Raw genomic sequence first — 56,419 nt, forward strand, 5'->3', positions numbered from 1 at the left:
CTGACCGGGCTGAAGGGGATCGCGCCCAGCCATTTGGGGTAATAGCGGATGCCGGCGCGCTGGCTGGCGTCTGCCCAGGCGTGATCGAACACATACTCGCCCCAGGAATTGCGTTTGCGGTAGCCCGGCAGCGCGGCGCGGGTCACGCCGCCTTCGCGCCAGACCAGATGATCCGGCTGCCAGCCCGACTCGGGCCGTACGCTGCCGCTCTGTTCCAGGGTAAGCAGAAAGGCGTGGCGTAAAAAAGGCTGATCGTCAGGCAACAGCGCATCCCACTCGGCGGCGGGGATCTCCGCCAGCGAAGTCAGGTGAAACAGCGACATGAAAAACTCCAGACAGCAACGGGCGAACGTTCAGTCAAGCAGGTTTTCTGCGCCAGCGAAAGGGTAAAGGCACGCAATGTGAAGGTCGCGTCGGATGCGCGATTATCTCTTGCTCAATCGCTATCGGAAAAGCATGCTGTCGCTCTCCGGTATCGATGAAAGGCTTAACAGTGTGCGCTGCAGCTGAACGCAAAGGTACCGATCGGGGTAACGGAGTGAATACGGGTGATAACGGCTTTTTCAGAGGAACAATAATGGCAAAAGCACTGGTGATATTTCTGCATGGCGTCGGCAGCAACGGCGACGATCTGGCCCCAATCGGCGATCACTGGGCAACATTATTGCCGGATGTGGCCTTTGCGTCACCTGATGCGCCCGACAGGTTTGATGCCGGTTTTGGCTATCAGTGGTTCAGCCTGAACGGCGTCACGCCTGAGAACCGTCCGGCACGGGTGCAGGCGGCGCGGGCGGCGTTTGACGCCACGCTCAGCGACATCATGACCCGGCACGGCTTCGCCGGACGCTGGCAGGAGGTGGTGCTGGTCGGCTTTTCCCAGGGATCGATTATGGCGCTGGATGCGCTGGCCTCGGGCCGTTATCCGCTGGCGGGCGTGGTGGCCTTTTCCGGTCGTCTGGCGTTTGACGGCGCGCTGACGCCACGGCCCTATCTGCCAGCGATGCTGATCCACGGCCAGGCCGATGAGGTGATCCCGTGGCAGGAGAGCGAATCGGCCGCTGCCCGGCTGAAACAGGCAGCGGTGCCGGTTGAGACGCGGTTTGAACCCGCCACCGGCCACACCATTTCAGCGCAGGGCGCGATGCACGCCGCCGCGTTTATTGCGCAGTGTCTGCAGGATTAACGGCTACGGCCAGTAGCGATTCAGGGCCTGCCACGCCTGCTGTGCGGCGACCTCAGGCGGCAGGCGTTTCAGCGTATCATTGAACACTTCAATGCCAACCGGGCCCTGATAACCGGCACTTTTCAGCTTATCCACAAAGCGTCCGATATCGATAATGCCGTCGCCGGGCAGCAGGCGCTGATGACGCGCGATGTCGATCAGGCTCTGCTTATCCTGCGGCGGAACGGCCGCCATATCACACAGCTGCACCTCGTAAATCCGCTCGGCAGGAATGCCATCGAGCTGGGACGCATCGCCGCCCAGCGCGCAGATGTGAAACAGATCGACCACCAGCCCGATGTTGGGCTGATCGAGACGCTGCAAGCGCTGCCATGCCAGCGGCAGGGTGTTATCGACGCTGCACCACGCCATCGGCTCATACATGATGCGCATGTTGTAACGTGCCGCTTCCGACGCCATCCAGCGCAGGTCATCGTCGATCTGCTCGGCGCAGCAATCTTCGCGGGTGGTGGCGGGTGCCTGAAGGGTGTCGCACCCCAGCGCCTGAGCGATCTGAATAAACTGACGCAGCTCGTCGCGCTTCTGTCCGCGCAGCGCGCTGGGCGCGCCGCTAAAATCACGCAGAACCTGCAGGTTGGTAAAGCCAGGCCCCTGCTGCGCGGCCATCCGGGCCAGCGCCACCGCACCGCCGTCACAGGTATCAACATCTTCGCGCCAGATTTCAACCTGGTCGAAACCGGCGTCACGCGCCGCCTGCAACTTCTGCCCGGGCTCACCGTTTAACAACACCAGGTTAAGGAATGTTGGATTACGACTCATCTCTCTGCTCCTTAATCGTCCGGAATAATCGGTGAAAATCATCAGCTGCAACGCCGCACGCCTTGCGGCCTGCCAGAGCATCGCAGCTGAAACAGTATCTACCTCTAAAGCGTTATGACAAGTCGCGATTACCGCGCCTCAGCCCAGCAGCGTGACCAGCGCGAAACCGGCAAACGCCATCAGCAGTGAGCCAATCACATGCACCAGCGCGCTGGCCATCGCCCAGAGATACTTACCTGATTGTAGCAACCCCATTAATTCCGCCGTAAACGAGGAGAAGGTGGTCAGCCCGCCGCACAGTCCGGTGACGATCAGCAGCTTCCACGCCGGGTCGACCTCCGGATGACGGACAAACCACGCCAGTGCGCCACCGATCACCAGCCCGCCGATCAGATTGACCAGCAGCGTACCGGGCGGCAGATTGGGAAATAAGGCATTGAAACGCACCGCGAATAGCCACCGCAGCACACAGCCAGCAGAGCCGCCAATCATGACGGCGAACAACGGTTTCAACATGTCTTGCTCCTGATTGCAGATGTCACGCCGGGCTGAGGGAGGAGGCAGAGATAAACCGCGCCTGACACCGCAGCTCCCGCGAAAGGATAAACAGAGTGTCAGGCGTCATCAGCCGGGGTTAAGCCCGCCGGCGGTTGGGAAAGGTGGCACGCCATCACCTTGAGCGAAGGATAATACGATGTGGCTATCCGGCTGGCAACTGAGCCGCCGCCGCCGCCGCTGGCGCTGAAAACCTTGACGACGGCGCGGCGGTCAGGGTAATGCTGAGGATTAAGGCGGAGACCTGGAAAGGCTATGCGTACCCTGATTATTGATACTGACATCGGCGTTGACGACGCGTTTGCGCTGGCCTATGCGGCGCGCACCCAGCATCTGCTGGGCATCACCACCGTGTTCGGTAACGTGGCGGTGGGTCAGGCGGTGAAAAATGCCCGGCTGTTCTGCGAGAAAATGGCGATTAAGGCAGAGGTGTATCGTGGCTGTTCCCGGCCGCTGGCGCAGCGTCCGAGTGCGCCCGCCACGCTGCACGGCGAAGATGGACTGGGGGATGCGTTTGACAACCCGTTCAGCGACGCGGCACCGGGTGCGGTGCAGTTCATTATCGACAGCGTACGCGCCCATCCGCAGCAGATCACCCTGGTGGCGATTGGCCCGCTGACCAACATTGCCAGCGCGATTAATCAGGCACCGGAGATCGTTCCGCTGATTAAGGAGCTGGTGATTATGGGTGGCGCTTTCGGCACCGGCGGTCATAGCGGCAACGTGACGCCGTTCAGCGAATTTAACATCTGGAAAGATCCGCACGCCGCCGATCAGGTGCTGACGTCGGCGCTGAAGGTGGTGGTGATTCCGCTGGATGTCACTCATCAGGTGCTGATCACCGGCGATGAGGTTGAGCGGCTCAACCAGCCGGTTCTGAGCGCTATCTGCCGTCCCTATCTGGCTTACAGCCTGGCGAAAGAGGGCTTTAACGGCATGGCGCTGCATGACACGCTGGCGCTGGCCTGGCTCAGCCTGCCTGAGGCGTTCACCTTAACGGAAAGCCCGCTGCGGGTGATCACCGAGGGCATTGCCTGCGGCCAGACGGTGCGCAAACTCAGCGCGCTGGCCTCGCGTCATGATCCGTTCGAGGGGCTGCCAGCACAACGTATTGCGCTGGCGGTGGATGCTGACGCGGTGCGGTCACACTTCTTTCAGGCCCTGACCGCACCCTGAGTGACCTCAGCGATCGAAATGAATCACGCCTTTGATCAGCTCGCGGTTGTTGATCACCTGCGGCTCAAACGTTTCTGCCAGAGATGAAAAATCGAGGTGATGATTGAGCATCATCTCTGCGCGCAGCGCGCCGCTGGCCATCAGCGCCACTACCCGATCAAAATCTTCACGGGTGGCGTTGCGGCTGCCCATCAGGGTGGTCTCTTTTTTATGGAACTCACTGTCCGGGATCACCAGATCGCCTTTATGCAGCCCGACATAGACGATGGTGCCGCCGTGGCGCATCAGATTCACCGCATTGTTCATCGCCGCCGGACTGCCGGTGGCGTCGATCACTTTGAGCGCCAGACGCCCGCCAAACTGCTCGCGTAGCGCAGTGTAAAAGTCCTCTTCCGCCGGATTCAGCGCCGCCAGGCCAAGCTGATCAGCGACGTGCTGACGACGGAAGGCGCTGGTATCGGCGACCACCACCTCAGCGCCGCTGGCGGCGGCAATCGCCGCCACGCCCAGTCCAATCGGCCCCGCCCCGACCACTAACACCTGCTCGCCAGCCACGATCGCCGCGCGTCTTACCGCATGAGCGCTGATGGCAAAGGGTTCAATCAGCGCGGCCGCTTCCGGTGCCACCTGATTGACCGCCAGCAGCGTGCTGACCGGCACGCTCAGGTAGTCGCAGAAACCGCCATCCTGATGCACGCCAATCACCGAGATCTGCTCGCAGCAGTTGGTCTTGCCACTCTGACAGGCATCGCAGCGCAGGCAGGAGATATAAGGCATCAGCGCCACCCGCTGACCCGGTTCGAAGCCGCTGGCACCGCTGCCCAGCGCCACCACTTCGGCACAGAGTTCATGGCCCAGCACCCGCGGATAGCTGAAGAACGGCTGATTACCGGACCAGGCGTGAATATCGGTGCCGCAGATACCGGCAGTAAGAATTTTAATCAGTGCTTCACCGGCGGCGGGCGTCGGTTGCTCGCGCGTGGCCCATACCATCTTGCGTGGCTCGGCGATGACCAGTGCTTTCATTGTTGTCATGGTGATTCTCCGGTTTGTCCTGCACGCAGTTATGGCGAATCCTGACCGCCGCGCGGCGTTGGCTTGCGGGAAGTGTGAAGCACGACGATTTTTTTGGGCTTTGAATGGTTTTTAATGCATTAAAAACCGGAGGGCGACATGAGCCGCAGTCAGAATTTACGTCATAACGTGATCAATCAGATGCTGGAAAGCATCGCCCAGCGCCACATTCTTTCGCCGTTGCCTCCCCAGGCGGCGCTGGCCGAGATGTTCAATATCAGCCGTACCACGGTGCGTCATACCCTGCACTATCTGCATCAGCGTGGCGTGCTGGAAAAAGTGGATCAGACTTACCTGATCGTCCGCGATCCGCAGGAAGAAGATGGGTTCAGCGCGTTAACGCCGCCGATTGAGCAGCAGGCCAGCCACTTCGAGCAGGTCTTTTTTAATATGATTAATCAGCGCCAGCTGGTGCCGGGCGATACCTTCAGCGAACTGCAACTGGCCCAGCAGGTGAAAGTCAGCCCGGTGGTGGTACGGGAATTTCTGCTGCGTTTTATGCGCTACGATCTGCTGGAGCCGGTCAAACGGGGTCAGTGGCGGATGAAGAAATTCACCCAGGATTACGCAGAGAAGCTGTTTGAACTGCGGGAGATGCTGGAAACCCATGCGCTGAGCCGCTTTCTGAATCTGCCCGCCAGCGATGAGCGCTGGGTACAGGCGCGGGATCTGCTGGATCGCCACCGATCGATGCGCGACACCATCGCCAGCAACTACCGCCACTTTGCCGCGCTGGATCGGCAGATGCATTCGCTGATTTTATCGGCCGCCAACAATCCCTTTTTTAATCAGTCGCTGGAGATTATCTCAGTGATATTTCATTCGCATTATCAGTGGGATGAGAGCGATCTGAAACAGCGAAATATCGTGGCGCTGGAGGAGCATATGGCGATTCTGACCGCGCTGATCGGCCGTCAGGATATTGACGCGCTCTGTGCATTACATAACCATCTGGCGACCGCCAAAACCTCAATGGTGCGCTCGATCGGGCAGTACAATTAAAAACCGATTAAAAACCACAAAGCATTAGCTCCCGCACGATTCAGAAACATCTTTGCAACATCCTTCACCCTTTGCTCTTAGTCTCGACAGCAACGTCATGGCGGCCATTTGCCGCCGCGCGAACCCCCTCTTCACCATAACGATAAGTACCCAGCTTCGGGAGAGTGCAATGGAAAAGACATCAGTGACCGGCCACGACAACGTGTCCGGCAGTGCGGCGCCAGGCCAGGATTACGTTCCGATGCGCGGCGATATCGTTCGCTCACCGCGCATCCGCAAAATTCAGGTAACAGCGATGCTGTTGCTGCTGTTCGCCGCCATTATCAACTACCTTGACCGCAGCTCGCTGTCGGTCGCCAACATGACCATTCGTGAGGAGATGGGGCTGAGCGCCACCGAGATCGGCTTCCTGCTCTCGGCCTTCTCGCTGGCCTACGGCCTGGCGCAGTTGCCGTGCGGCGCGCTGCTGGATCGTAAAGGGCCGCGCATTATGCTCGGCATCGGCATGTTTATCTGGTCGCTGTTTCAGGCGGCGTCCGGGCTGGTGCATAACTTCACCCAGTTCATCCTGGTGCGTATCGGCCTGGGCATTGGTGAAGCGCCGATGAACCCGTGCGGCGTCAAAGTGATTAACGACTGGTTCAATATCAAAGATCGCGGTATGCCGATGGGGATGTTTAATGCCGCCTCAATGATCGGCCTGTCGGTGGCACCGCCGATTCTGGCGGCGATGATGCTGGTGATGGGCTGGCGCGGCATGTTCGTCACCATCGGTATCCTCGGGATGTTCCTCGCTATCGGCTGGTATATGGTTTACCGCGATCGCGATAACAACACCCTGAGCGCAGAAGAGATCCACTATCTGCAGGCGGGCAGTGTGGCGTCGCGTAAAGAGCCGATCAGCTTCAAAGAGTGGCGCGGTCTGTTTAAGCAGCGCACCATGTGGGGAATGATGATTGGCTTCAGCGGCATCAACTATACCGCATGGCTCTATATCGCCTGGCTGCCGGGTTATCTGCAGTCGACCTATCATCTGGATCTGAAAAGCACCGGCCTGCTGGCGGCGATTCCGTTCCTGTTTGGTGCCGCGGGGATGTTGCTGAACGGCTATGTGGTCGATTCGCTGGTCCGCCGGGGCTTTAACGCGGTGAAAACCCGCAAGGTCTGCATCGTCAGCGGGATGCTGCTCTCGGCCGGCTTTACCGCCGTGGTGACCCGCGCCACCGATACCACCAGTGCCGTGACGCTGATTGGCATGGCGCTGTTCTGCATTCACTTCGCCGGGACTTCATGCTGGGGCCTGATTCACGCCAATGTGACGGCCCGCATGACCGCATCGGTCGGCAGTATCCAGAACTTCGCCAGCTTTATCTTCGCCTCCTTTGCACCGGTCATCACCGGCTGGGTGCTCGACACCACCAAATCGTTCAGCATGGCGCTGATGATTTGTGCCTGCGTGACGCTGGTTGGCGCACTGGCTTACCTGCTGCTGGTGCGCAAACCGATCACCGACGGCGAGTAATCCCGCCTGACGGCGCAGACATCAGGTCAGCGCCGTCAGGGTCACGCCATGTTTCGAGCCATAGCGCTGGATACCGGAAATCACCTTCTCCACGCTCAGCGGCGGCGGCGGCGGTAACAGCGGCGCCCGTTGCCGTAATGCCGAGTCAAAGCGGGCGAAAGTGGCGAAATCGCGCGGGAAGCGCTCCTCATCCACCCCAATCAACGCTCCCTCCTCCCGCGCATAGGCCAGCAGCGACTGCCAGCGCGTGATCTCTGCCAGCCCGATGCTGTCGGTGCCGTGGGAAAACAGCATCATGTCGATGTTGCGGAACGGCGGCTGTTTTTCGAGGAAACGCTGCAGCGCCGCGGCGGAGGGCTCGGTGCAGAACACCAGCCAGAACGGAATCGCGTGCTGCTGCATACTGCACCAGGGGTCCATCAGCAGGAAGCTGTCCACCGTCAGGCGGGTCGGTAAAATACCGGCGGCCAGATACCAGTCGCGGTAGATCTCCGCCACCACATAGCTCATCGCCTCCGGATCTTCGTAACGAATCTCCATCAGCTTCAGGCCCTGAGCCTCCGCCAGTTTTTTCAGCGGCGAAATCAGATAACCATCTAATCCCCATTCCGCTTCCGGTACGTGGTCAGTGATGGCAGGCGGCGTCCAGCGCTCGCGATCGATGCCGTAGCGCGCCAGATATTCCGCCACCCGCGGGCCACCCTGTAAGTACTCTTTTTCGGTCGCGCCGCCGAGCGCGCCAAACTGAAAGAACGAGCGATCGCTGGTGCGCGTGACCGGCCATTGTCGGGTGCAGTGATTAATAAACAGCGTTGACCCGGCCGGCAGGCTGCCCATCAGAAACTCGTTGAACGCCAGCGGCAGTTCGCGCAGTTTCAGCCGGAAGTAGCGCATCTGATCGAGCATCAGCCGATCCTGATTCGGGTCCTGCATGTGGTGCACCGCCAGCCGCGGCCAGGCGGCCAGCAGCGCGGCGGCAATCTCCTTGCCCTGCTCGAAGCTGGTCTGCGCATCATCGGGATCGTTATTGGCGGCCCGCACCGGGCAGAGGAAGGTCTGGGGCAGCCAGGGCGCGCCCATCGCCGCCGCCAGGTGAATCAGCGCCCCGTTCGATGAACCGATAAAGGCCGCCGGATAATCCTGCTGCGGATATTCACTGACCATCCATTCGGCGATCCCTTCCACATCCAGCTCGCCGGCCTGACGCAGCGTGATGCCTTCTGCCATGCCGCCCAGCGCATAACCCCATTCGCGCAGCCCGGTGGGTAGCCGGTTAAGCGACGGCAGCAGGCGATCCAGCGTCGGTGACTGGCTGGGGCTGGCGAAAGGCCGATCGTGCAGCGCGTTAGCCAGCGCCAGCAGCATCGCGGCGGACGAGTCGAAGCGGGCAATCCCTTTCGGTGGTTTACTCATGCTGATCCTCCTGCTGGATACGCGCCAGGAACGGGCGAATGGCGTGACAGAAACTCCACGGATAGACGTAGTGCAGGGTGTGCGTGCCGTCACGCAGCGTAAGGGTTTCGCTGTGCGGCATCAGGGCGGCGAGTTCATCCAGCCAGCGCGCCGGACAGACCGGGTCGCGCGAGCCGCGCAGCAGCAGGGTGGGCGCGCTGATGTAGGTCAGACGATGCTCAATATGGTCACGCATCATGGCGCGCAGGGTGCCAAAGGCGCGCCGCAGACCCGCTTTGGCGTAATCGATGCGCGCCAGCGGCCCCGGCGGACGACGGGCTTCCAGTCGGCCATTGCGCCAGTCGCGCCACAGCTGACGTGGCAGGCTACGGGCGTGGCGATCGACCGTCGGCCCCTGCAGCACCAGCCCCGCTACCGCCTGCGGATATTTCACCGCCAGCGCAGCCAGAATCTGACAGCCAAACGAGTTGCCCACCCAGATGGCGCGCTGGAAACCGTTGTGCTGCAGCCACAGCCACAGCGCGTCCGCCAGTTGATCCACCGACATCACCGGTGCTGAGGCGGGCAGCGCACTGGCACCGAAACCCGGCAGGTCCGGCACCAGTACGTGATAATCGCGGCTCAATGCCAGCGCCAGCGGCTCCATTGCCCGGCCGGACAGCACCAGGCCGTGAATCAGCACCACCGGCAGCCCCTGAGTTTCATTTGGCGTCACGCGGGTAAACATCCGCCAGTCGCCAATCTGCTGATAATAACCGGCCAGCCCGGCGTGATGGCTGCGCGGCGAGACCGGCGGCGTCTGTTTCAGCTGCTGCCAGCGTTTCATGCCCCACAGTGTGGCCGCCACACCTAACCCAACGCCTGCCACGATAGCCGCCTGTTTTCGTCGATGTTTCTGGATCATCCGCTGCTCCTGTTTCGGGGGGATAACTCAGTGTAGGACGGGATCAGGCAGCAGGCGGGTTATCCGGTTAACGGCGTGACAAATTGCGCTTCGCACTGACGGGCAATCGCCCACAGCTGGGTGCGGATCACCTGCTTGAGATGCAGCGTGGATTGCGATTGTGGCTGGTCACGGCGGCTGATCAGCATCACCTCAAACGGCAGCGGCTGGGCCACCGGCAGCAGCGTCAGCTGATCGGCATAGCGGCAGGCGGTGAAGAGATCGACCACGCCCACGCCACCGCCCGCCAGCACCATATCGGCAATCACGGAGTAGGTTTTGATCGACAGCGAGTGGGCCGAATGCAGCTGGCGATCGCGCAGCGCCCGGTGCAGCACCCGGCCCAGCGGGTCCTGCTGCTGCATCATCAGCAGATTATTGTGGCACAGCCACTCCAGCGTGACCGGCCCGCGCTGTGTGGTGTTGCGCGGCAGCAGCGCCACCATCGAGGACTGAAACAGCGGCTCAGCCAGCAGATCGGCATCGACCTGCTGACCAAACACCAGCGCGAAATCGAGCTGGTTATCAAGCAGCGCGCCACACAGCGTGCTGAAGTGTTCGGTGACCAGTTCGACGTTGACGAAAGCGGCCTGCTGACGAAACGCCACCAGCGCCGGTGCCAGCACGCTCTGACCAAAGGCGTGGGCTGCGCCAACTCTCACCCGTTGTCCTTCACCGCGCCGCAGCTGTTCCGCCAGCTGGGTGATCGCCTGCAGCCGCTGGTACAGCTCATCGACTTCCGGCAGCAGGCGACGGCCCTCTTCGGTCATCACCATTCCCTGCGCGCGCCGCTCAAACAGCGCAAACCCGAGTTGCTGCTCGGCGTGATTCAGCACCCGGCTGACATTGGGCTGCGAGACGTTAAGCAGCCGCGCCGCGCCACTGATGGTGCCGGTCTGGACAATTGCCTGGAACACTTCAATGTGGCGCAGCCGCATTGTCAGCCGCCCCAGGTGGCGTCGAGGACGCGTAACCAGTTGCCGTAACAGATTTTATTCAGCAGCGCCTCTGAATAGCCTCGCTGTGCCAGCGCGCTGACCAGATGCGGAAAACCGGCCACATCCTGTAAATCGCCCGGCATGGTGGCCCCATCAAGATCGGAGCCAAACCCCACGCCATCCTCGCCCACTTTCTCCAGCAGGTATTCCACATGCCGCACTATCTGGTCAACGCCGGTTGGCGCATCACGATCGCCATCTTCACGCAGAAAAGGGACGGCAAAGTTCACGCCGACAAAGCCGCCGCTCTCCGCAATCGCTGCCAGCTGACGATCGGTGAGGTTACGCGACTGTGCGCTGAGCGCATGGGCGTTGGAGTGGCTGGCCACCAGCGGCGCATCGCTGAGGGCGGCGGCCTGCCAGAAGCCTTTCTCATCCATGTGCGACAGATCGACCAGGATGCGGCGGCGATTGCAGTCACGCACCAGCTGTTCACCGGCGGCCGTCAGACCGTCACCAAGGTCCGGTGAAGAGGGAAAGCGGAACGGAACGCCATAGCCGAACTGATTGTTCCGGCTCCACAGCGGCCCCAGCGAGCGCAGACCGCTGGCGTAGAGGATATCCAGCAGCTCTCCCTGGGTGTCCAGCGCTTCCGCGCCTTCAATGTGCATCACCACCGCCAGCACGTTGTGCGCCATGCAGTGACGAATTTCGGCGGCCGACCGGCAGATTTTCACCTGCCCGCCGGACGCGGCTTCAATGCGTAACAGTAAGGCCAGCATCGAAAAGGTGGCGTCACGGGCTGCGTGGATCATTTCCTGAGGAAAATGAATCGCATCTGGCTCACTTCTTGCAACAACCGGATGGGAAGGCACCCAGACGGCAAAGATGCCGCCCGCCATTTTTCCGCGGCGGATACGCGGAAAATCGAACTGGCCGCTGGCGGTTCCCTGAAAAAAGGCGCCGATCGGGTCCGCCTGATGGTGCTGCCATAAGCGGCTTAACACGTCGTTATGACCATCAAATACCGGGATTGCAGCAGAGTGTGTCTCAGACATATTCATCCATTCCGTTAATGACAGAGATGACGCAAGTGCTGCCAGCCGGCAGGGCGACCGCACCATAAAGAGGCAATTTCAGCGCCGCTGAAACCGCGAGAGTCCTCTATTAATCCTCTGCTCGCGGCGGGATGTCAAGACAATAACGCAGCGGGAATTTCATAATTTACATTTATAATCAATAACTTGGAGATAGCATGGTCACCAGAAGACGTTTTCTTGCAGGATGCAGTGCCGTTCCCGTGGTGTGCTGGCTGAGCCAGAATTCTGCTTTCGCCGCCGCGCCCGCGGGTATGCTGGTGATGGCGATGCAGCTGGACAATATCACCAGCCTCGACCCGCATGAGAGTTTCGAAGCGACCGGCGGGCAGATCTGCGGCAACCTCTATCAACGGCTGGTGATGGCTGACCCGAAACAGGCTGATAAAGTGATCGGCCAGCTGGCGAAAAGCTGGCAGGTCAGCAGCGACAGCCGCGTCTTTACCTTCTTCCTTGACCCGGCCGCGACCTTTGCCGATGGCTCAGCCCTGACCGCTGAAGATGCGGCGTTTTCGCTGCAACGCATCGTTAAACTGGATAAGAGTCCGGCGTTTATTATCAATCAGTTCGGTTTTACCAAAGAGAATGTCGATCAGCGGGTGATTGCCAAAGATGCGCATACGCTGGAGATGACGCTGGAGACGCCAGCCTCAGAGACTTTTCTGCTCTATTGCCTCTCTGCCACCGTCGGCAGCATTGTGTCGAAAAAAGCCTGTCTGGCGAATCAGCAGCAAGACGACCTCGGTAACGGCTGGCTGAAACAGCACAGCGCCGGTTCAGGGGCTTTTACCCTGCGCGGCTGGAAAGCCAGCGAAAGCGTAATCCTCGAACGCAATCCCCACGATGCCAGCCAGAGCACCATTAAGCGGGTGATCCTGAAACATATTGCCGACCCGGCGGCGCAGGCGCTGATGCTGAAAAAAGGCGATGTCGATGTGGCTTACGATCTCACCACCGAACAGCTTAAACCGCTGACCCAGGATGCCAGCGTGGCGCTGGTCAGGCAGCCGCTGTCGGCGATTATGCTGATCTCCTGCAACACCACGCATCCCGAACTGGCGAAACCGCAGGTCTGGCAGGCGATCAAGTGGGCGCTGGACTATGAGAGTATCCAGAAGAATATTCTGGCGCTGACTTACTCAGTGCATCAGAGCTTTTTGCCGCAGGGATTCCCTGCCGCGCTCGACGACACGCCGTTTCATCAGGATGTCAGCAAAGCCAAAGCGTTGCTGGCGGAAGCGGGTTATCCGCAGGGCTTTGAGATCACGCTCGATCACTACTCGATGCAGCCTTACCCGGATATTGCCCAGGCGGTGCAGACCCAGCTGGCCGCGATTGGCATTAAGGTGTCGCTGATCGCCTCTGAAAATCGACAGGTGCTGACCAAAATGCGCGCCCGTCAGCATCAGCTGGCGATGACCTCATGGGGCGCGGACTACTTCGATCCCAACTCCAATACCGAAGCGTTCTGCGTCAATACCGACAACAGCACCACCGCGCGTAACCGCACGCTGGCCTGGCGCTGCGGCTGGTCTGACGATCAGTTTAACCAGCTGACGCAACAGGCGCTGCATGAAAGCGATGCCGCGAAGCGGATTGCGCTCTATCAGCAGATCCAGCAGCTCGGCCGGGAAAAAAGTCCGTTTATTTTTATGATGCAGCAGGTTCAGACCGTGGCCTGCACCCAAAACGTCTCGGATGTGCATCTTAGCGTGCTGGAGCAGTGGCCTTATCAGCAGGTGAAAAAAGCCTGATGCCGGTATTAAAACAGAGCGTCAGTGCGCTGGGCAGCCTGATACTGACGCTGTTTGGTCTGTCAGTGCTGACCTTTTTTATTGGCCGGGTGATGCCCACCGATCCGGTGCTGGCCGCGGTCGGTGATAATGCGCCGCAGGCGGTGGTGGAACGGGTCCGGACGGAAATGGGGCTGGATCAGCCGCTCTACGTTCAGTTTGGTCACTACCTCAATCAGCTGCTGCACGGCGATTTAGGGCGCTCGATACTCACCTCCAATCCGGTGCTCAGCGACATTGCGCGCTTTTTTCCGGCCACCATGGAGCTGGCTACCGCCGCCATTATTATTGCGGCGCTGATCGGTATTCCCCTCGGGGTCTGGGCCGCCGTCCGCCAGCACAGCTGGATTGATCAGACTATCCGCGTGATCTGCCTTGCCGGTCACTCCTTACCGGTGTTCGTGCTCGCGCTGCTGAGCCTGCTGCTGTTTTATGCGGTGCTGGGCATCGCGCCGGGACCGGGACGGCAGGACATTATCTGGCAGGATATGGTGCCGCAGATCACCGGCTTTCTCACCGTCGACTCCCTGCTGGCGGGCGAGTATGACGCCTTTTGGGATGCGCTGGCGCACATGGCCCAGCCGGTGCTGATTCTCGCTTACTTCAGCATGGCGTACATCACCCGGATGACCCGCACCTTCATGCTCAATGCGCTGAGCGGTGAATTTGTCATTACCGCTCGCGCCAAGGGATTATCTTCCCGACGCGTGATCTGGCGGCACGCCTTTCCCACGGTGGCGGTGCAGCTGGTGACGGTGCTGGCGCTGACCTACGCCGGGCTGCTGGAAGGTGCGGTTGTCACTGAAAATGTCTTCTCATGGCCAGGCCTGGGCCAGTATCTCACCACCTCACTGATGAATGCCGACATGAATCCGGTGGTCGGCGCCACGCTGCTGGTCGGCGCGGTCTACGTGCTGCTGAATCAACTGGCTGACCTGCTCTATCGACTTTGGGACCCTCGCGTAAAATGACTTTTTTCTCACGTAGCTGGCTGCTGGCTGATAGCCCCGCTAACCGTCGTCAGGCGGTCTGGGGCCGCCGCTATCGCCTGTGGCTTACCCTGCGCAGCAATCCGCTGGCCGTCGCTGGCCTGGTGGTGATCCTGCTGATGCTGATGCTGGCGCTGTTCGCGCCGTTGCTGAGCGGCTTTGAACCGGGTACGCAGCATCTGGAAAACCGTCTGGCTGCCCCGTCAGCACTGCACTGGCTGGGTACCGATGAACTGGGGCGTGATGTCTGGACCCGCATTATTTATGGCGGACGCACCACGCTGGGAATGGTGATTGCGGTGGTGCTGCTGACCGCCCCGCTGGGTCTGCTGATTGGCTGCATTGCCGGTTACTGCGGCGGCGTGATCGACAAAGCGCTGATGCGCATCACCGACATCTTTCTGGCGTTTCCGCGTCTGATTCTGGCGCTGGCGTTTGTCGCCGCGCTGAAGCCAGGCGTCGAAAGCGCCATTCTGGCGATCGCCCTGACCGCCTGGCCGCCCTATGCCCGGCTGGCCCGCGCCGAAACGTTGCAGTTTCGCCACAGCGATTTCATCGCCGCCAGCCGGATCACCGGCGCGTCGCCGCTGCGGATTATTCTGCGTCACATTATGCCTCTGTGCGTGCCCAGCCTGATTGTGCGCGTCACGCTGGATATGAGCTCCATTATCATCACCGCAGCCAGCCTGGGCTTTCTCGGCATGGGCGCCCAGCCGCCTTCGCCGGAATGGGGCACGATGATCGCCACCGCGCGCCGCTTTCTGTTCAGTGAATGGTGGGTGCCGCTGATGCCCTGCCTCGCTATCTTTCTGACCTCACTGGCGTTTAATTTTCTTGGTGACGGTCTGCGCGACGTCCTTGACCCGAAGGAGCGGTAAATGCTGGTCGAAATTGAAAATCTGCGCGTAGCCTTTCGTAGCCGCAGCGAAACCGTGGAGGCGGTGCGCGGCGTCAGCTTCTGCGTCGGCAAAGAGAAGTTTGCCATCGTCGGCGAAAGCGGTTCGGGTAAATCACTCACGGCGCGCAGCCTGATGCAGCTGTTACCGGGCCAGGCTGAGGTGAGCGCGGATGTGCTGCGCTTTGACGGCATTGACCTGCGCGGCGCCAGTGAAAGCGTGATGCGCACCCTTCGCGGTAAGCGCGTCGGATTTATTCTGCAGGACCCTAAATATTCTCTTAATCCGGTGATGACCATTGGTCAGCAGATCGCTGAAGCCTGGCGGGAACACAAGGGCGGCAGCCGTAAAGCCGCCATGCTGGCGGCCATCGGCCTGCTTGAACAGGTGAAGATTCATGATGCGGCGGCCGTCGCAAAACGCTATCCGCATGAAGTCTCCGGCGGCATGGGCCAGCGGGTGATGATTGCGATGATGCTGGCACCCGATCCCGAGTTACTGATTGCCGATGAACCCACCAGCGCGCTCGATGCCACGGTGCAGGCGGAGATCCTCAAACTGATTGATGAACTGGTCTCCGCCCGCGGTATGGGGCTGATTCTGATCAGTCACGACCTGCCGCTGGTATCGCATTTCTGCGACCGGGTGGCGGTGATGTATGCCGGCCGGATTGTCGAACTGCTGAATGCCGGCGAGCTGCACCAGGCGCGCCATCCCTACACCCAGGGCCTGCTGGCCTGCCTGCCTTCCCTGCGCCATCCGCGTGCGCGTTTACCGGTTTTACAGCGTGATGCCGCCTGGCGCGGTGAGGAGACGCAATGATAGAGATCGCTGATTTACGCATCGCCTTTGCCGGGCAGGATGTCGTGAAAGGCGTCACTTTTCAGGTGGCTAACGGTGAAAGTTTCGGGCTGGTGGGCGAAAGCGGCTCGGGGAAATCGACCATTCTGCGCGCGCTGGCCGGACTGAATCACGCCTGGCGCGGCCGCATGACCTTCGGCGGACTGGCGCTGGACGCGCGCCGTGGCCGGAACTTTTATCGTCAGGTGCAGATGGTGTTTCAGGACCCTTACGGATCGCTGCATCCGCGTCAGACCATTGACCGCATCCTGCATGAGCCGCTGCTGGTGCACCGTATCGATCGCGCTGAGCAGCGTATCAGTCAGGCGCTGAATGAAGTGGGATTGCCCGCCGCGCTGCGTTTTCGTTATCCGCATCAGCTGTCAGGCGGACAGCGCCAGCGCGTCGCCATCGCCCGGGCGCTGATTGCCGAGCCGGAAGTGCTGCTGCTGGATGAGCCGACCTCCGCGCTGGATGTGTCGGTGCAGGCAGAAATTCTTAATTTGCTCAGTGACTTGCGCGCTGAACGCAAACTGACCTACATTATGGTGACACACAATCTGGCGGTGGTGGCGCATCTGTGTCAGCGCATTGGCGTGATGCAGCACGGCAAAATGGTCGAGCAGTTAAGCGCCGATGACCTGCGCGCCCGGCGTATTCAGCATCCGCACACTGCCCAGCTTTTTGATCTCAGCATGACGCTTGAGGAGCCGGCATGACAGCCCACTGGCAACGCGCAGCAGATGTTGCCCAACAGATTAGCCAAAGCTGGCAGCAGCCCGGCGCGCCTGGCGGTGCCATCGTGCTGTTTGATGCTCAGCAGATACAGAGCGCGCACTGCGCCGGACTGGCCGATCTGGCCCAGCAAACCCCCTTCACTCTGGATAGTGTGGTGCGCATCGCCTCGGTCACCAAGCATCTGTTCTGTGCGCTGGTGACCGGACCGGGCCGCCATTATCTGTCGCTTGAGGATAAGCTGGTCGATCACCTGCCACAGTTACAGGGTGCCAACGGTCAGGTTACCGTCGGTCAGGCGCTGGATATGAGCAGCGGCCTGCCCGATACCCGTGAGAGTCTGTCGCTGCTGGGCTTGTCACTCTATAACGCGACCCAGCCTGACGCGCTGCTGCGCTACATTGCCAGCGAGGGCGCGCTGAACTATCCGCCCGGCAGTGAGATCTCTTACACCAATACCGGTTACCGGCTGGTGGAGGCGGCGCTGAATGCCAGAGGCGTCAGTTTTGATGCGCTGCTGCAGCAATATATCTGCGATCCGCTCGGCATTGAGCTGACCGCCGCCGACAGCTGGTTTGACGTGGTGCCGGGGCTGGTACCGGGCTACTGGCATGATGGTCAGCGCTGGCTGCTGGCCAGTGCCGGGCTGCATCTTTCCGCTTCCGGCAGCGTAGCGGGCAGCCTGCGTCATCTGACGCGCTGGCTGCAATCCCTGCTGGCCGACAGCGGACCAGGCGCAGGCGTGCTGCAACGTCTCAGCGCACCCCGCCCGCTGAGTGATGGGCGTATCAGCGGCTATGGCCTGGGGCTGACCAGCAGCCGGATCGGCAGCCAGACGCTGTTTGGTCACGGCGGTTCCCACGCCGGCTATAAAAGCTATTTTCTGCTGCACCCTGAGCGGCGGCTCGGGGTGGCGCTGGTGGCCAATCGCGAAGATGCGGTGACCTCAGAAAGTGCCCTGCAGGTGATGGCCGCTCTGCTCGATCGTGATTTACCGCCAAAGGGGCACGATCTGCTGCCGGGTCTCTATGTAGCGGCGGCCCCGCACGCGGACTGGCTGGAGATTGCTGGCGGCACCGCAACCTGGCTCGGCGCGAGCGATACCCTGCGACGCGACGCGCTGCACGGCGAGGCGGTTTCGCTCTCCAGCACCTTTCCGCTGCGGTTGCGCCAGCAGGGCGCGGCGATTGTCGGTGAGGTGGGCCACGTCGCCCGTCACTTTCTGCCGGTGCAGCCGGATGAGGCTGACATCACCGCGCTGCAGGGCCGCTGGTATGCGCCAGCCCAGCAGGCAGAACTGCAGGTGACCGGCGATCGTCTGACAATGGGCATTGGCCCGGCGGCCCAGACGGCCACGCTGCAGTCGCTGGGAGAGGATCGGGTACTCGCCAGCGGCAAAGAGGGTCCGTGGCAGAAACGCTTTGTGATTCAGCGAGACGGTGACCGCATCCGGCTCCAGCTAAGCCGGAGCCGGGTGGTGACGTTTCAGCGCTCACCGGTGTAAACCAGCGGCCGCTGCCGCCGTCAGGCGATGGTATTACGCAGGCGGCCGATCTGCTCAATTTCTACTTCGACCACGTCGCCGGAGAACATAAACAGCGGCGGCGTGCGTTTCTTACCGACGCCGCCCGGCGAACCGGTGATAATCACATCGCCCGGCGACAGCGGGCTGAAGGCCGAGATATATTCAATAATTTTTGCCACCGGATGCACCATGCTGCCGGTGGTATCGTTCTGCACTTCCCGCCCGTTTAGCCAGGTTTTGATCGCCAGCTGCTGGGGATCGGGGATCGCATCTGCGGTGGTCATCCAGGGGCCGAATCCGCCGGTCTGCGGCCAGTTTTTGCCGGCCGTAAACCAGGTAAACTGCATGTCGCGCACGGTTGCATCCATAAAGCAGCTGTAGCCCGCCACCACCGCCAGCGCATCGGCGGCGCTGACCTGATGTGCCGCCTTGCCGATGATCACCGCCAGCTCGCCTTCAAAGTCGAACTCCTGCGTGGTAACCGGTTTTTGCAGCGGCCGATCGTGTCCGGTGAGCGAGTCGGCGAAGCGCACAAACAGCGTCGGCGCATCCAGGGTTTCGGCGAACTCCTTCCGTTTATCGGCGTAGTTCATCCCGACGCAAAACACCTTGCCCGGATTCTCAATCACCGGCAGAAAACGGATCGCGCTGAACGGATAATCGACCGGCATGGTGCGGAACGCCGCAAGATCGGCCAGCGATGAACGGGTCAGAAAGGTTTTGAGATCGGGGCAGGTGGCACCGAACCGCATCCCCAGATCGATCACGCCGTGCTCCAGCACGATACCGAAACTTTTTTTATCCTGGTCTGGAAGAGAAAAACTGCAAAGCTGCATTGCTGCCTCGTTGTAATGGCGTTTTTTTCAGAATTTACTGAGCAAAGAGGCGCGCAGGGTAACAAATGTCGCGCGGAAAATCGTACAGAGTTCTGCTCATCGGATCTCCGCAGCTTAATTCTGCGTGCTGGCAAGGTAGGAAAAAGCACTGAGCAGGGAAATCAGCGTGGCCATCGCGTCCGCCTGGTACCCTACCGTGACCGCGTCGAGTCGCGTCACGCCGGGGATCAGGCTGAAGAGATCGGCCAGCACCGGTTTACTGGCCTGCAGCCGCAGCTGATAAGGCGCACTCAGTAACGAGACCGGCTGGCGGTGGGCGCGACGCACCGCCTGTTCAGCCGCCGTACGGATTGCCTGCTGCGCCGCCTGCGGGCTGAGTGATTCGGCGCTGGTGTGCGAAATCGCCCGTTTTACCGCCACATAGTCAACCACAGGATAGTGCTCGCCGATCCAGCGTTGCAGACAATCATCGCCGCTCACCAGCCACAACGGCGTCCCGAACTCTGCGCCAACGGCGGCATAGAGATCGCTCTCGCCCATCACCCGACCGTTGACCTCGATACGCCAGAATGCCCGCCCGTTGATGGTGTGTGCCAGCACGCCAGATTCCCCGGCCGCGCTGTGAAAACCAATAAACATCATGCCGTCAAAGCGCTGCTGTTGCAGACCTTCCACCATCGACAGGCCACGCGGTTTACCTTGTACCAGCCGGGCGCGGCTGTCGATCTGCTCTGCCCGCAGATTCGTCATCTGCGCGTGGCTGTCCGCTACCACTACCTCTGTCGCGCCAGCGGCAAAGGCACCGTCGATAGCGGCATTCACCTCCTGCTCCATCAGGCTACGTGCCAGCTGATGCTCGGCGTGGCCTGGCGCGCACTGCTCCGGGCGCATCACGCCGGCAATTCCCTCAATATCGGCAGAAATAAAAACTCTCATCGCTTCGGTTCTCCGTGTGAAACCAGCTGATCCAGCACCTCAGACAACGCCGGACGATGATGACCGCGAAAGCCGGTCACCGCGGTGGCGCTCAGTAAGGCATCCAGCACTGCCTGTTCGGTGGCATCCGCCGCCGCCGCCAGCAGCGGCTCCAGCCGCGCATCGTCAGGCGGCTGGGGTGATGGCTGGGTTGAGAAGGCGACAGCAATATCGCCCGAGCCGTGCCCCCAGTAGCTGCCGAGACGGCCTAAACCAGCCCCGGCCCGACGCGCCACCCGTTTCAGCTGACGCGCATCCAGCGCCGCATCCGTTGCCATGATGATAATGATTGAGCCGGCATCCCGCTGAGGCGCCAGTTCGGGCAGCAGCGGCGCAATCATCTCGCCGAGGCGAACGCCGTCCAGCGTCAGCGCCGTCAGTGCGCCAAAGTTAGCCAGCACCAGCACGCCGAGCTTGGCGTTAAGCGGTTCAATGCGGCGTGAAGCCGTGCCGATTCCGCCTTTGAGGCTGAAACAGCTCATGCCACGACCGGCACCGACGCTGCCACGGGCAAACGCCACGCTGGCACTCGCCATCGCCTGCTGCGCCATCGCTTCCGTGATCGCCAGCGCCTGAATGTCGTTGAGCCAGCCGTCGTTACACTCCAGCGCCAGCGGATTGACGGTGGGTAAACTGCGGCCCAGTTCAGGATTGCGCCCGATAGCTTCTCGCACCAGCGCAGTGAACAGCGTACCGACCGCCAGCGTGTTGCTGAGCAGAATCGGCGTTTGCAGCACGCCTAACTCCTCCAGCTGCACCAGCCCGACCGGCTTGGCAAAACCGTTGAATACCGCGGCACCGCAGGGTAACGGCTGGCTAAACAGATTCTCGCCCGGCGGCATGATGGCGGTGACCCCGCTCTGTTGCTCGCCCTGATCCAGCGTGAAATGACCGACGCGCACGCCTGGCACATCGCTGATCCGGTTGTGTTCGCCCGGCGTGCTGCGCGGCAGACCGAGCTGACGCTCGCTGCGCCAGCGTTGTAGCAGCAGATCACGCTGCATCTGTTGAAAATCCATCATCAGCTCTTGAGTTTCGGGTCCAGCGTGTCACGCAGGGCATCGCCCAGCAGGTTGAACGCCAGTACGGTGATAAAGATCGCCAGCCCAGGAAAGACGCTGACGTGCCAGGCGCCAGCCATCATCATGCTGCGGCTCATGGCGAGAATGTTGCCCCACTCCGGCACATCCGGTTCCGGTCCGAGGCCGATAAAACTCAGCCCGGCGGCGGTCAGAATGCTGGTACCGATGCGCAGGGTGAAATAGACAATAACGTTGGGCAGCGTGCCGGGCAAAATGTGGCGCAGCAGAATTACCCGATCCGGCGCACCGGCGCAGCGCACCGCTTCAACGTAGGCGGCCTGCTTCAGCGACAGCGTCGAGGCACGCACGATGCGGGCAAACACCGGCACGCTGAACACCGCGACGGCAATAATGACGTTGTTCAGGCCAGGCCCGAGAATCGCCACCACCGCAATCGCCAGCAGCATTCCGGGAAAGGCGAACAGCACATCGGAGCCGCGCATAATCAGCATATCGACCCAGCGGCCATAGTAGCCAGCCAGCAGACCCAGTACGATCCCCACCAGCATCCCGAGCGTGACCGAGACCACGCCGACATAGAGCGAGATGCGCGCACCGTAGATAATCCGGCTCATCACGTCACGTCCCAGATCGTCAGTGCCCATCCAGTGCGCAGCGGAAGGCGGCGACGACAGGGCCATCCAGTCCGGCGCCATCGGGTCCCACGGGGCCAGCCAGGGCGCAAACAGCGCCACCAGCAGCAGCAGCAGTACACATCCGCCAGAGACCAGCGCCAGCGGGTTACGCACCAGCGCGTGCAGAAAATCGCGCCAAGGCGAACGAATCGCTTCCGGCACCGCAACAGAGAGGGTTTCGCTCATCAGCGACTCCTATTTCAGACGAATCGCGGGATTGACCACTGCATAGAGCAGATCAACCAGCAGATTAATGGCGATAAATTCGAACACGAACAGCATTACCAGCGCCTGGATCACCGGCTGATCCTGAGACTTGATCGACTCGATCAACAACCAGCCCAGACCGGGCCAGTTAAAGACGCTCTCCACCACGATCGATCCGCCCAGCAAAAATCCAAACTGCAGGCCAAGCATGGTGATTACCGGGATCAACGCATTCCGCATTACATGTTTCCAGGTCACCAGACGCTGACGTAACCCTTTTGCCCTGGCGGTGCGGACATAGTCCTCCTGCGCGACCTCAAGAAACGCCGACCGGGTGAAACGCGCCATCACTGCGGCGACCGACGAGCCAAGCGTAATGGCGGGCAGGATCAAATCGGATGGCTGACTGAAGCCGCTGACGGCAAACAGGCCAAACGGCATGGCGACGAACTGGATCAGCAGCAGCCCGAGCCAGAAGGCGGGCATCGAGATCCCGCCGACCGCCAGACTCATCAGCGCCCAGTCGAGCCACTTTCCACGCCGTAACGCCGCGATAACGCCGAGCATCAGGCCCAGCAGCACGGACCAGGTGAAGCCCGCCAGCGCCAGCCACAGCGTAGGCATAAAGCCCTGCCGGATCACCTCCGTCACCGGCTGTTGGGTGCGATAGGTGACGCCCAGGTCGCCACGCAACAGGCCGGCGATCCAGTGAAGGTACTGCTGCGGCAGCGGATCGTTAAGGCCCAGATGCTGACGGGCGGCCTCTACCGCTTCGATCGGGGCATCCGGCCCGGCATAGATGCGGGCCGGGTCGCCAGGCAGCAGTTTAATAAAACCAAAAACCAGTAATGAAACCACCAGCAGAACCGGGATCATTTCCAGCAGTCGTCGGAGGATATAGGCGAACATGGCGATCCTTTCGATTGGCTCAGAGAGCAGTCAGGCACGGTTGCCCGCCCGGCGACAATCACCCCATCACCGGCGGGCGGCTGCGCACTCACTTATTCAAACGCGGCCTGCGTAAACAACAGGTTACCGTCCGGCAGCATCGACACGCCGTTCAGCCCTTTGCGCTTGCCGACGACGTTATCGGGCGTGCCGAGGAAGGCGACAGGCGCATCTTTCCACAGTAGCCTTTGCGCCTCTGCGTAGGCGGCGCCGCGTTTTGCCGGATCGGCCGTGGCCAGCCCGCCGGCAATCGCTTTATCTACCGCCGGGTTGCTGTAATAGGAGACGTTGTAGGAGGTCGGCACCCAGGATTCGGTGGCGTACAGCGGACGCAACGCCCAGTCCGCATCGCCGGTTGAGGTCGACCAGCCACCGTAATAGAGGTCAAACTCTGCCTGTTTCGGATCTTTCACGCCCCATAACTTCGCGTTGCGGGTGCCGGAATCCATCGGCGTGACGGTGACGCGAATCCCGACCGTCGCCAGCTGCGCCTTGAGGAACTGCGCGGCACGGATGCTGGCCGTGGCGTTGGTGCACCACAATTTGAGATCCAGCCCCTGCCCGTAGCCTGCCGCCTGCAGCAGCTTTTTGGCTTCATCCGGCGCGTAGCGGTAGTTCGGCTCACTCTGCGCCTGATAGAACTGCACTCCGGCCGGCATGGCGGAACGGGCGGGCGTGCCCATTCCGGCAAAACCGACCTTCAGCCACAGCGCGCGGTCGATGGCGTAGTTAATCGCCTGGCGCACCCGCACGTCAGCCAGCGCTTTGTGTTGGGTATTGATCGCCATGTAATAGAGGTAAATGCTGGGATCGCGCTGGATCGCCAGTTTCGCGTCGCTCTGCACCGTCCCAATCAGATCAGACGGCAGCGGATAGATCGCATCCACCTGCCCCGATTTCAGCGCCGCCACCCGGGTCGCATCTTCCGGGCTCGGTGAGAAAATCACCTTGTCGACTTTCGGCCAGCCGGTTTTCCAGTATTTGTCATATTTCGCCAGGGTGACGGTTTTGCCCGGCTGCCACGCCACAAACCGGAACGGGCCGGTACCGACCGGATGCAGCCGCAGCTGCGCCTCCTGCGGATACTGGCTGAGGATCGCCGGGCTCCACATCACCGCCGACGGGTGCGCCAGCGTGTTGATGAAGGCACCAAATGACTGGTTAAGGTCGATCTGCACTTTATCCGCTGCCAGTACGGTGACGGTCTTAATCATGCGATAGAGGCTATTGCGCTTCAGCCCCTTGCTCTGATCGGCCAGCCGATCCAGGTTCGCTTTCACCGCCTCCGCATTAAAGGGTGTGCCATCCTGGAAGGTCACGCCCTGCCGCAGCGTCAGCGTAAACTGCGTGGCATCCTCATTGCTGGTATAGCCGGTCGCCAGCCAGGGCGTCAGCTTCATCTGAGCATCAAACTGGAACAGGCGTTCGAAAATGCCACTCTGCACCGAATAGCTGATGTTGTCGGAGGTGTCGTGCGGGTCCAGTCCGGTAATATCGGCATACATCGAAATGCGTAAATCTTCTGCCTGCGCGGCGGCGGTCAGAGCGAGTAGTAATCCGGTGGCAAGCGCCGTGCGACGTAATAATGGCTTCATGGTTGTCTCCTGGTATTGATGCATCAACGCACAAAAGGGGTTTCGGCCACCCAGTGATCGGGCGCGACCTGGCGGTAACGGTTTTTCTCTACCGTCTCTCCCACCCTGCGCAGCGGCGAGGGAATTTCACCGTCATCAAACTGACGGACCGGACGATTGAGCGGATCGGCAACCGGCACAGAGGCCAGCAGCCGTTGGGTATAAGGGTGTTGCGGCTGGTTAAACAGCGACTGGCGCGGGCCAATCTCAACGATCTGTCCGAGGTACATCACCGCCACACGGTTGGCGATGCGTTCCACCACGGCCATGTCGTGCGAGATGAAAATCCACGCCACGCCGGTTTGCTGTTGCAGATCCATCATCAGGTTCACCACCTGTGCCTGTATCGACACATCCAGCGCTGACACGGCTTCATCGGCGATAATCACTTTGGGCCGCAGCGCCAGGGCGCGGGCTATGGCGATACGCTGACGCTGTCCGCCGGAAAACTCATGGGGATAACGCTGTGCGTGTTCCGGGGCCAGGCCGACACTTTTCAGCAGTGCCTCAACCTGCGGCGTGGCTTCGCGCAGCGACGAGACCAGACCGTGCAGCAGCAGCGGTTCAGCGATGGTAAATCCAACGGTCAGGCGGGGATTGAGTGAGGCATACGGGTCCTGAAACACCATCTGTATTTCACGGCGCAGCGGCTGAAACTGCGCCTCTTTCAGGGTGGTAATTTCATTGCCCTGAAAATAGATACTTTCCGCCTCGCTGGCCAGCAGACGCATCAGCGCCCGCCCGGTGGTCGATTTACCGCAGCCGCTTTCCCCGACAATCGCCAGCGTTTCGCCCGGCCACAGCCTGAAGTCAATCTGCTCCACCGCGTGCACCTGATGGGTTAAGGCGGAAAAAATGCCGCTGCGGACCGGGAAACAGACTTTCAGGCCGCGCACGTCGAGCAGCGGTTTATCCTCGTAACGCGCCGTTTGCTGGCTGGCGGCAGCCGTGGTGGCCGCGCCCAGCAGCGGGAAGCGCTGCGGCCAGGCCTGTTCGCGCATATCCCCCAGCTTTGGCACCGCAGCCAATAAGGCTTTGGTGTAGTCATGCTGTGGCGCGCTGAAGATATCCGCCACCGCGCCCTGTTCGACCACGTTACCCCGATACATCACCACCACCCGATCGGCGACTTCTGCCACTACGCCCATATCATGGGTGATAAACAGCACCGCCATCTGCTTCTGCTGCTGCAACTCACGCAGAATGTGCAGGATGCGCGCCTGAACGGTGACATCCAGCGCGGTGGTCGGCTCATCGGCAATCAGCAGTTGTGGATCGCAGGCCAGCGCCTGGGCGATCATCACCCGTTGCCGCATGCCGCCCGACAGCGCGTGCGGGTAACTTTTCATCACCCGATCCACATCGGCTATCCGTACCTGCTGCAGCAAAGTTCGCGCTCGCGCCGTCGCCTGCGCTTTATCACACAGCTGATGGTCACGCAGCGCTTCGGTCAGCTGATCGCCGACCCGCAATACCGGATTCAGCGAGGTCATCGGCTCCTGAAAAATCATCGCCATTTCGCGGCCACGTAACGTTCGCCGCTGTTCTTCGCTGAGGGTGCTGAGATCGTGCTGTTTTCCGCGACGATCGCGAAACAGGATGGCTCCACGTTCGGTGCGTGCTGAGGCGGCTAACAGCCCCATAATCGCCAGCGAGGTGACGGATTTTCCCGACCCGCTTTCGCCCACCACCGCGACGATTTCGCCGGGATGAATCTCAAACGACACGCCATTCAGTGCCCGATGCACGCCGCTGCGTCCGCGGAAACTGACGCAAAGATCCTGAATGGCGAGCACCGGTGCCGTGGCGGTCGGGGCGGTCGGGCGAAGAGAAGAAGTGTCCGTCATCGTTGCTCCGGGTGCGTTAAAGCCAGATACGGCCTTGCGAATAGGAGAGAAAAGGCGAGCTGTCTGCCGCCAGCCAGATTGGGCCGTCGAGATCGACATATTCGGCGCTGATCGCCACCGGCAGCGCCGCCTCCATCGCCAGCGACGAGCCGAGCATACAGCCAACCATCAGCCGCATTTGCTGCTGCCGTGCAGCGGCGACCATCGCCAGCGCTTCGGTCAGCCCGCCGCACTTATCGAGTTTGATGTTGATCATTTGGTAGCGATCGCGCAGCGCGGCAATGTCCGCCACGCTATGGCAGCTTTCATCGGCGCACAGGGGAATTGGATGGGGAAAATGCCGTAAGTCGCTATCCTGACCCGCCGGTAACGGCTGCTCAATCATCGCGATCTCATAAGCCTGCAAAGCGCTGAACAGCGCGGGCAGGTCGAGGCCGTGCCAGGCCTCGTTGGCGTCGATAATCAGCGTTGTCTGCGGAGCCGCCGCGCGAATGGCCGCGACTTTTTCCACAATCAGATGCGCGTCGAGTTTGATCTTCAGCAGCAGCGCACCGCGTGATACGGCCTCCGCCGCGGCACTCGCCATCCGGTCAAGGCTGTCCAGACTCAGGGTTTCTGCGGTCACCACCGAAGCGGGCTTTTCGCTGCCGGTTTGCTGCCAGAGCGTTTCCCGGTTGCGGGCCGCATCGAGCCGCCACAGCGCACAATCCAGCGCATTACGTGCCGCGCCCGCTGCCAGTCGGGTCTGTAAAGCCGGACGACTCAGTCCGGCTTCGATTTCGTTCTGCAGCGCCGCCAGCTGCGCGCTGACGCTGGCGATACTTTCGCCGTAGCGCGGCGTCGGCGTACACTCGCCAAGACCGATAAAACCGTCCTGCTCCAGCGTCACGCGAATGACCGTGACGGCCGTGCGGGTACCGCGTGAAATCGCGAAGGGTTTCGCCAGCGGCAGTTCAGCCACCGCGATCTGCATACGCCGCATCTCAGCCATGCTCCTGCAATCGCGCGGCGATGGCGTCGATACCAAACCGCACCGGATCGGTGGCCGGCACGCCAAATTCTGCGCTGACCTCAGCGCAATAGTCGCGCGCCTGCTGTTCACTGTAACCGGAAGTATTGATGGCGAATCCGGCCAGCTTCACCGCGTCACTGGTGACGCTGGCCGCCCGCAGATTGGCCTCTACGCACTCCGCCAGGCTGACCATCGGCTGATGCGGCAGGTGGCGCATATGCGGACGCCCCATCTCATGACACATCACCAGCCAGTGCGGTTGCGCCCCGTGGATCAGCCCCATGCTGACGCCAGCATAAGAGGGATGAAACAGCGATCCCTGACCTTCAACGATATCCCAGTGATCCTCTTCATTCGCCGGGGAAAGCGCTTCGGCGGCACCGGCGATAAAGTCAGCAATCACCGCATCGATGGCAATGCCCTCACCGGCTACCAGAATCCCGGTCTGGCCGGTGGCGCGGAAATCCGCCTTCATGCCGCGATCGCGCATCGCCGCTTCCAGCGCCAGTGAGGTGTACATTTTCCCCACGGAGCAGTCAGTTCCCACCGTCAGGACCCGTTTACCGCTGCGTTTTTTACCGCTGCCGACCGTCAACGCGGGCCGCATATGGCGGATGTCGAACAGCGACACGCCATGTTCTGCCGCCAGCGCCACCAGTTCCGGTTCATCGACCAGACGGTGATGCAGGCCACTGGCCACATTCAGACCCGCTTTGATCGCGCCGGTCACGGTTTCCAGCCAGTGTGACGGCAAATAGCCGCCAGCATTGGCGGTACCCAGCACCAGCGTTTTCGCGCCGCGCGCTTTGGCACTGGCGATATCCAGCGTCTCCAGCCCGAGGCTGACGGTACAGCCCGGCAGTGACATTTCACCAACGCACTGTTCCGGTCGCCAGACCTGAATGCCGCGCGCCGTTTTCGCCGCCAGCGGATCGGTGACGTCACCAAGAAAGAGTAAATAGGGTTGAGGGATCAGCATGATGTTTCTCTTTTTCAGACAGGTAATAGGGCCTGAGCTGAATATTTCATGCAGATGACAGCGTGACGAATGCTTGTTTGGTGCCGGGGTATAACCTGAGGGTATAGTCAGACGAGTGGCTTATGGCAGCCGGTGCTGAGCCTGTCAGAACGGGCCAATCGGGCGATGGGAGAGAGGCATAACAGAAGAAAAAGTGATAATCATCGGTCGATCCCTGACCGCGATTATCGAGGGTTGCTTGCGGGGTGCGGTTTAGTACATGGCACCCGGCGGTACGTGTTTGAAGGTCTCGACGTAAGCGCGGAACACGTAGTTAAAAATGCGTTTCATGTGTCACCTGGTTCAAATTTAGTTGAAGAAATACCGTAAAAGTATAACTTCAGCGCGTTTTATCAGCAATAAATTTTGAACCAGATCACAAAATTGCGCTTTTTATGCGCAAAAACCCGTCAGGCGCTGTAGCCGAGGTGTTGCAGCAAAATGGTGGAACCGACGGCAATCAATACCAGACCGCCCAGCACTTCCGCCCATTTCCCCAGTACCGGACCGATAAAGCGGCCCACCAGCACGCCGGTCGTCGCCATCACGGTGGTGGCAGCGCCAATGGTCAGAGCGGTGGTAATAATGTTGACCTGTAAAAATGCCAGGCCGACGCCGACTGCCAGCGCATCCAGGCTGGTCGCGACGGCGGTGGTGGCCAGCACCATAAAGCCATGGCTCTGCGGCGCTTCACAGGGTTCGGTTACCGCAGTCTGACGGAAGCCTTCCATCATCATTCGGCCACCTAAAAATGCCAGCAGAATAAAGGCAACCCAGTGGTCCCACGCCATGATGTACCGACTGGCGGCCAGACCCAGCGCCCAGCCAATCAGCGGCGTTAAGGCTTCAATTGAGCCAAAAATCAGACCGGTGCGCAGCGCTTCTTTAAAACCAGGACGATGCAATGTCGCACCTTTGCCCAGTGCAGCAGCAAACGCGTCCATCGACATACCCAGTGCAAGAATTAAGGTGGCAATAAAGGTCATGATTTATTCACCTGGGGCGAAAAAGCGGCAATTCACGCTGTATTCACCACACAAAGTGTTCAGTAATGAAAAAGTGCGCGCAGTCTACCATGCAACCGCAAAGATAAAAAGACAGTAAAATCATGGATTTAAGTATAGCAAAGGCTATAACTTTTATCATTCGCTATGTTTCGCGCTAAGTCGATGGTGGCAAAGCATTTTCTGGCACTTTTCCTGCGTGATAGCGGGCAGGTTTCGCCTGACCCGCCGCATTCCCTGATTGAACCCAGGCGCGGATTGCCGGAAAATGCCGGGCTTATTATTACCGGATGCCCGTTATGAATAACCCGTTTGAATCTTTGATCGTGCCTGGCGGCATTTTATTGCTGGGGTTTCTCTCTGCCCTGCTGCTGCCTGCGCCAGCCTTCAGCCTGGCGGTGGCGCAACATCTGTTGCAGACATTCCATTTACAGGATCTGAGCCAGCTCTACACGGTGGTGTTCTGCATCTGGTTTTTACTGCTGGGTACGGTGGAGTTTTTTGTGATTCGCTTTGTCTGGCGTCGCTGGTTCAGGAGCTGAGACAGACCCTCAGGGTAAGCTGGCTGAACGGCGATGGTCTATTGCAGACCTGGCGGTTTTGCCGCTTGCCGTTAACGACCACGCACAGGGTTGCCGAGCATTTCATCCTCACAAAAATGTAACATTATTTTTACACTGAGCGCCCGAAACCGCGACTGATGAACTTTTAGACTATTCCTTACCCAACAATAACTGCCTTAAATTCAGTGAATTAAATAATTCCTCCTCGTTACCCCTTCTTTGGACGCTGCACCATAATGGCGCTTTCCTGCAACAATCTATTCAGTTAACTCACTGAGTTATCGATAAAAAATCACTTATACCCTTCGTGCCGCTATGATTAATTCTTATGCTGAATCATTTCTGCATTTAAAAAATAAACAAATGTTTAATTCAGATGCGAGAATGTTATATTCGGATGACAAAGCATAACGTGCAGTTAACCCGTTATCACCGCTTTAACCTATACCTGACTCTTAACCTTTGAGAAATAGCGCAACGCGCTCGAAAGAAGCGTGACTATTTCGCCTGCAAAACTGTTGAGCTTCAGGTCAACAGAAGAGGAGATGTCGCCTCATGTGCAATTCAGCTATAAACCTTGCGCTCGCGATGAGTGCCATGGCAAAGGACACCACTACCGCGCAGGAGCGCAAAGACGTTGACGTGCTGCTGATTGGCGCAGGCGTGATGAGCGCCACCCTCGGCGCATGGCTGCAGGAATTAGAGCCGGACTGGTCTATCGAAATGGTAGAGCGGCTGGACAGCGTGGCAGAAGAATCATCCAACGGCTGGAACAATGCTGGCACCGGCCATGCCGCGCTGGCTGAGCTGAACTATACGCCACAGCAGGCCGATGGCAGCATCGACATCTCCAAAGCGGTGACGATCAACGAATCCTTTATGATTTCCCGTCAGTTCTGGGCCTCTCAGGTGCAGAAGGGCAATCTGCGCAATCCCAAAAGTTTCATTCACAGCACGCCGCACATGAGCTTTGTCTGGGGCGACGACAATGTCAGCTTCCTGCGCAAACGCTTCCAGGCGCTGCAGAAAAGCACGCTGTTCCGTGGCATGGCCTACTCCGAAGATCCGCAGCAGATTGCGAAGTGGATCCCGCTGGTGATGAATGGCCGCGATCGCAGCCAGAAAGTGGCGGCAACCTGGACCGAAATGGGGACCGACGTCAACTTCGGTGAAGTCACACGCCAGCTGATCGCCTCCTTAGAGAAGAAAGCCAATTTCCGTCTGCGTTTGCGTCAGGAAGTGCGTGAGCTGACGCGCCTGAGCGATGGCCGCTGGCAGGTTACCCTGCAGTGTCTGGCAAGCGGTTCCCGCCGGACGCTGACCGCCCGAAATATCTTTATCGGTGCAGGCGGCGCGGCGCTGCCGCTGTTGCAGAAAGCGGGCGTGCCGGAAGCTAATGGTTATGCAGGTTTCCCGGTCGGCGGCTCATTCCTGGTGACGGAAAATCCGCAGGTGGTGGCGCAGCACATGGCCAAGGTCTACGGTAAAGCCAGCGTCGGCGCACCGCCGATGTCGGTACCGCACGTTGACACCCGCGTGCTGGATGGCAAACAGGTGCTGCTGTTCGGGCCGTTTGCTACCTTCTCCACCAAATTCCTCAAGCAGGGTTCACTGCTGGATATGTTCACCTCGCTCAACAGCAGCAACATGCTGCCGATGGTGAAAGTGGGGCTGAAAAGTTTTGATCTGGTGAAATACCTGATGGATCAGGTGCTGCAAAGCGATCGCGATCGGATGGATGCGCTACGCGCCTATGTGCCGCAGGCGAAGCAGGAAGACTGGCGTTTAGTCACTGCTGGTCAGCGCGTGCAGATCATCAAAAAAGATGAGAAAGAGGGCGCGGTACTGCGGCTGGGTACCGAAGTGGTCGCCTCGCAGGATGGTTCGATCTCAGCGCTGCTGGGTGCTTCGCCAGGTGCTTCAACGGCTGCCCCGATCATGCTGGAGCTGCTGCATAAAATCTGTCCTGAGCAGATGGCTTCGCCGGAATGGCAGAACAAAATCCGTGCGGTGATCCCATCCTGGGGACGTAAGCTGAACGGCGACGTGGCGCTGACCGAGAAAGTGTTAGCCGAAACCAGCCGGATTCTGCAGCTCGATTACACGCCGGTGACGCCAATGGCGGCCAACGACGAAGGGCGTGAAACCGCCTTTGTTGTCGGCAAGTAGTTTCCTCTCTGCTTAATCCAGGCCCCGCACTGCGGGGCCTTTTTGTTTGCCTCTTGCCTGGTTGACTGCCCTATTCTCTATTAGGGTTAAGAGATCGTTTAGCTGAACTTTCAGAAGGAAACGGCATGTCTCAACCTAACCTTGCACCGGAATTCGAACTGCTTGACCGCTACTGGCGGGCAGCAAACTACCTCTCCGTCGGACAAATTTACCTCATGGATAACCCGCTGCTGCGTGAACCGCTGCAGCCGGAGCACATCAAACCCCGTCTGCTCGGCCACTGGGGTACCACACCAGGGCTGAATTTTATTTATGCGCATCTCAACCGGATTATCCGCCAGCGCGACCTGAATCTGATCTACGTCTGTGGACCGGGCCACGGCGGTCCCGGCATGGTGGCGAATACCTGGCTGGAAGGCAGCTACAGCGAAATTTATCCCCATATCAGCCAGGATGCCGCCGGCATGCAACGGCTGTTTAAGCAGTTCTCCTTTCCAGGCGGCATTCCCAGCCACGCAGCACCCGAAACCCCCGGTTCGATTAATGAAGGCGGCGAACTGGGCTATTCGCTGTCACATGCGTTTGGCGCGGCGTTTGACCATCCCGACCTGATCGTGCCGTGCGTGATTGGCGACGGTGAAGCGGAAACCGGCCCGCTGGCCTCCAGCTGGCACGGGATTAAATTCCTCAATCCGGCGCGTGACGGCGCGGTGCTGCCGATTCTGCATCTCAACGGCTACAAGATCGCCAATCCGACGCTGCTCGGCCGCAGCAGCGATGAGGATCTGCGCCAGCTGTTCAGCGGCTACGGCTATGAGCCACTTTTCGTCAGCGGCGATCAGCCTGAAAAGATGCATCCGCTGATGGCAGACGCGCTGGATAACGCCTTCAGTAAAATTGCGGCGTTTCAGCGTGAGGCGCGCGCGGGCAAGGTCAGCAGCGGCATACCGCGCTGGCCGATGATTATTCTGCGTAGCCCCAAAGGCTGGACCGGCCCGAAAACCGTTGATGGCAAAAAAGTGGAAGGTTTCTGGCGAGCGCATCAGGTCCCGGTGGCCGCCTGCCGTGAGGATGAAGGGCATCGCCAGATTCTCGAAGCCTGGATGCGTAGCTATCAGCCTGACGATCTGTTTGACGAGCAGGGACGGCTGAAACCGGAGCTGCAGGCGCTGGCTCCGCAGGGCGATAAGCGCATGGGTGCCTCTCCGTATGCCAATGGCGGCCTGCTGCGCCGTGAACTGGATACGCCGGATATCGCTGAATTTGCCTTCGACACCGGCGAGCCCGGATCACAGATGGCGCAGGCCACCGAGCAGCTGGGTCGCTACCTGCGGGTGCTGTTCGAGCGTAATCAGGATAACTTCCGCCTGTTCGGCCCGGATGAAACTGCCTCCAACCGCCTGACGCCGGTGTTTGACGCCACCAGCCGCACCTGGCTGGAAACGATAGAACCTTACGATGAGCAGCTGGCACGCGATGGCCGGGTGATGGAGATCCTCAGTGAACATCAGTGTCAGGGCTGGCTGGAAGGCTATCTGCTCACCGGCCGTCACGGCCTGTTCAACTGCTATGAAGCCTTTATTCATATCGTCGATTCGATGTTTAACCAGCACGCCAAGTGGCTCAAGGTGACGCGCAAGCTGGGCTGGCGTAAACCGGTCTCTTCGCTCAACTATCTGCTCTCTTCCCACGTCTGGCGTCAGGACCACAATGGCTACAGCCATCAGGACCCAGGCTTTATCGATCACGTAGCCAACAAAAAAGCCGATATCGTGCGCATCTACCTGCCGCCCGATGCCAATACGCTGTTATGGGTGGGCGATCACTGCCTGCGTACCTGGGACCGCATTAACGTGATTGTGGCCGGTAAGCAGCCGGCACCGCAGTGGCTGGATATGGCCAGCGCTATTCGTCATTGCGAAGCGGGCATGGGAGAATGGCGCTGGGCGGGTACCACACCAGACGATGAAGAACCGGATGTGGTGATGGCCTGTGCCGGGGATGTGCCGACCATGGAGACCCTGGCAGCGGTCGATCTGCTGCGCGGCTATCTGCCTGACCTGCGCATTCGGGTGGTCAACGTGGTCGATTTAATGGCGCTGCAAACTCAGGATCAGCATCCGCATGGCAAGTCGGACGACGAATTTGATGCGCTGTTTACCGAGGATAAGCCGGTGATTTTTGCTTTCCACGGCTATCCGACGCTGGTGCATCGCCTGACCTATCAGCGCAATAATCACCGTAACTTCCATGTACGCGGCTTTATTGAGGAAGGCACCACCACCACGCCGTTTGATATGACGGTACTGAATGAGCTTGACCGTTATCATCTGGCGCAGGAGGCGATCCTGCGCGTGCCGGGGCTGGCGGATGCGCATCCTGAGCTGCTGGACGATCTGCAGGAGCGCATCGCGGAACACCATCGCTACGTGCGGGTGCACGGTGAAGATGTGCCGGAGGTGCAGAACTGGAAATGGCCCTCAGCCACCGCGCCAGGCGCGCCGGATTAAGCGGCCAGCAGGGCGTCAGTCAGCATCCAGACGGTGGTCGCCACCAGCGACAACGCCATCAGGCTGTTGAACAGCTGACGCTTCCAGGCAATTTGCAGATGGCTGCGCAGGCGATCGCCGAGCGCAGCCCAGATCAGAATGCAGGGCAGGTTCAGCAGCATAAAGCCGATCATCACCGCCAGCACGCCGCTGCTGGCGCTGTACAACAGGGCGACATTGGTGGCCATCAGCCAGGCTTTGGGGTTAATCGCCTGGAAACAGGCACCGCCCAGCAGCGTCATGGGTTGCGGTTTGCTGCGTTCTTCCGGAGCGCCCGCGCGGAAAATCTTCCACGACAGCCACAACAGATAGGCACAGCCTGCCAGCGTCAGCGGCAGGCGAATCGCCGCCATCCAGTGCAGTAACACCTCCAGCGCGACCCCGGCGATCACCGTTTGCAGTGCGCAGCCCACCAGAATGCCAAACACCATCGGCAAGGTGCGGCGCATGCCGAAATTCACCCCGGAGGTGGCCAGTAACAGGTTATTCGGGCCGGGCGTAATGGACATAACGGTCACGTAACTGAAAAAAGAGGGATCGAGCATGATGGCACTCCTGATAATCAACAGAGCTTCATGCTACGGCGAGAAAAGGAATGGTAACAGTGACACAAAATCACTATTGTGATGGTTACAGTTCCGATTAACAGAGATTGTACCCATCACATCCGGAGGCGACTGTGTCCCTTGTTCCTTCTCCCGATCAGCGGCTCTATCAGCAGCTGGCAGACCACTTCGCTGAGGCGATTCATCAGGGCACGCTGAAGCCCGGCAAACGTCTGCCCGCCATCCGGCGCGTGGCACAATCGCACCAGGTCAGCGTCAATACCGTGCTGAACGCCTGGCAGTTGCTGGAAGATCGCGGCCTGATTGAGGCACGTCCACAGTCGGGCTACTACGTGCGCGGCGTATTGCCGGCAGTCACCCGGCACGATCCGCATAAAGCCAGGGTGCGCGATCCCAGCAGTGAAAAGCTCGACCTGATCGACAAAGTCTTCGCGGCACAAAACCATCCCGACTACATCAATATTTCGCTGGCCTGCCCGCAGGACAGCGAACTGTTTCCCGCCGCTCGCATTGGCCGGATAACCGCCGCGCTGCTGCGTCGTCATCCCAACATGATCGGGCGCTATGCGCTTCCGCCCGGTAGTGAGCGCTTACGGGAGGAGATCGCGCGGCGGGCCTTGCATGCCGGACAAACGCTGACCGCCGATGAGATCACCCTGACCCACGGCTGCATGGAGGCGTTGCAGCTGGCGCTGCGGGCGGTGACGCAACCCGGAGACTGCGTCGGACTGGAGTCACCGACCTACTTCTTCCTGTTCCCACTGCTGGCGTCGCTGGGGCTGAAGGCGCTGGAAATCCCGACCGATCCGCAGCATGGCCTGTCGCTGGATGCGCTGGAGATGTTGTTACAGGAGCAGCGTATCAAGGCGCTGATCGCCATGCCGAGCGCCCAGAATCCGCTGGGTTACTGTATGTCGCTGGCAAACAAGAAGCGGCTGGCGAAGTTAGTGAATACTTACCACGTTCCGCTGATTGAGGATGGTCTGTATGACGAACTGCAGTTCGACTGGCCGCTCTCTCCGGCGGTTAAAGCCTTTGATCGCGACGGCTGGGTGATCTACTGCACCAGCTTTACCAAAACCGTGGCACCCGATTTTCGTATCGGCTGGACCGCGGCCGGACGCTTCCACGACGCCATCGCCCGGCTAAAAGCGGTGTCGTCGATGGCGGAGTCGGCGCTGCTGTCGGAGACGCTGGCGGAATTTCTGGCCAACGGCGGCTACGATCACCATCTGCGCACCCTGCGCCGTCGCTATGCCGCCAACCTGGATCAGGCGCGCGGCTTAATCGCCCGCCACTTCCCGCAGGGCACCCGCGCCACGCTGCCACGCGGCGGCTTTGTCTTCTGGGTGGAGTTACCCGGCGGCGTCAATACCACCGAGATGTTTGACCGGCTGTTGCAGGAGCAGATTTGCGTGACGCCAGGCGCCCTTTACTCGCTCAGCGAACGCTACAATCATGCGCTGCGCCTCTCCTGCTGCTATCCGTTTGACGATCGCTACAGCTGGGCAATCCGGCGCGCCGGCGAGATAGCCTGCGAGTTAGCCGGATTATCGTCTGGCGAGGATCAGGGCGTACCGTTGCGGCCCCAGACGGTATAGCCGTGGCGCTCGGTCAGGCGCTCGTAATAGTGGCGCACCGCCGGATAATCGGGATGATCCAGCGGCGTTTCAAACCAGCGGTTGACCGCCAGGCCAATCGGAATGTCCGCCAGGGTGAAGTTGCGCCCGGCGACATAGCGACCGGTCTTTTCCAGCTGCTGATTGAGGATGCTCATGGTATGCGACCAGCCTTTGCAGGCCGCCGCCAGCAGACGCGGGTCCTGATGGGCTGGCGAGTGACGCACCAGTGACATAAACGCGTAGCGCCATGAGGTGTTGAGTTCGGTGGACTGCCAGTCCATCCACTGATCGATCGGTGCCCGCGACTGCGGATGGAGCGGGTAGAGCCATTCCCCGCCATAGGCGTTAGCCAGATAGCGCAGGATGGCGTTGGATTCCCAGATCACCAGCTCGTCATCTTTCAGCACCGGCACCATCGCATTCGGGTTAAGCGCCATAAATTCAGGTGAGTGGGTCGACTGGAAGCCATCGCCCCACTCTTCCCGCAGGTAATCGAGATCCAGCTCATCGCAGAGCCACAGCACTTTGCGCACGTTGATAGAAGAGGTACGTCCGAGGATGGTTAACATTCACAGTCTCCAGTGAAATCTTTAACTTATTCATAGCCCTGTTACCTGCTATAAGCAATCATCCGGCAGAGAAAAGGCCATGCAGACCACAATAAGCAAGGAGTGACAATGAAGGTCGCGTTTAAGCAAGTCGATGTGTTTACCTCCTCCGCCTTTAACGGCAATCCGCTGGCGGTGATTATGGATGCACAGGGGTTAAGCGACAGTCAGCTGGCGGCCATTGCCCGCTGGACTAACCTGTCGGAAACCACTTTCGTGCTGCCGCCTCAGGATGCGCAGGCCGATTATCGGGTGCGTATTTTTACCGTTGAGGGCGAACTGCCGTTTGCCGGTCATCCGACGCTGGGTACCGCCCATGCGCTGCTGGAAGCGGGCTGGCCCACGCGTACGCCGGGGGAAATTGTGCAGGAGTGTGGCGTCGGTCATGTCCGGGTGAAGATAGGTGCAGACGGCTCGCTGGCGTTTGCGGCCCCGGCGGCCACCATCACGCCGTGGCAGGATGCGCTAATGAGCAACGCGTTAAACAGCGACGCCTTCGATCTCACCCAAAGCCCGACGGTGGTAGATATGGGGATTCGCTGGCTGCTGGTGCCGATGGTCAGCGCCGAGGCAGTGCTGGCACTTCAGCCCAACGTCAGCGATCTGCAGCGGCTGCTAAAACATGCTGGAGTGACGGGTGTGATGCCGTTTGGCCGACTGCCGCAGGGCGAAACGGAGCAGTATGAAGTGCGCGGCTTGCTGGTTGAATATGGCAGCCTGACCGAAGATCCAATCACCGGCAGCGCCAACGCCTGTCTGGCCCGTTACTTCGCGGCAGCCGGCCAGACCACCGATTACCGGGTGCGTCAGGGCACCGTGCTGCAACGCGCGGGTCGGGTTCAGGTGACCTTCGCCGAAGGTGAGATCTGGATTGGCGGCACCACCGTAACGGTGATTGACGGCACCCTTTCGCTGTAATCCGTCAGCGGGCGTTATGCCCGCTGACGCTGTCTGCGTTTAAATTGCCTGGCCACCTGACGCTTCGATACGCTGGGCGGTAATCCAGCCGGTTTCCTCACTCAGAATCGCGCTGATGGCATCCCCGATGTCATCCGGTAATCCGACCCGACCCAGCGCGGTCAGGCCAGCAATCTGATCGTTAATCTCTTTGGTGTCGCGCACCCGGCCACCGCCGAAGTCGGTTTCTATCGCACCCGGTGCCAGGATGTTGACGCGAATACGCCGTGCGCCCAGCTCTTTCGCCTGATAGCGCGTCAGAACCTCCATCGCCCCTTTCATTGCTGCATAGGTGCTGGAGCCTGGATAGACCAGCCGCGTCAGACCGCTGGAGATATTCAGGATGCGCCCGCCATCATTGATCAGCGGTAACAGCTTCTGCGTCAGGAAATAGGGCCCTTTGAAATGGACGTTAACCAGCGCGTCAAACTCCTGTTCCGTGGTGTCGGTGAAGGGTTTGTAATGACCATGCCCGGCATTGTTCACTAAATAGTCAAAACACTCACGCTGCCAGTGCTGCTCCAGTACCTGACGAACCTGCGCGACAAAGCCGTCAAACTGACCCGTTTCACCGACATCCAGCGCCAGCGCGACCGCGCGCGATCCCAGCGCCTCAATTTCTTTCACCACCGACTGCGCCTCGTCAGCGTGACTGCGATAGGTCAGAATGATATCTGTGCCTCTGGCGGCCAGTTTCAGCGCGCCATTGCGGCCTAAACCGCGGTTAGCTCCGGTAATTAACGCAATTTTATGACTCATGTTGCACACCTGTTGGAAAATTGAACAGGGTTTAAAGATATTCCTGAATAATTGATCTATAAACAGATCGAAACAGAGATCACTGTTTCAATAACAACAACAATCGGTGCACAACATGGATAAAATTCACGCAATGCAGGTGTTTGTTCGGGTTGCCGAAATGGGCAGTTTCACCCGCGCCGCAGAGAGTTTAGGCTTGCCGAAGGGCAGCGTGTCCCGGCAGATTCAGGCGCTGGAAAATCAGATGGCGACCCGGCTGCTGCATCGCACCACCCGCCGGGTCCAGCTGACGCAGGATGGGCTGGTCTATTACGACCGCTGTCTCGATTTGCTGTCGATGATTGACGATATGGATAGCCTGTTTCAGCACGATCCCGCCACGCTCAGCGGTAAACTGCGGGTCGATATGTCGGTAGCGATGGCCACCGGCTTTATCCTGCCGCGGCTGCCGGAGTTCCTGCAGCACTATCCGGGCGTAGAGATTGAGCTGAGCAGCAGCGATCGTCAGGTCGATGTGATCCGTGAGGGATTTGACTGCGTGATTCGGGTCGGTGAGCTCAAAGATTCAGGGTTAATCGCACGAAAAATTGGCACCTACTCCTTGATTAACTGCGCCAGTCCTGGCTACCTTTCGCGCTTCGGCAGACCGATCCGGCTGGAGGAGTTGTCACAGCACGCGATGGTGCACTACAGCCAGCAGCTGGGCCAGCCGTCGCCGGGCTTTGAATATTTTGACGGCAGACAGTGCCACTATGTGCATACCGGCGGCGTGGTGACGGTGAACAGCACTGAGACCTATCGCGCCGCCTGTCTGGCCGGGTTAGGCATTATTCAGGTACCGGCGATCGGTATCCAGAAACTACTGGAAAGCGGTGAACTGGTGGAAGTGCTGCACCACTTTCCCGCCCGGCCGATGCCAATCCATCTGCTCTATCCGCACCGGCGCAACGTCGCCCGACGGGTGCGGGTATTTATGGAGTGGCTGAGTCAGGTACTCCAGGAGTACGTCACCTGACCGGCTATACTTTGATTTTAATGATAAACAGGACAGTGAAGGTCTATGACAGACAAGCAGGAAAATCCACAGGATACGCAGCCGCCAAAGCCGCTGATCGATATTAAAACCGGCAACCATTCTGTTGACCAATCGATTGTGAAGGTTTCGCGCTTTGCCGCGTGGTTTCAGGCGATACCGGCGGTGGCACATTTTATCCGCGCGCTCGACCGTTTTAACGATCGGCTCGGCAGCCAGTTTGGTGCCGCGATTACCTATTTCTCCTTTTTATCGCTGATCCCGATCCTGATGGTTTCGTTTGCCGCCGTGGGTTTTGTGCTGGCATCGAATCAGGATCTGCTGACCGATATCATCAACAAAATCGTCAGCAGCATCAGCGATCCAACGCTGGCGACTACCCTGAAAAATACCGTTAATACGGCGATTCAGCAGCGCGCCACCGTGGGGATCACCGGGTTATTGCTGGCGCTCTATTCCGGTCTTAACTGGATGGGTAACCTGCGGGAAGCGATTCGGGCCCAGTCGCGCGACGTGTGGGAACGCAAGCCCGACGATAAAGAGAAAATCTGGAAACGCTATATCCGCGATTTCCTGTCGCTGACCGGCCTGATGCTGGCGCTGGTGATCACGCTGTCGCTGACCTCGGTAGCCGGTTCGGCACAGGCGATGATTGTCAGCGCGCTGGGGCTGGATGGTATCGACTGGCTGCGTCCGGCGATGACCATTATCGCCACTTCTATTTCAGTGCTGGCTAACTATCTGCTGTTCCTGTGGATTTTCTGGATCCTGCCGCGTCACAAACCGCGCAAGAAAGCGCTGTTCCGCGGCACGCTGCTGGCGGCGGTGGGTTTCGAAGTGATTAAGTTTGTTATGACGCTGACGCTGCCCAAGCTGGCAACCTCTCCGTCTGGCGCGGCGTTTGGTTCCGTGCTGGGCCTGATGGCGTTCTTCTATTTCTTCGCGCGCCTGACGCTGTTCTGCGCCGCCTGGATCGCTACCGCTAAATACAAAGACGATCCGCAGATGCCGCAAGCGGGTCGCCCTTCCCACCCGCAATAATGACTCGCGGTTAATAACAGCGGAAAATATCACCCCGAGGCTATTTTTTATCCATATAACAGGATGAATAGCTGAGGGGTCACTTTTATTTAGCCCTTTCTTAGAGTATCCCGCCAGTTTTCGCCCGGTTTACCCTGCCATCCGCCGACATTCGCCGGACCTCAGAAATTATCCTCTTTTTGCCCGCCGAAGCCAGTAACGACGCGGGTTTCAGCATTGAATGACGCCTGGCAGGTGCGTAAGATTCTTTATCTGTATTTACAAATAAGAAACAGTTATGCAAGCCTCCATCTCAGAAACACTCGACAAGCAACAGGACCCCACGCCGGTTAATTCACGCAGCAAAGTGGTGATTGCCTCGCTGGTCGGCACGGCCATCGAGTTCTTCGATTTTTATATCTATGCCACTGCCGCGGTGATCGTTTTCCCGCATATCTTTTTTCCGCAGGGTGACGCCACCGTCGCCACGCTACAGTCACTGGCGACCTTTGCCATCGCGTTTATTGCGCGTCCGATTGGTTCGGCGGTGTTTGGTCACTTTGGCGATCGCATTGGCCGCAAAGCAACGCTGGTCGCCTCGCTGCTGACCATGGGGATCTCTACCGTGGTGATTGGCCTGCTGCCGGGTTATGAAACCATCGGCGTGCTGGCCCCGTTGCTGCTGGCGCTGGCCCGTTTTGGTCAGGGTCTGGGACTCGGTGGGGAATGGGGCGGCGCGGCGCTGCTGGCGACCGAAAATGCCCCGGCGAAGAAACGTGCGCTCTATGGGTCGTTCCCCCAGCTTGGCGCTCCGATTGGTTTCTTCTTCGCTAACGGGACTTTTCTGCTGCTGTCATGGCTGCTGACCGATGAGCAGTTCATGCAGTGGGGCTGGCGTGTGCCGTTTATTCTCTCTGCGGTGCTGGTGCTGATTGGCCTCTATGTGCGTGTGTCGCTGCATGAAAGCCCGGTGTTTGCCAAAGTGCAGAAAGAGAAAAAGCAGGTTCGGGTACCGATTGCGGCGCTGCTGAGCAAGCACCTGACCGCCACCATTCTCGGCACCTTTATCATGCTGGCGACCTACACCCTGTTCTATATCATGACCGTCTACTCGATGAGTTATGGCACCACGCCTGCGCCCGCCGGGCTGGGCATTCCGCGTAACAGTATGCTGTGGATGCTGATGTTAGCGGTGATTGGCTTTGGTGTGATGGTGCCGATTGCCGGTCTGCTGGCTGACCGGTTTGGTCGTCGTAAAACGATGATTACCATTACGCTGATGATTATCGCGTTTTCGTTCCTGTTCCCGGCGATGCTCGGTTCCGGATCGCAGGCACTGGTGATGGCATTTCTGCTGTTGGGTCTGAGTATTATGGGCCTGACCTTTGGCCCGATGGGCGCGCTGCTGCCGGAGCTGTTTCCGACCGAAGTGCGTTATACCGGCGCATCCTTTTCCTATAACCTGTCGTCAATTCTCGGTGCCTCTGTCGCGCCTTATATCGCCACCTGGCTGAATGCCAACTACGGTTTGCAGGCGGTAGGCTTCTATCTGGCCTCGATGGCGGTATTGACGCTGATTGCGTTGATCGCCTGTAAAGAGACGCGTAACCAGACGCTATATGAGGTGTAATCCGGTTGGATGAAGGTTAGTGAAAACCCGGCAGCCGCCGGGTTTTTTTATGGGGCAGGCTCACAGAGTACAACGGCTCTCAAAGGCTAAAAAAAGCATCGCCTTATGATCAGGCGACAGGCTCAGGGAGCATTCGCCTTTCGCAAAGATGCAAAAGATGCGATCCATCGCGGGCTCAGCGCGTGCCATTACGCACCTCATCCCAGAGGTGCGCCCGTAAACGGGCCAACGCTTTGCTACAGGCGTATGCTCCCATCGCTTTAAGTGGATTAGTTGTCTGTTCGAAAATGCTCAATGGCGTTTAAAGGCGTAGTGATATTGGCAGCAATGAAGAAGTTTAAGGGCACAGGGAACACGGTCAGAAGAGGAAAGCGTCCCGCGCCATGGACGGCGCGGGCCGAGCATGCCATGGATGGCAGGTTTTGCGTCTTTCCGATCTGACCGTGCTCCCTGGGCATGCACGGTCAGATAGCAGTGAAGGCAGAGTTCTACAGAGAACCGCCCAGCGTTTTTTCACAAAAAAACCCCGGCAAGCCGGGGTTTGTTTTGCTGAAAATTGTGTTGCCGGTAATTAGCCCGCGACAGCGATACGCTTCATGTCGGTCATGTAGCCACGCAGCTTGCGGCCCACGGTTTCAATCGGGTGCTGGCGAACGGCTTCGTTGACGTCACGCAGCTGCGCGTTGTCAACCTGCGTGCCTTCAACCGCTTTACCCAGATCGCCCGGCTGCAGCGTGGTCATGAACTCTTTCAGCAGCGGCACCGCGGCGAAGGAGAACAGGTAGTTACCATATTCGGCGGTATCAGAGATCACCACGTTCATTTCATACAGACGCTTACGGGCGATGGTATTGGCGATCAGCGGCAGCTCATGCAGTGATTCATAGTAAGCTGACTCTTCAATGATGCCGGCATCGACCATGGTTTCAAACGCCAGCTCAACGCCCGCTTTAACCATCGCCACCATTACCACACCTTTGTCGTAGTACTCCTGCTCTTCGATTTTGCCTTCATACTGAGAGGCGGTTTCGAACGCGGTCTGGCCGGTCTCTTCACGCCAGGTCAGCAGGTTTTTGTCGTCGTTAGCCCAGTCCGCCATCATGCCGGAAGAAAATTCGCCGGAGATGATGTCATCCATGTGCTTCTGGAACAGCGGAGCCATGATGGTTTTCAGCTGCTCTGACAGCGCATAAGCACGCAGTTTCGCCGGGTTAGAGAGGCGATCCATCATCAGGGTGATGCCGCCGAACTTCAGTGATTCGGTGATGGTTTCCCAGCCGAACTGGATCAGTTTTTCTGCATAGGCGGGATCGGTACCTTCCGCCACCAGCTTGTCGAAGCAGAGCAGCGAACCGGCCTGCAGCATGCCGCACAGGATGGTCTGCTCGCCCATCAGATCAGATTTCACTTCTGCCACGAAAGACGATTCCAGTACGCCAGCACGATCGCCGCCGGTTGCTGCAGCCCAGGCTTTGGCGATGGCCATGCCTTCGCCTTTTGGATCGTTTTCCGGATGAACGGCAATCAGCGTTGGCACGCCGAAACCACGTTTGTACTCTTCACGCACTTCGGTACCCGGGCACTTCGGTGCCACCATCACTACCGTGATGTCTTTACGGATGGTTTCGCCCACTTCCACGATGTTGAAACCGTGCGAATAGCCCAGCGCAGCACCCTCTTTCATCAGTGGCTGAACCGCCTGTACCACAGCGGAGTGCTGCTTGTCCGGTGTCAGGTTTACCACCAGATCCGCCTGCGGGATCAGCTCTTCGTAGGTGCCCACTTTGAAACCGTTATCGGTCGCTTTGCGCCATGAAGGGCGTTTTTCCGCAATCGCTTCGGCACGCAGTGCATAGGCGACATCCAGACCGGAATCACGCATGTTCAGACCCTGATTCAGGCCCTGCGCGCCACAGCCAACGATAACGACTTTTTTACCTTTCAGAAAGCTGGCGCCATCGGCAAATTCATCGCGCGCCATGAAACGGCATTTACCTAATTGCGCTAACTGGTTGCGCAAGTTCAATGTGTTGAAATAGTTAGCCATGGGTACTCCAGTAAGGTTGTGTTTGCTTTTTTTGTTCAGGAACGGCGTGTGGTGCAGCGCCGCGAATGACCCCATCATATGACAGGAATTCTGTTGCTTAAATTGATATATTAACAACGTCACATTGCAATAAATGCAACATCACGTTAAGGCGACGCGCATATGGATTTACGAGATCTGAAACTGTTTCTTCATCTGGCCGAAAGTTGCCACTTTGGCCGCACAGCACGTGCGATGCACGTCAGCCCTTCTACGCTCTCGCGGCAGATTCAGCGGCTTGAAGAAGATGTCGGTCACGCGCTGTTTCTGCGTGATAACCGCACCGTCACGCTGACGGAAGCGGGTGAACGCCTGCGCCAGTTTGCTCAGCAGACGCTGTTGCAATATCAGCAACTGCGCCATGTGATGGATCTCAACGGCCCGTCGCTCAGCGGCGAGCTGCGCCTGTTCTGCTCGGTGACCGCGGCGTACAGCCATCTGCCGCCCATTCTCGATCGCTTTCGTGCTGAACATCCGCAGGTCGAAATCAAACTGGATACCGGCGATGCCGCCGATGCGGTGGAAAAAGTACACTCCGGCGATGCCGATCTGGCGATTGCCGGCCGTCCCGAAACGCTGCCTGCCAGCATCGATTTTATGCCGCTGGGGCTGATCCCGCTGGTGCTGATCGCACCCGCACTGCCCTGCGCCGTTCGTACCCAGGCAACACAGCCGCAGCCCGACTGGTCAAAAATTCCGTTTATCCTGCCGGTGCAGGGACCGGCACGGCGGCGTATCGATCTCTGGTTCCGCCGTCAGCGCATCCCGAATCCGGTGATATATGCCACGGTATCGGGCCATGAGGCGATTGTGTCCATGGTGGCGCTGGGCTGCGGTATCGCTCTGCTGCCAGATGTGGTGCTGGAGAACAGCCCGGAACCGGTGCGCAACCGCGTGCTGATGCTGGAGAATGTTGAGTCGGTGGCACCGTTTGAACTCGGCGTCTGCGTGCAGAAAAAGCGGCTCGGTGAGCCGCTGATCAGTGCTTTCTGGAGCCAGCTGTAATCAGTTGCCTGACAGGAAGAAACGGAACGCCGGGTTCTGGCTTTCGTCATGAAAGTCGTAACCCAGATCGGTGAGATGCTCTTCAAAGCGCGGCTCATCGCTGCCCAGCTCAAAGGCGGCCAGTACACGTCCGTAGTCGGTGCCATGGCTGCGGTAGTGGAAGAGCGAGATATTCCAGTGAGTCCCGAGCGTTTGCAGGAATTTCAGCAACGCGCCCGGCGCTTCCGGAAATTCGAAGCTGAACAGGCGTTCACGCAGCGGCTTAGAGGGACGTCCGCCGACCATGTAACGAACATGCAGCTTCGCCATCTCATCATCGGAGAGATCGACCACCTGATAACCACTGCCGGTGAGCTCGCTGATGATCTCGCTGCGCTCTTCCAGACCGCGGGTCAGCCGCACGCCAACAAAGATGCAGGCTTTGTCCGCATCGGCGTAGCGGTAGTTGAACTCGGTGATCGACCGTCCGCCCAGCGTCTGGCAGAACCGCAGGAAGCTGCCCTGCTGTTCCGGGATGGTGACCGCCAGCAGCGCTTCTCGCTGTTCGCCCAGCTCGCAGCGCTCAGAGACGTAACGCAGTCCGTGGAAATTGACGTTGGCCCCGGATAATACATGCGCCAGCCGCTCGCCTTTGATGTCGTGCTGCTGGATATACTTCTTCATTCCCGCCAGCGCCAGCGCACCCGAAGGTTCCGCCACCGCGCGCACATCTTCGAACAGATCTTTCATCGCGGCGCAGATCGCATCGCTGTCGACGGTGATGATGTCGTCGATGTAGGCCTGACAGAGCCGGAAGGTTTCGCTGCCGATACGTTTGACCGCGACCCCTTCGGCGAACAGCCCGACGCGCGGCAGATCGACCGGATGGCCCGCCTCCAGCGCCGCCTTCAGGCAGGCTGAATCTTCAGACTCCACCGCAATCACTTTAATCTGTGGCATCAGCTGCTTGATCAGTACCGCGACGCCCGCTGCCAGACCACCACCGCCAACCGGGACAAAGACCCGATCGAGATGCGCATCCTGCTGCAGCAGTTCCATCGCCAGCGTGCCCTGCCCGGCAATCACCGCCGGATGGTCAAACGGTGGTACGAAGGTGTAGCCACGCTGTTCCGACAGCTCAATCGCTTTGGCTTTCGCCTCGTCGAAGTTAGCGCCAAACAGATAAGCCTCACCGCCAAATGCGCGCACCGCATCAACCTTGATATCCGCTGTCGCCACCGGCATCACAATCAGGGATTTGATGCCCAGCTTGCTGGCGGAGAGCGCCACGCCCTGCGCATGGTTGCCGGCTGATGCCGTAACCACGCCGCGCGCTTTTTGCTCTTCGTTCAGCCCGGCAATCATCGCGTAGGCGCCACGCAGTTTGAAACTGTGCACCGGCTGACGATCTTCCCGCTTCACCAGAATGGTGTTGCCGAGCCGCGATGAGATTTTTTCCATAACCTGCAGCGGCGTCACCTGTGCCACTTCATACACCGGTGAACGCAACACTGCGCGCAAATACTCGGCGCCACACGGCGCCTCGGGTAGCGGTTGAGACTCGGCCATTTTAGCCTCCCAGCTTGCTCTTATCGCGGACGGCGCCTTTGTCAGCACTAGTCGCGAGTAATGCGTAAGCACGCAGCGCAAAAGAGACTTCACGCTGACGATTGACCGGCGTATAGGCCGCATCACCGCGCGCTTCCTGCTCTTCACGGCGGGCGTGCAGTTCGTTATCCGGCACGGCGAGTTTGATACCGCGGTTAGGGATATCGATTTCAATGGTATCGCCATCTTTGACCAGCGCAATGGTGCCGCCGTTGGCCGCTTCAGGTGAAGCGTGGCCGATAGAGAGGCCCGACGTACCGCCTGAGAAACGACCATCGGTGATCAGCGCGCAGCTTTTGCCCAGGCCCATTGATTTCAGATAAGTGGTCGGATAGAGCATCTCCTGCATGCCCGGCCCGCCTTTTGGCCCTTCGTAGCGAATGACGACGACATCGCCCGCAACGACCTTGCCGCCCAGAATCGCTTCAACCGCGTCATCCTGGCTTTCGTAAACTTTGGCCGGACCGGTGAAGGTGAGGATCTCTTTATCTACGCCCGCGGTTTTAACGATACAGCCATCTTCTGCGATGTTGCCGTAGAGTACGGCCAGGCCGCCATCCTGCGAGTAAGCGTTTTCGCGGGTGCGGATACAGCCTTCGGCACGGTCATCATCCAGCGTGTCCCAGCGGCAGTTCTGCGAGAACGCCTGGGTAGTACGAATACCCGCCGGACCGGCGCGGAACATATCTTTTACGGCCTGATCTTTGGTCAGCATGATGTCGTACTGATCCAGGGTTTCACGCATCGTCTGCTGCAGGATATTACGCGCGCTGCTGTCGAACAGGCCTGCACGATCCAGCTCGCCGAGAATGGCGAAGACGCCACCGGCGCGATGCACATCTTCCATGTGGTATTTCGGCGTACTTGGCGCGACTTTACACAGCTGAGGCACTTTGCGTGACAGGCGATCGATGTCGGAGATATTAAAGTCGATCTCGCCTTCCTGTGCGGCAGCCAGCAGGTGCAGCACGGTATTGGTGGAACCGCCCATGGCGATATCCAGCATCATGGCGTTCTCGAAAGCGGCCTTGTTGGCGATGTTACGCGGCAGCATGTTGACATCATCCTGCTCGTAATAACGTTTGGTCAGGCTGACGATGCGCTTACCGGCATTGATGAACAGCTCTTTGCGATCGGCATGGGTTGCCAGCAGTGAACCGTTGCCGGGCTGCGACAGGCCAAGCGCTTCGGTCAGGCAGTTCATCGAGTTGGCGGTGAACATGCCGGAGCAGGAGCCGCAGGTCGGGCAGGCTGAACGCTCAATCTGCTCGCTGTCGGCATCGCTGACGTTCGGGTTAGCCCCCTGAATCATCGCATCAACCAGATCCAGCTTGATGATCTGATCGGAAAGTTTGGTTTTACCCGCTTCCATCGGCCCGCCGGAGACGAAGATCACCGGAATATTCAGGCGCAGTGACGCCATCAGCATTCCTGGGGTGATTTTATCGCAGTTGGAGATGCAGACCATGGCGTCGGCGCAGTGCGCATTGACCATGTACTCGACGGAATCAGCAATCAGCTCACGCGAAGGCAGTGAATACAGCATGCCGCCATGACCCATGGCAATACCGTCATCCACCGCGATGGTGTTGAACTCTTTAGCCACACCGCCTGCCGCTTCGATCTGCTCGGCAACCAGTTTACCCAGATCGCGCAGGTGAACGTGGCCAGGGACAAATTGGGTGAATGAGTTGACCACCGCGATAATCGGTTTACCGAAATCGTCGTCGGTCATTCCTGTCGCGCGCCATAAGGCACGGGCACCCGCCATGTTGCGGCCGTGGGTGGTAGTGGCAGAACGGTACTTAGGCATGCTCTATTTACTCCAGTAATAATGTCTCGCGGGCGTCAGATAACGCCCGCGCAGTGTCTGCTTATGCGTTAACCGGATCTAACCAGCCCCATTTGTCTTCGGTTTCGCCAGTGAACAGACCAAAGAAGGCCTGCTGGATGCGGGCAGTAATCGGGCCGCGTTTGCCTTCGCCGACCTGGATACGATCAACGCTGCGCACCGGCGTGATTTCCGCTGCGGTGCCGGACATGAAGATCTCATCCGCCAGATAGAGTGATTCACGTGACAGCGTTTGTTCACGCACTTCAATTCCCATATCGATCGCCAGTTTGATGATGGCGTCGCGAGTGATGCCTGGCAGAGCGGAAGAGGTGAATGGTGGTGTGAACAGAATGCCATCTTTGACTTCAAACAGGTTCTCACCCGCGCCTTCAGAGATGTAGCCGTTGGTATCCAGCGCGATACCTTCCTGATAGCCGTGACGACGGGCTTCGCTACCCACCAGCAGTGAAGAGAGGTAGTTGCCGCCGGCTTTGGCCGCTGTCGGCAGGGTGTTCGGTGCTACACGGTTCCACGAGGAAACCATGGCATCGATACCATTTTCCAGCGCTTCGGCACCCAGGTAAGCACCCCATGGGAAGGCGGCAATGATCACATCGGTGCTGAAACCGTCTGGCGGGTTCACGCCGAGGCCGACATCACCGACAAACGCCAGTGGACGGATATAGGCACTTTTCAGTTTATTGACGCGGATGACTTCGCGGCACGCTTCCATCAGCTCATCAACGCTGCTTTTAATCGGGAAACGGTAGATTTTGGCGGAGTCGTGCAGACGTTGCATGTGTTCGCGATGGCGGAACACAACCGGTCCTTTGTGAGAGTCGTAGCAACGCACGCCTTCAAATACCGACGTACCGTAGTGCAACGCGTGGGACATGACGCTAACTTTCGCCTCTTCCCACTTAACCATCTCGCCATTGAACCAAATAAAGTCTGCTTTCTTCGTGCTCATTTTTCTTCCCTCTCGCGGCTAGGCGCGGATTTGTTGTGTTGTCTGTTGTTGAATCTGAACGCAGGCGACATCGATCAGTTTGCTTAACTGCGAAGACAGTAAATCGACCGAGCGCTGGCTGGCAACGGTCATTTCGATATTAATGTTTTCAGCGTTGGCCACGGAGGCCATGTTCATTGAGCAAACCTGAAAGCCGCGGTGACGCACTACGCGTAAGATGCGCTCCAATATTTCAGGGCGAAAGCGGGCTTCGATAGACAATTGATGCTGATTCATACGGTTTTCTCCATCATTTGTGCATTGCTGGCACCCGGCGGTACCAGTGGCCAGACGTTTTCATGCTCATCAATTGCAACATGCAGGAAGTAAGGACCTTCGCTGTTCAGCAGAGCATCAAGTGCGGCGTCGACCTGTTCTTTACGGGTAATGCGCTGGCCGGGGATATCAAAGGCGCTGGCCAGCGTCAGGAAATCGGGGTTGTCAGACAGATTGGTTTCGCTGTAGCGGCCATCAAAAAACAGCTGCTGCCACTGACGAACCATACCGAGGCGCTGGTTATCCAGCAGCACGATTTTAACCGGCAGCTTGCCGCGTTTGATGGTGCCCAGCTCCTGAATGTTCATCATGATTGAGCCGTCGCCAGAGACACAGATGACGGTGTCCTGCGGGCGGGCGACCTGCGCTCCAATCGCGGCCGGTAAGCCAAAACCCATGGTGCCTAAGCCGCTGGAGGTGATGAAATTCTCTGGCGCGCTAAACGCCATATGCTGCGCTGCCCACATCTGATGCTGACCCACATCGGTGGTCACTACCGCATTGACGGGTTTGCGATCGGACAGTTGCTTCAGCAACAGCGGCGCATAAATGGCGTCACCCGGATGGTCATAGCGCCAGCTGTGACTGGCTTTAAGCGCTTTCACCTCATCACGCCAGGCATCGATATTCAGGGGCTGACTCAGCGCGGGCAGCAGATGGTTAAGATCGCCCTGCAATGAAACATGGGCGCGGCGTAATTTGTTCAGTTCCGCCGGATCGATATCGAGATGAATAACGCTGGCGTGCGGGGCAAAGGTATCCAGCTTGCCGGTCACCCGATCGTCAAAGCGCGCGCCAACCGCAATCAGTAAGTCACAACGCTGAACCGCCAGGTTGGCCGCTTTGGTGCCGTGCATCCCCAGCATGCCGAGATAGAGCTCGCTGTCTGCATCCACGCTGCCCAGACCTTTCAGCGTGGCTACCGCAGGGATGCCCGTCTCTTCAGCCAGCGCACGCAGTGCGGGAACGGCCTGCGCCATACCTACGCCACCACCGACATAGAGCATCGGTTTCTTTGCCTGCGCCAGCAGCGCGCGGGCGTCGATAATCGCCTGATGCGGCAGATCCATCCCCTCTTCTACCGGCACCAGATGCGGCGTGGGTTCGCCCTGCGCAATCTGGATATCTTTAGGAATATCAACCAGCACCGGGCCTGGGCGGCCCGATTGCGCCAGAGCGAATGCTTCAGCCATGATGGCAGGCAACTCGTCTAACGACTCGACCAGGAAACTGTGTTTGGTGCAGGCCAGGGATAAGCCCAGTACGTCGATTTCCTGAAAGGCATCGGTACCAATAAACGCGGAAGAAACCTGGCCGGTTACCGCCACCACCGGTACCGAATCCATCATCGCATCGGCCAGTCCGGTGATCAGGTTCGTGGCACCCGGTCCCGAGGTAGCAATGCAGACGCCGGTTTTGCCGGTTGACCGTGCATAACCAATCGCAGCCATTACCGCGCCTTGCTCATGACGACACAGTAGGTGTTCCACGCCGCCATCGTAGAGCGCGTCGTATACCGGCATGATGGCGCCGCCCGGGTAACCGAATACGGTATCCACACCCTGCGCGCGTAAAGCCTGAACTACCCACTGTGCACCTGTCATCGCTATTCTCCTGTGTCCTGACCGGAACAACAGAATTTTATGCTACTGTTCATTGTTTGTTCCTTGTAGATTTACTGATATTTCGCCTGGTCGAAAAAAAACCCCCGGACCTTTCGGTGCGGGGGTTTTTTCGGATTCGAGGCTTGATTTTTAAGCCTTTCTTTCTCCAAGCGTAGCCCCGCACGGTAGGTTGATAATCACCACCACGCTAATCACAACTAGGCTAATCACTTGTAGAAGGGCTTTCATGTGTTGTTCAATTCTTTTACGTGTTCGAAGTAATGCCTACAGAGTTAACATAGTCAGGGGGGATAGCACAACATTTTTCGTCTGTTTTTTTCCACGTCCGGCATTAAGTATTGGCCTATCAATTTGTAATAAAAAGAATAATTTCCGAATGATAAATATTCATCACTTTCGTGACGTAATAATATTTTGCTGAATTTGCGTACAGCCTCGCTCGCTTTTGTCCCGCTCTGTAACGACTATCGATCCGCTGTGTTCCGCCTCGCATACCGGTGACACTCTCTTCGCTTTTCTCTTTTGCTGACCGCAGACTGGCAGCATTAAGGAGCGATTATGTCATTATCAAAAGTCCTGACCCGGGCTGCGTTGGGGGTAGAGGCGCCACTGGTCACTATCGAGGCGCATATCAGCAATGGTCTGCCCGCGCTGACGCTGGTCGGCCTGCCAGAGACCACGGTAAAAGAGGCGCGAGAACGGGTACGCAGCGCCATTATCAATAGCGGGTTTGTGTTTCCGGCCAAACGGGTCACCATTAACCTGGCACCGGCGGATCTCCCCAAGGAGGGCGGGCGTTATGATTTGCCGATGGCGATCGCCATTCTGGTGGCCTCTGAGCAGCTGCCTGCGGATAAGCTGACTCACTATGAGTTTCTGGGCGAACTCGCCCTTGACGGCGCGCTCTGCGGTGTACAGGGCGCGATTCCCGCGGCCATGGTGGCTATCCAGGCCGGGCGGCAGCTGGTGCTCTCTCGCGAAAACCAGACGGATGTCGGATTAATTCGTCAGGGTTCATCGCTGATTGCTTCACATCTCAGTGAGGTCTGTGCTTTTTTGCATGACCAGCTCACTTTACCGATTGCCAGCTATCCTGACGATCAGTGTGAATCGTCGGGCGACGATCTCGCCGATATTATTGGCCAGCAGCAGGGGCGCAGAGCATTAGAAGTTACCGCAGCGGGTGGACATAACCTGTTGCTGATCGGGCCACCCGGCACGGGCAAAACCATGCTGGCGACCCGACTACCGGGCATCATGCCGCCCCTGAGCGATCAGGAAGCGCTGGAGTGCGCAGCTATTGCCAGCCTGGTCAATGGCAATCCGTCACACCGGCAGTGGCGCACAAGGCCATTCAGGTCCCCTCATCACAGCGCCTCTCTGTATGCCCTGATCGGAGGCGGCTCACTGCCGCGGCCCGGCGAGATCTCGCTGGCACATAATGGCGTACTGTTTTTAGATGAGTTGCCAGAATTTGATCGCAAAGTGCTCGACTCTCTGCGTGAACCGATAGAATCGGGACTGATTGCTATTTCCCGCGCCAGAGCAAAAGTGACCTATCCTGCACGGTTTCAGCTCATCGCCGCGATGAACCCCAGCCCTACCGGACATTATCAGGGTCAGCATAATCGCTGCTCGCCACAGCAGGTGCTGCGTTATCTCAGCAAATTATCCGGTCCTTTTCTCGATCGCTTTGATCTGTCGCTTGAAGTTCCGCTGCTGCCGGGCGGGATGCTGAGCAGACAACGCCACACGGCGGAGAGTTCAGTGACGGTACGTCAGCGGGTCGTCGCTGCACGCGCTATTCAGCTGGCGCGGTCAGGCAAAATTAACGCGCATATGAACAATGCAGAAATTCTGCGCTGGTGTCAGATTGGCAAAGAAGATGCTGAATGGCTGGAGTCGGTGCTGGAAAAGCTGGGTTTGTCGGTACGGGCCTGGCAGAGAATTTTAAAAGTGTCTCGCACGCTGGCCGATCTGGCGGGAGATGAGAAGATAAACCGGGCGCATTTGCAGGAGGCGGTGAGCTATCGCTGTATTGACCGCTTAATGATCCACCTGCATAACAGCCTGCAATAAAAGAAGGGGCGTAAGCCCCTTCTTATTAGTCGTCGCTGTCGCTGAAGTCTTCAACGGTGTCCATCTGCGGCTTCCCGCCAGACAGGGTGTGAAAACGCTTCGGACGCTTAATGCGTGTGATGTATTTGGTCCATACACGCTCAGCTTCTGTTTGCGGCTCACGCTGACCACGACACACTTCAATGAATAACCGTTCTTCTTCTGTTGCAGGTTCACGCTTTGATAAATCAAGCTCATTAAAGGCGAAACCGTGGCGTTCAAGAAGCTGGGCTTCTTTAATCGTAAAATCACCGTGGCGTGAGAAACCTCGCGGGTAATGTTTGTTATCAAAGAAACGATTTTCGGTTAAGAAGCTTTCCGCCATGTTACACGCTCCTGATTCTCTTATGCCTTACTATTTATGGCGCGGAGTATTAGATAGGCTTGACAGAGTGTAAAACAAAACATTTAAATCTATACGACAAATAAATTTTGGGAGAACGCTGTGGATACGGAATTACTGAAGACTTTCCTGGAAGTGAGTCGAACGCGCCATTTCGGGCGTGCTGCGGAAGCACTTTACCTCACGCAATCTGCTGTCAGTTTTCGCATCCGTCAGCTGGAAAATCAGCTTGGTGTCAATCTTTTTACCCGACATCGCAACAACATACGGCTGACGGCCGCGGGCGAACGGCTATTACCCTACGCTGAAAGTCTGATGAGCACCTGGCTGATGGCTAAGAAGGAGGTCTCCCATACTCAGCAACATCATGAGCTCTCTATCGGGGCCAGCGCCTCGCTCTGGGAAGCCTATCTCACGCCGTGGCTGCAGACGCTCTATGAGAACCGGGAGAGCCTGCATTTAGAAGCGCGGGTGGCACAGCGTCATCTGCTGGTTAAGCAGTTGCATGAGCGGCAGCTGGATCTGCTGATCACCACTGAAGCACCGAAAATGGATGAGCTGACCAGCCAGCAGATTGGTCATATCTCACTGGCATTATTTTGTGCACGGCAGAGTGAGAAGCGCGAGAAGTATGATTATATTAAGCTCGAATGGGGTGCAGATTTTCACCAGCATGAGAGCTATCTCTCCGGCGGTGATGATGTGCCGGTTCTGACGACAACATCGGCTCATGTCACGCGTGAGCTGTTACATACAACAGGTGCCTGCGCCTTTCTGCCTGACTTCTGGCATAGCCTCTACAGTGAACTGATGGTGATTCCGGATACGCCGGTTGCGGTGCGCCCGCTTTATGCGGTCTGGTTACAGAACAGCGATCAGCAAGCGCATATACGTCAGTTGCTGAAGTTTCCGGTTCTGGTCAGGCAAAACAGCTGATTTTCGAACACGAAAAGTGGGAGAAAGACGAGGAAAAGGATGAAGAGCCAGCAGATATTAGCTGGTTTTTTGTTCAGTATTGGGTTACAGGCAAAAAAAAATCCTTTGCCGAAGCAAAGGATCGTTTTCTGGCAGGGGCGGAGGGACTCGAACCCCCAACACCCGGTTTTGGAGACCGGTGCTCTACCAATTGAACTACGCCCCTAAATAGGGTGGCGGAACGGACGGGGCTCGAACCCGCGACCCCCTGCGTGACAGGCAGGTATTCTAACCAACTGAACTACCGCTCCACCGATTCTGTACTGCGGCCCGCTTTCGCTGACCTCAGGTGTTTCGCCCGCTCCGCGTCACCGGAGTGGTCACGACCAGCGTGCTGGTCTTAATTTGATGCCTGGCAGTTCCCTACTCTCGCATGGGGAGACCCCA

General features: G+C 58.8%; 51 protein-coding genes, 2 tRNA genes and 1 riboswitch (1 of these 54 cut by a window edge). Of the genes, 21 read left to right on the forward strand and 32 right to left on the reverse strand.

Annotated features, from left to right (window positions below; translation table 11 throughout):
• Positions 1 to 323 carry the start of a GNAT family N-acetyltransferase gene (locus tag WFK59_RS19000; protein WP_336756835.1) on the reverse strand. Its footprint begins 802 nt before the window's first position, so 323 of the gene's 1,125 nt are visible here — the first part of the coding sequence; it begins with the start codon at positions 321 to 323; its stop codon lies beyond the left edge, outside the window.
• Positions 324 to 577: 254 nt separating this feature from the next.
• On the opposite strand from WFK59_RS19000, the gene WFK59_RS19005 reads away from it, so the two are divergent.
• Positions 578 to 1,183 carry an alpha/beta hydrolase gene (locus WFK59_RS19005; RefSeq protein WP_336756836.1) on the forward strand — a complete coding sequence of 202 codons (606 nt, stop codon included), beginning with the start codon at positions 578 to 580 and terminating at the stop codon, positions 1,181 to 1,183.
• Positions 1,184 to 1,186: 3 nt separating this feature from the next.
• Here the strand turns inward: WFK59_RS19005 and WFK59_RS19010 are convergent, their stop codons facing one another.
• Both WFK59_RS19010 and crcB read right to left on the reverse strand, forming a co-directional pair.
• Complete coding sequence (locus WFK59_RS19010; RefSeq protein WP_336756837.1) at positions 1,187 to 2,002, reverse strand: sugar phosphate isomerase/epimerase family protein; 816 nt, start codon at positions 2,000 to 2,002, stop codon at positions 1,187 to 1,189.
• 138 nt (positions 2,003 to 2,140) lie between these two features.
• Positions 2,141 to 2,518 (reverse strand): fluoride efflux transporter CrcB, encoded by a 378-nt coding sequence (crcB, locus tag WFK59_RS19015; protein WP_233986593.1) that lies wholly within the window; start codon positions 2,516 to 2,518, stop codon positions 2,141 to 2,143.
• Between the two features lie 92 nt (positions 2,519 to 2,610).
• Positions 2,611 to 2,686: riboswitch (Fluoride riboswitch) on the reverse strand.
• 126 nt (positions 2,687 to 2,812) lie between these two features.
• Here crcB and WFK59_RS19020 point away from each other — a divergent pair.
• A complete protein-coding gene (locus WFK59_RS19020) occupies positions 2,813 to 3,733 on the forward strand; it encodes a nucleoside hydrolase (RefSeq protein ID WP_336756838.1) in 921 nt (306 codons plus the stop codon).
• Between the two features lie 6 nt (positions 3,734 to 3,739).
• On the opposite strand, the gene WFK59_RS19025 is transcribed toward WFK59_RS19020, so the two are convergent.
• Positions 3,740 to 4,768, reverse strand: a complete 1,029-nt coding sequence (locus WFK59_RS19025; RefSeq protein WP_233986568.1) for a zinc-binding alcohol dehydrogenase family protein — start codon at positions 4,766 to 4,768, stop codon at positions 3,740 to 3,742.
• 138 nt (positions 4,769 to 4,906) lie between these two features.
• Here WFK59_RS19025 and WFK59_RS19030 point away from each other — a divergent pair, with 138 nt between their 5' ends.
• Positions 4,907 to 5,809, forward strand: a complete 903-nt coding sequence (locus WFK59_RS19030; protein ID WP_233986560.1) for a GntR family transcriptional regulator — start codon at positions 4,907 to 4,909, stop codon at positions 5,807 to 5,809.
• A 169-nt stretch (positions 5,810 to 5,978) separates the two neighbouring features.
• On the forward strand, positions 5,979 to 7,331 hold the full coding sequence (locus WFK59_RS19035; protein WP_233986553.1) for an MFS transporter: 1,353 nt from the start codon (positions 5,979 to 5,981) through the stop codon (positions 7,329 to 7,331).
• A 21-nt stretch (positions 7,332 to 7,352) separates the two neighbouring features.
• On the opposite strand, the gene WFK59_RS19040 is transcribed toward WFK59_RS19035, so the two are convergent.
• Genes WFK59_RS19040 through WFK59_RS19055 form a run of 4 tightly spaced genes read right to left on the reverse strand, consistent with a single transcriptional unit; the run spans position 7,353 to position 11,689 of the window.
• Positions 7,353 to 8,744 (reverse strand): hypothetical protein, encoded by a 1,392-nt coding sequence (locus WFK59_RS19040; RefSeq protein ID WP_336756841.1) that lies wholly within the window; start codon positions 8,742 to 8,744, stop codon positions 7,353 to 7,355.
• A complete protein-coding gene (locus tag WFK59_RS19045; protein ID WP_233986543.1) occupies positions 8,737 to 9,648 on the reverse strand; it encodes an alpha/beta fold hydrolase in 912 nt (303 codons plus the stop codon). The genes WFK59_RS19040 and WFK59_RS19045 overlap by 8 nt, the downstream gene beginning before the upstream one ends.
• Positions 9,649 to 9,707: 59 nt before the next feature.
• On the reverse strand, positions 9,708 to 10,625 hold the full coding sequence (locus tag WFK59_RS19050) for a LysR family transcriptional regulator (RefSeq protein WP_233986539.1): 918 nt from the start codon (positions 10,623 to 10,625) through the stop codon (positions 9,708 to 9,710).
• Between the two features lie 2 nt (positions 10,626 to 10,627).
• On the reverse strand, positions 10,628 to 11,689 hold the full coding sequence (locus WFK59_RS19055; RefSeq protein WP_442956318.1) for a dipeptidase: 1,062 nt from the start codon (positions 11,687 to 11,689) through the stop codon (positions 10,628 to 10,630).
• 191 nt (positions 11,690 to 11,880) lie between these two features.
• Between WFK59_RS19055 and WFK59_RS19060 the strand changes: the two genes are divergently transcribed.
• The 6 genes from WFK59_RS19060 to WFK59_RS19085 are packed head-to-tail and all read left to right on the forward strand — an operon-like array spanning position 11,881 to position 18,479.
• Positions 11,881 to 13,476 carry an ABC transporter substrate-binding protein gene (locus WFK59_RS19060; protein ID WP_233986520.1) on the forward strand — a complete coding sequence of 532 codons (1,596 nt, stop codon included), beginning with the start codon at positions 11,881 to 11,883 and terminating at the stop codon, positions 13,474 to 13,476.
• Positions 13,476 to 14,486, forward strand: coding sequence for an ABC transporter permease (locus WFK59_RS19065; protein WP_336756844.1), 1,011 nt, complete (start codon positions 13,476 to 13,478; stop codon positions 14,484 to 14,486). The genes WFK59_RS19060 and WFK59_RS19065 overlap by 1 nt, the downstream gene beginning before the upstream one ends.
• On the forward strand, positions 14,483 to 15,382 hold the full coding sequence (locus tag WFK59_RS19070) for an ABC transporter permease (RefSeq protein WP_336756845.1): 900 nt from the start codon (positions 14,483 to 14,485) through the stop codon (positions 15,380 to 15,382). Before WFK59_RS19065 ends, WFK59_RS19070 begins: the two co-directional genes overlap by 4 nt.
• Entirely contained in the window at positions 15,383 to 16,222 is an 840-nt protein-coding gene (locus tag WFK59_RS19075) for an ABC transporter ATP-binding protein (RefSeq protein WP_233986495.1), read from the forward strand.
• The gene (locus WFK59_RS19080; protein WP_336756846.1) at positions 16,219 to 16,959 is read left to right on the forward strand and encodes an ABC transporter ATP-binding protein; all 741 of its coding nucleotides are present in this window, start codon (positions 16,219 to 16,221) and stop codon (positions 16,957 to 16,959) included. The genes WFK59_RS19075 and WFK59_RS19080 overlap by 4 nt, the downstream gene beginning before the upstream one ends.
• Positions 16,956 to 18,479 (forward strand): serine hydrolase domain-containing protein, encoded by a 1,524-nt coding sequence (locus tag WFK59_RS19085; RefSeq protein WP_233986481.1) that lies wholly within the window; start codon positions 16,956 to 16,958, stop codon positions 18,477 to 18,479. The genes WFK59_RS19080 and WFK59_RS19085 overlap by 4 nt, the downstream gene beginning before the upstream one ends.
• A 20-nt stretch (positions 18,480 to 18,499) precedes the next feature.
• On the opposite strand, the gene WFK59_RS19090 is transcribed toward WFK59_RS19085, so the two are convergent.
• The 11 genes from WFK59_RS19090 to mntP all read right to left on the reverse strand — a co-directional run bounded on the left by WFK59_RS19090 (position 18,500) and on the right by mntP (position 29,680).
• Positions 18,500 to 19,336 carry a fumarylacetoacetate hydrolase family protein gene (locus WFK59_RS19090; RefSeq protein WP_336756848.1) on the reverse strand — a complete coding sequence of 279 codons (837 nt, stop codon included), beginning with the start codon at positions 19,334 to 19,336 and terminating at the stop codon, positions 18,500 to 18,502.
• Between the two features lie 114 nt (positions 19,337 to 19,450).
• Complete coding sequence (locus tag WFK59_RS19095) at positions 19,451 to 20,272, reverse strand: M55 family metallopeptidase (protein WP_336756850.1); 822 nt, start codon at positions 20,270 to 20,272, stop codon at positions 19,451 to 19,453.
• Complete coding sequence (locus tag WFK59_RS19100; RefSeq protein ID WP_336756881.1) at positions 20,269 to 21,330, reverse strand: DmpA family aminopeptidase; 1,062 nt, start codon at positions 21,328 to 21,330, stop codon at positions 20,269 to 20,271. Before WFK59_RS19100 ends, WFK59_RS19095 begins: the two co-directional genes overlap by 4 nt.
• Positions 21,331 to 21,332: 2 nt before the next feature.
• Positions 21,333 to 22,214: an ABC transporter permease subunit gene (locus WFK59_RS19105; RefSeq protein WP_336756852.1), complete on the reverse strand. Its 882-nt coding sequence runs from the start codon at positions 22,212 to 22,214 to the stop codon at positions 21,333 to 21,335.
• 9 nt (positions 22,215 to 22,223) lie between these two features.
• Complete coding sequence (locus tag WFK59_RS19110) at positions 22,224 to 23,144, reverse strand: ABC transporter permease (RefSeq protein WP_233986465.1); 921 nt, start codon at positions 23,142 to 23,144, stop codon at positions 22,224 to 22,226.
• A gap of 92 nt (positions 23,145 to 23,236) precedes the next feature.
• The gene (locus WFK59_RS19115; protein WP_336756854.1) at positions 23,237 to 24,778 is read right to left on the reverse strand and encodes a glutathione ABC transporter substrate-binding protein; all 1,542 of its coding nucleotides are present in this window, start codon (positions 24,776 to 24,778) and stop codon (positions 23,237 to 23,239) included.
• Positions 24,779 to 24,801: 23 nt separating this feature from the next.
• Complete coding sequence (locus tag WFK59_RS19120) at positions 24,802 to 26,664, reverse strand: ABC transporter ATP-binding protein (protein WP_336756856.1); 1,863 nt, start codon at positions 26,662 to 26,664, stop codon at positions 24,802 to 24,804.
• A gap of 16 nt (positions 26,665 to 26,680) precedes the next feature.
• On the reverse strand, positions 26,681 to 27,646 hold the full coding sequence (gene dgcA / locus WFK59_RS19125; RefSeq protein ID WP_233986443.1) for an N-acetyl-D-Glu racemase DgcA: 966 nt from the start codon (positions 27,644 to 27,646) through the stop codon (positions 26,681 to 26,683).
• A gap of 1 nt (position 27,647) precedes the next feature.
• Entirely contained in the window at positions 27,648 to 28,655 is a 1,008-nt protein-coding gene (dgcN, locus tag WFK59_RS19130) for an N-acetyltransferase DgcN (RefSeq protein ID WP_336756860.1), read from the reverse strand.
• A 252-nt stretch (positions 28,656 to 28,907) separates the two neighbouring features.
• Entirely contained in the window at positions 28,908 to 28,985 is a 78-nt protein-coding gene (gene azuC, locus WFK59_RS22140) for a stress response protein AzuC (RefSeq protein ID WP_122983632.1), read from the reverse strand.
• A 119-nt stretch (positions 28,986 to 29,104) separates the two neighbouring features.
• Positions 29,105 to 29,680 (reverse strand): manganese efflux pump MntP, encoded by a 576-nt coding sequence (mntP, locus tag WFK59_RS19135; RefSeq protein WP_233986434.1) that lies wholly within the window; start codon positions 29,678 to 29,680, stop codon positions 29,105 to 29,107.
• Between the two features lie 317 nt (positions 29,681 to 29,997).
• Between mntP and WFK59_RS19140 the strand changes: the two genes are divergently transcribed.
• From WFK59_RS19140 to WFK59_RS19150, 3 genes are all read left to right on the forward strand, one after another.
• Positions 29,998 to 30,240, forward strand: a complete 243-nt coding sequence (locus WFK59_RS19140) for a DUF1158 domain-containing protein (RefSeq protein WP_233986425.1) — start codon at positions 29,998 to 30,000, stop codon at positions 30,238 to 30,240.
• 576 nt (positions 30,241 to 30,816) lie between these two features.
• Positions 30,817 to 32,430: a malate dehydrogenase (quinone) gene (gene mqo / locus WFK59_RS19145; protein WP_233986424.1), complete on the forward strand. Its 1,614-nt coding sequence runs from the start codon at positions 30,817 to 30,819 to the stop codon at positions 32,428 to 32,430.
• A gap of 125 nt (positions 32,431 to 32,555) precedes the next feature.
• Complete coding sequence (locus tag WFK59_RS19150; RefSeq protein ID WP_233986417.1) at positions 32,556 to 34,940, forward strand: phosphoketolase family protein; 2,385 nt, start codon at positions 32,556 to 32,558, stop codon at positions 34,938 to 34,940.
• Here the strand turns inward: WFK59_RS19150 and WFK59_RS19155 are convergent.
• Positions 34,937 to 35,524 carry a LysE family translocator gene (locus tag WFK59_RS19155; protein ID WP_336756865.1) on the reverse strand — a complete coding sequence of 196 codons (588 nt, stop codon included), beginning with the start codon at positions 35,522 to 35,524 and terminating at the stop codon, positions 34,937 to 34,939. The two genes, WFK59_RS19150 and WFK59_RS19155, sit on opposite strands and share 4 nt — an antisense overlap.
• Before the next feature lie 134 nt (positions 35,525 to 35,658).
• Here WFK59_RS19155 and WFK59_RS19160 point away from each other — a divergent pair, with 134 nt between their 5' ends.
• Entirely contained in the window at positions 35,659 to 37,146 is a 1,488-nt protein-coding gene (locus WFK59_RS19160) for an aminotransferase-like domain-containing protein (protein WP_233986405.1), read from the forward strand.
• Here the strand turns inward: WFK59_RS19160 and WFK59_RS19165 are convergent.
• Positions 37,113 to 37,736, reverse strand: a complete 624-nt coding sequence (locus tag WFK59_RS19165) for a glutathione S-transferase family protein (RefSeq protein ID WP_233986390.1) — start codon at positions 37,734 to 37,736, stop codon at positions 37,113 to 37,115. The two genes, WFK59_RS19160 and WFK59_RS19165, sit on opposite strands and share 34 nt — an antisense overlap.
• A gap of 108 nt (positions 37,737 to 37,844) precedes the next feature.
• Here WFK59_RS19165 and WFK59_RS19170 point away from each other — a divergent pair, with 108 nt between their 5' ends.
• Entirely contained in the window at positions 37,845 to 38,693 is an 849-nt protein-coding gene (locus tag WFK59_RS19170) for a PhzF family phenazine biosynthesis protein (RefSeq protein ID WP_233986388.1), read from the forward strand.
• A 39-nt stretch (positions 38,694 to 38,732) separates the two neighbouring features.
• On the opposite strand, the gene WFK59_RS19175 is transcribed toward WFK59_RS19170, so the two are convergent.
• A complete protein-coding gene (locus WFK59_RS19175; protein WP_336756867.1) occupies positions 38,733 to 39,491 on the reverse strand; it encodes an SDR family NAD(P)-dependent oxidoreductase in 759 nt (252 codons plus the stop codon).
• Between the two features lie 115 nt (positions 39,492 to 39,606).
• Here WFK59_RS19175 and WFK59_RS19180 point away from each other — a divergent pair, with 115 nt between their 5' ends.
• The 3 genes from WFK59_RS19180 to WFK59_RS19190 all read left to right on the forward strand — a co-directional run bounded on the left by WFK59_RS19180 (position 39,607) and on the right by WFK59_RS19190 (position 43,174).
• A complete protein-coding gene (locus tag WFK59_RS19180; RefSeq protein WP_094121622.1) occupies positions 39,607 to 40,506 on the forward strand; it encodes a LysR family transcriptional regulator in 900 nt (299 codons plus the stop codon).
• Between the two features lie 45 nt (positions 40,507 to 40,551).
• The gene (yhjD, locus tag WFK59_RS19185; protein ID WP_233986384.1) at positions 40,552 to 41,565 is read left to right on the forward strand and encodes an inner membrane protein YhjD; all 1,014 of its coding nucleotides are present in this window, start codon (positions 40,552 to 40,554) and stop codon (positions 41,563 to 41,565) included.
• 277 nt (positions 41,566 to 41,842) lie between these two features.
• Positions 41,843 to 43,174: an MFS transporter gene (locus WFK59_RS19190; protein WP_233986377.1), complete on the forward strand. Its 1,332-nt coding sequence runs from the start codon at positions 41,843 to 41,845 to the stop codon at positions 43,172 to 43,174.
• Positions 43,175 to 43,745: 571 nt separating this feature from the next.
• Here WFK59_RS19190 and ilvC read toward each other — a convergent pair.
• Positions 43,746 to 45,221: a ketol-acid reductoisomerase gene (gene ilvC / locus WFK59_RS19195; RefSeq protein ID WP_336756871.1), complete on the reverse strand. Its 1,476-nt coding sequence runs from the start codon at positions 45,219 to 45,221 to the stop codon at positions 43,746 to 43,748.
• 162 nt (positions 45,222 to 45,383) lie between these two features.
• Between ilvC and ilvY the strand changes: the two genes are divergently transcribed.
• Positions 45,384 to 46,265, forward strand: coding sequence for an HTH-type transcriptional activator IlvY (gene ilvY / locus WFK59_RS19200; RefSeq protein WP_233986366.1), 882 nt, complete (start codon positions 45,384 to 45,386; stop codon positions 46,263 to 46,265).
• Here the strand turns inward: ilvY and ilvA are convergent, their stop codons facing one another.
• The 6 genes from ilvA to ilvL all read right to left on the reverse strand — a co-directional run bounded on the left by ilvA (position 46,266) and on the right by ilvL (position 52,824).
• Positions 46,266 to 47,813: a threonine ammonia-lyase, biosynthetic gene (gene ilvA, locus WFK59_RS19205; RefSeq protein WP_233986358.1), complete on the reverse strand. Its 1,548-nt coding sequence runs from the start codon at positions 47,811 to 47,813 to the stop codon at positions 46,266 to 46,268.
• A gap of 1 nt (position 47,814) precedes the next feature.
• Positions 47,815 to 49,665, reverse strand: coding sequence for a dihydroxy-acid dehydratase (gene ilvD, locus WFK59_RS19210; RefSeq protein WP_233986351.1), 1,851 nt, complete (start codon positions 49,663 to 49,665; stop codon positions 47,815 to 47,817).
• Positions 49,666 to 49,726: 61 nt separating this feature from the next.
• Entirely contained in the window at positions 49,727 to 50,656 is a 930-nt protein-coding gene (locus tag WFK59_RS19215) for a branched-chain amino acid transaminase (protein WP_094121627.1), read from the reverse strand.
• An 18-nt stretch (positions 50,657 to 50,674) separates the two neighbouring features.
• Positions 50,675 to 50,932, reverse strand: coding sequence for an acetolactate synthase 2 small subunit (ilvM, locus tag WFK59_RS19220; RefSeq protein WP_008926359.1), 258 nt, complete (start codon positions 50,930 to 50,932; stop codon positions 50,675 to 50,677).
• A complete protein-coding gene (ilvG, locus tag WFK59_RS19225) occupies positions 50,929 to 52,575 on the reverse strand; it encodes an acetolactate synthase 2 catalytic subunit (RefSeq protein ID WP_233986343.1) in 1,647 nt (548 codons plus the stop codon). Before ilvG ends, ilvM begins: the two co-directional genes overlap by 4 nt.
• Before the next feature lie 150 nt (positions 52,576 to 52,725).
• Positions 52,726 to 52,824: an ilv operon leader peptide gene (gene ilvL / locus WFK59_RS19230; RefSeq protein ID WP_082097622.1), complete on the reverse strand. Its 99-nt coding sequence runs from the start codon at positions 52,822 to 52,824 to the stop codon at positions 52,726 to 52,728.
• Positions 52,825 to 53,154: 330 nt separating this feature from the next.
• Between ilvL and WFK59_RS19235 the strand changes: the two genes are divergently transcribed.
• Positions 53,155 to 54,675 (forward strand): YifB family Mg chelatase-like AAA ATPase, encoded by a 1,521-nt coding sequence (locus WFK59_RS19235; protein WP_336756874.1) that lies wholly within the window; start codon positions 53,155 to 53,157, stop codon positions 54,673 to 54,675.
• 25 nt (positions 54,676 to 54,700) lie between these two features.
• Here the strand turns inward: WFK59_RS19235 and WFK59_RS19240 are convergent, their stop codons facing one another.
• The gene (locus WFK59_RS19240) at positions 54,701 to 55,039 is read right to left on the reverse strand and encodes a DUF413 domain-containing protein (protein ID WP_094121630.1); all 339 of its coding nucleotides are present in this window, start codon (positions 55,037 to 55,039) and stop codon (positions 54,701 to 54,703) included.
• Between the two features lie 120 nt (positions 55,040 to 55,159).
• Between WFK59_RS19240 and hdfR the strand changes: the two genes are divergently transcribed.
• The gene (gene hdfR / locus WFK59_RS19245) at positions 55,160 to 55,993 is read left to right on the forward strand and encodes an HTH-type transcriptional regulator HdfR (protein ID WP_031377324.1); all 834 of its coding nucleotides are present in this window, start codon (positions 55,160 to 55,162) and stop codon (positions 55,991 to 55,993) included.
• A 129-nt stretch (positions 55,994 to 56,122) separates the two neighbouring features.
• On the opposite strand, the gene WFK59_RS19250 is transcribed toward hdfR, so the two are convergent.
• A tRNA-Trp gene (locus tag WFK59_RS19250) sits at positions 56,123 to 56,198 on the reverse strand.
• Between the two features lie 8 nt (positions 56,199 to 56,206).
• Positions 56,207 to 56,283: transfer RNA gene (locus WFK59_RS19255), tRNA-Asp, on the reverse strand.
• Between the last annotated feature and the right edge of the window lie 136 nt (positions 56,284 to 56,419).

Origin of the sequence: Pantoea sp. USHLN298, from assembly GCF_037149395.1 — a bacterium.
GTDB lineage: Bacteria > Pseudomonadota > Gammaproteobacteria > Enterobacterales > Enterobacteriaceae > Pantoea > Pantoea astica.

Bases quoted from the DNA above. Each gene is read 5' to 3' on its own strand.
- azuC (WP_122983632.1), bottom strand. From the start codon at position 28,985: ATGAAACGCATTTTTAACTACGTGTTCCGCGCTTACGTCGAGACCTTC.
- ilvL (WP_082097622.1), bottom strand. From the start codon at position 52,824: ATGAAAGCCCTTCTACAAGTGATTAGCCTAGTTGTGATTAGCGTGGTG.
- WFK59_RS19105 (WP_336756852.1), bottom strand. From the start codon at position 22,214: ATGAGCGAAACCCTCTCTGTTGCGGTGCCGGAAGCGATTCGTTCGCCT.
- dgcN (WP_336756860.1), bottom strand. From the start codon at position 28,655: ATGCTGATCCCTCAACCCTATTTACTCTTTCTTGGTGACGTCACCGAT.
- WFK59_RS19080 (WP_336756846.1), top strand. From the start codon at position 16,219: ATGATAGAGATCGCTGATTTACGCATCGCCTTTGCCGGGCAGGATGTC.
- yhjD (WP_233986384.1), top strand. From the start codon at position 40,552: ATGACAGACAAGCAGGAAAATCCACAGGATACGCAGCCGCCAAAGCCG.
- WFK59_RS19110 (WP_233986465.1), bottom strand. From the start codon at position 23,144: ATGTTCGCCTATATCCTCCGACGACTGCTGGAAATGATCCCGGTTCTG.
- WFK59_RS19215 (WP_094121627.1), bottom strand. From the start codon at position 50,656: ATGAGCACGAAGAAAGCAGACTTTATTTGGTTCAATGGCGAGATGGTT.
- WFK59_RS19165 (WP_233986390.1), bottom strand. From the start codon at position 37,736: ATGTTAACCATCCTCGGACGTACCTCTTCTATCAACGTGCGCAAAGTG.
- WFK59_RS19235 (WP_336756874.1), top strand. From the start codon at position 53,155: ATGTCATTATCAAAAGTCCTGACCCGGGCTGCGTTGGGGGTAGAGGCG.
- WFK59_RS19040 (WP_336756841.1), bottom strand. From the start codon at position 8,744: ATGAGTAAACCACCGAAAGGGATTGCCCGCTTCGACTCGTCCGCCGCG.
- WFK59_RS19070 (WP_336756845.1), top strand. From the start codon at position 14,483: ATGACTTTTTTCTCACGTAGCTGGCTGCTGGCTGATAGCCCCGCTAAC.
- WFK59_RS19065 (WP_336756844.1), top strand. From the start codon at position 13,476: ATGCCGGTATTAAAACAGAGCGTCAGTGCGCTGGGCAGCCTGATACTG.
- WFK59_RS19090 (WP_336756848.1), bottom strand. From the start codon at position 19,336: ATGCAGCTTTGCAGTTTTTCTCTTCCAGACCAGGATAAAAAAAGTTTC.
- mntP (WP_233986434.1), bottom strand. From the start codon at position 29,680: ATGACCTTTATTGCCACCTTAATTCTTGCACTGGGTATGTCGATGGAC.
- ilvD (WP_233986351.1), bottom strand. From the start codon at position 49,665: ATGCCTAAGTACCGTTCTGCCACTACCACCCACGGCCGCAACATGGCG.
- WFK59_RS19030 (WP_233986560.1), top strand. From the start codon at position 4,907: ATGAGCCGCAGTCAGAATTTACGTCATAACGTGATCAATCAGATGCTG.
- WFK59_RS19115 (WP_336756854.1), bottom strand. From the start codon at position 24,778: ATGAAGCCATTATTACGTCGCACGGCGCTTGCCACCGGATTACTACTC.
- WFK59_RS19075 (WP_233986495.1), top strand. From the start codon at position 15,383: ATGCTGGTCGAAATTGAAAATCTGCGCGTAGCCTTTCGTAGCCGCAGC.
- ilvC (WP_336756871.1), bottom strand. From the start codon at position 45,221: ATGGCTAACTATTTCAACACATTGAACTTGCGCAACCAGTTAGCGCAA.
- dgcA (WP_233986443.1), bottom strand. From the start codon at position 27,646: ATGCGGCGTATGCAGATCGCGGTGGCTGAACTGCCGCTGGCGAAACCC.
- WFK59_RS19140 (WP_233986425.1), top strand. From the start codon at position 29,998: ATGAATAACCCGTTTGAATCTTTGATCGTGCCTGGCGGCATTTTATTG.
- WFK59_RS19050 (WP_233986539.1), bottom strand. From the start codon at position 10,625: ATGCGGCTGCGCCACATTGAAGTGTTCCAGGCAATTGTCCAGACCGGC.
- ilvM (WP_008926359.1), bottom strand. From the start codon at position 50,932: ATGAATCAGCATCAATTGTCTATCGAAGCCCGCTTTCGCCCTGAAATA.
- WFK59_RS19120 (WP_336756856.1), bottom strand. From the start codon at position 26,664: ATGACGGACACTTCTTCTCTTCGCCCGACCGCCCCGACCGCCACGGCA.
- WFK59_RS19100 (WP_336756881.1), bottom strand. From the start codon at position 21,330: ATGGATTTTCAACAGATGCAGCGTGATCTGCTGCTACAACGCTGGCGC.
- WFK59_RS19175 (WP_336756867.1), bottom strand. From the start codon at position 39,491: ATGAGTCATAAAATTGCGTTAATTACCGGAGCTAACCGCGGTTTAGGC.
- WFK59_RS19035 (WP_233986553.1), top strand. From the start codon at position 5,979: ATGGAAAAGACATCAGTGACCGGCCACGACAACGTGTCCGGCAGTGCG.
- ilvA (WP_233986358.1), bottom strand. From the start codon at position 47,813: ATGGCCGAGTCTCAACCGCTACCCGAGGCGCCGTGTGGCGCCGAGTAT.
- WFK59_RS19060 (WP_233986520.1), top strand. From the start codon at position 11,881: ATGGTCACCAGAAGACGTTTTCTTGCAGGATGCAGTGCCGTTCCCGTG.
- WFK59_RS19155 (WP_336756865.1), bottom strand. From the start codon at position 35,524: ATGCTCGATCCCTCTTTTTTCAGTTACGTGACCGTTATGTCCATTACG.
- WFK59_RS19240 (WP_094121630.1), bottom strand. From the start codon at position 55,039: ATGGCGGAAAGCTTCTTAACCGAAAATCGTTTCTTTGATAACAAACAT.
- ilvY (WP_233986366.1), top strand. From the start codon at position 45,384: ATGGATTTACGAGATCTGAAACTGTTTCTTCATCTGGCCGAAAGTTGC.
- WFK59_RS19055 (WP_442956318.1), bottom strand. From the start codon at position 11,689: ATGAATATGTCTGAGACACACTCTGCTGCAATCCCGGTATTTGATGGT.
- WFK59_RS19095 (WP_336756850.1), bottom strand. From the start codon at position 20,272: ATGAGAGTTTTTATTTCTGCCGATATTGAGGGAATTGCCGGCGTGATG.
- WFK59_RS19010 (WP_336756837.1), bottom strand. From the start codon at position 2,002: ATGAGTCGTAATCCAACATTCCTTAACCTGGTGTTGTTAAACGGTGAG.
- crcB (WP_233986593.1), bottom strand. From the start codon at position 2,518: ATGTTGAAACCGTTGTTCGCCGTCATGATTGGCGGCTCTGCTGGCTGT.
- WFK59_RS19025 (WP_233986568.1), bottom strand. From the start codon at position 4,768: ATGACAACAATGAAAGCACTGGTCATCGCCGAGCCACGCAAGATGGTA.
- WFK59_RS19190 (WP_233986377.1), top strand. From the start codon at position 41,843: ATGCAAGCCTCCATCTCAGAAACACTCGACAAGCAACAGGACCCCACG.
- WFK59_RS19045 (WP_233986543.1), bottom strand. From the start codon at position 9,648: ATGATCCAGAAACATCGACGAAAACAGGCGGCTATCGTGGCAGGCGTT.
- WFK59_RS19150 (WP_233986417.1), top strand. From the start codon at position 32,556: ATGTCTCAACCTAACCTTGCACCGGAATTCGAACTGCTTGACCGCTAC.
- WFK59_RS19085 (WP_233986481.1), top strand. From the start codon at position 16,956: ATGACAGCCCACTGGCAACGCGCAGCAGATGTTGCCCAACAGATTAGC.
- WFK59_RS19005 (WP_336756836.1), top strand. From the start codon at position 578: ATGGCAAAAGCACTGGTGATATTTCTGCATGGCGTCGGCAGCAACGGC.
- WFK59_RS19180 (WP_094121622.1), top strand. From the start codon at position 39,607: ATGGATAAAATTCACGCAATGCAGGTGTTTGTTCGGGTTGCCGAAATG.
- WFK59_RS19020 (WP_336756838.1), top strand. From the start codon at position 2,813: ATGCGTACCCTGATTATTGATACTGACATCGGCGTTGACGACGCGTTT.
- WFK59_RS19170 (WP_233986388.1), top strand. From the start codon at position 37,845: ATGAAGGTCGCGTTTAAGCAAGTCGATGTGTTTACCTCCTCCGCCTTT.
- ilvG (WP_233986343.1), bottom strand. From the start codon at position 52,575: ATGACAGGTGCACAGTGGGTAGTTCAGGCTTTACGCGCGCAGGGTGTG.
- mqo (WP_233986424.1), top strand. From the start codon at position 30,817: ATGTGCAATTCAGCTATAAACCTTGCGCTCGCGATGAGTGCCATGGCA.